The following is a 56,522-nucleotide window of genomic DNA, read 5'->3' as shown; positions in this document are numbered from 1 at the left end:
CGCCTGGCCGCGCGTGTGGCGCGGCGTGCGCCTGCTGCACGGCTGCGAGGCGGACGTCGTGGACCTCGACGGCCACCTCTTCGGCCATGACGTGCCCCTCACGCACGAGATAAATGGCAACCCCCTGCACCGACAGCTCACCCTCAAGGAGCGCGTCTTCCAAGGCTGCGACTACGTCATCGCCTCGGTGCACTGTGACGAATTCGCACGTGGCGTGAGCCTGGCGCAGACGACCCGGATGTACGTGCGGGCCCTCGAGGACCCCAAGGTGCTGATCCTGGGACACGCGGGACGTGCCGGCGTGCCCTTCGACGTGGGCGAGGTGCTCGCCATGGCGCGCGAGAAGGGCAAGCTCGTCGAGATAAACGAGGCGACCCTTGCCAGCCACCCATCCGCGACGAGCACTTGCCGCAGGCTAGCCGAGCGCTGCGCGGAGGAGGGGGTCATGATCTCGACGGGCACCGACTCCCACATCTCGTGCGGGATAGGTCACTTCGACCACGTCCGCTCGATGCTGGAAGAGATCGGCTTCCCGCGCAAGCTCGTCGCCACGCGCGACGCCGAGACCTTCCTGGGCGTACTGGAACGGGCCGTGGGCACGAGCGTCGAGGTGTAGCTGAGCACCTCGTGCTGGGGGGCGCTGTGTCCCACCTCGTGCCTAGCCCAGGCGTACGCGCATCGCCAGCCCGCCGTCCTCGTAGCGCGCCTCGACCCGCCATCCGTGCAGTTCGAAGGCCTCGCGCGCGAGTGCGAGCCCTATGCCGCTGCCCCCCGCGGCGTCGGTCCTGAAGCGGTCGAAGAGGGCGTCGAGGTCCCGTGCGGCGGGTCGCGCGCAGTCGTTCCACACGACGAGCTCCCCGTTTCCAAGGAAGACGCGCAGTCGTGACCTCGCATGCCTGATCGCGTTGGTCACGAGGTTGTCGAAGGCGCGCTCGAACTGCCTCGCGTCGACCTCTGCCCGGGCGGAGCGCAGGTCGAGCGACACGTCCAGCTGGCGAGAGGCGACCGCCCCCTCGAAGGGCACGAGGCAGTCCTCCACGAGTTCGGCGAGGTCGAGCCTCTCGCACTCTAGCATGACCGCCCCACCCTCGAGCCTGCTGATGTCAAGCAGCTGGCCGACGTCCTCCGACATCTTGCGCACCTCGCCCAAGATCACCACTCCCGCCTGCCTGCCATCCGCGATGACTCCCTCCCGGAGTCCCTCGGCATAGCCGCCGATTGCGGCAAGGGGGGTCTTGAGCTCGTGCGAGACGTTCTCGTAGAAGGTCCTCACCGCTCGCTCGCGGGCCTCGACCTGCCTCCCCTGCGCCCAGCCGGCGGCTGCGGCGCCGAAAGTCGAGATGAGCATGATGCCCAGGAGGAGCAGGCGCACCTGGCCTGCCAGCGCCTCCTCGCCGGACACGTCCACGTAGGCGAGAAGCACCTCCGCGCCCTCATCCGACACAAGGCCGGCCTCGGTCTGTGGCGCGGGAATCGTTCCCTGGACCTTGAGGTAGCACTCGAGCCCATCCCGTTCCACGCGCACGAGTCGACCGGTCTGGTCGCGATGCTCCGATGCCCAGCTGGCGGCGAGCCTGTCAAGCGGCGTGTAAGGGTTGCCGTCCGATTCGTCGAGCTCCCAGTCGGCCGTCAACGTGAGGGGGATGGCGACGCGGGAGGGCTCCCCCTCCTCGTACCCATCGCCCAGGAGGGCGTCGATCGCCTGTTCGGAACTGTCGCGCATCTGTGCCTGCACGAGTTGGCCATAGGCGAGAACCACTGCCAGCAGCGCGGCGGCAACGCAGCCCGCGAAGAGCAGGGCAAGCTGGAGGGCAGGGCGCATGTTGCCGGCCCTCGGCCACCTAGCGCGGCGCATGGGCATCCCCCTCGCCCGCATCCACGAGGTGGTAGCCAAAGCCCCAGACCGCCTTCACGCCCACGCGGCTGCCGGCACCTCGCAGCTTCTGGCGCACTCGGCGCGCGCACTCGTCGGTGACACGGGTCTCCACCTCCGCGTCCATCCCCCAGACCCTCCGGAGGAGCTCCGCGCGAGAGACGGGCTCCCCCGCCGCCTTCATGAGCACCCTCAGGAGCGAGAACTCCATCATCGTGAGGCGCAGCTCCCTGCCGCCCACCTCCACCACGTGCGTGGCGTCGTGCAGCACGAGGTCGGCGAAGCGCAGGGTGCCGCCTTCCTGTCCGCGTGACATGTTCGCCCTCCTGAGCAGGGCCCTCACGCGCATGACCAGCATGGAGGGCGAGAAGGGCTTGAAAAGGTAGTCGTCGCCGCCCAAGGCGAGCCCGGTGATGTAGTCCATCTCTGACTCTCGGGCGGTGAGGATGACGATGGGCACGTCAGAGATCTCCCGGAGCTGGCGGCAGACCTCGAGGCCGTCCGTCCCCGGCATCATGACGTCGAGGATGACAAGGTCGGCGGGACGCTCGAGGAAGCGCTCGCGAAGGGCGTCTCCGGTGGCAAAGCAGCTCACCTGATAGCCCGCGCCCTCGAGGAAGGCTCGTTGGACCTCGAGCAGGTTGAGGTCGTCGTCCGCCACGTAGATGAGCTCCGCCATCAGTCACCTCTCTTGGGACGAAAAGGGGCTGTCCCCGCAGGGCCAGCCCCGATTGTACGTTACGCACCACAAGTCGCGAGGTCCTAGAAGACGTCGCCGACCTTCTCCATGTAGCCGTCGAGACGCTGGTAGAGCTCGTCGAGCTCCTTGTAGACATCCTCCTCCTCGTTGTCGTTCAGGACGGCCTCGTCCTCGAGCAGCCTCTCCTCCAGCTGGTCTATGCGGGAGGCGTCCTCCTTGAGCGCGGACTTGGCCGCGTCGTCGAGCGAGCCGTCAGCGTCGATCGCCTCGTCGAGCGCTGCCCTCCAGGCCTTGCCCTCGAGCTCGTCCATGCGCTCGTACTGCTCGTCGCCGAGCCCCCTCTCGCCCGTCATCCCCATCCAAAGGCCCTTGAGCTCGGAGCGCTCGGCGTCGCTCAGGCCCTTCAGGCGCCCCACCGCCTCCTGGGCGTCCTTCTCGGTCATGCCCTGGGACATAGCCCGCGCCTCCTCCTCCGTGAAGGCGCGGGCGTCGGTGCTGACGTCGTCCTCGCTGATGGACTGGGTCTGGCAGTCCCCGCAGGCCTGGCAGCCCTGCGCTCCCTGAGCGCTCTGGGCGCGGGCCATCGCCAGGGTGGGGAGGGCGAGCGATCCCAGAAGCCCCGCGGTGCAGATTGCCGTTGCCAGCTGACGCTTGCCCTTGCTTCCCTTGGTCATGTTGATCACTCCTTTTCTTGGTCGCCTCCGATCGACGAGAAGAGTGTATGGGCAGCCAACGGCCCAAATCCTGCGCCAAAGCGTAAGAAAAGGGTCCACAGTCCTGTGACAGATTTCCCGGGCGCATGCGGCCTGCAGACAAGTGTCGGGCCCCGCACGCGGCAAAGGCGTGTGGGGCCCGATTTGGCACTGCGACGCGAGGGGCTCTTCTCGCCTATACCCTGAGCGTCAGCTGCACGGGGCAGTGGTCGCTGCCGTAGACGTCGTCCAGGATCGAGGCCTCGACGATGCCGTCCGCGGCGTCCTCGCTCACCAGGAAGTAGTCGATGCGCCAGCCCACGTTGCGCTCGCGGGCGCGCATGCGGTAGCTCCACCAGCTGTAGGCGTCCTCTCGGTCGGGGTAGAGACGGCGGAAGCTGTCCACGAAGCCCGCCTCGAGGAGCTTGCCGAAGCCCTCGCGCTCCTCGTCCGAGAAGCCTGCGTTCATGTGGTTGGTGTCGGGGTTCTTGAGGTCTATCTCCTCGTGCGCGACGTTGAAGTCGCCACAGGTGACCACGGGCTTCTCCTTGGCGAGGCCTGACAGGAACTCGCGGTAGCTCCTGTCCCAGACCATACGCTCGTCCAGGCGCAGGAGCCCGTTCTTCGAGTTGGGCGTGTACACGTCCACGAACCAGTAGCGCTCGAACTCGAGGGCGCACACGCGGCCCTCGTCGTCTGCGAACTCGCAGCCGATCTGCCTGATGACCCGCAGCGGCTCCTCGCGGCTGAAGACCGCGGTGCCCGAGTAGCCCTTGCGCTCGGCATAGTTCCAGGTCTGATGGTAGCCGGGGAGGTCCAAGTCGAGCTGGCCCTCCTGCAGCTTCGTCTCCTGGATGGCAAAGACGTCGGCGTCCGCCGCCTCGAAGATCTGGGGAAAGCTGGGGTCCTTCTTCATGACGGCCCTGAGGCCGTTGACGTTCCACGAGACGAGCCTCAGCTCGCGCTCCTCGCTCTGTGCCATGCCGCTCCTCCTTGGCGGGGGCGTCGCCCCGCCGGCGTCGTGTCCGTTTGGGCGGGCGTCCGTGCCCGCTCAGGCCAGTATACGTGCTGGCCCAGGATATGGCACCACCTTGGCATCCGTTTGCGGGGCGGGGCTGCGGCCAGGGTGCGCGACGAGGACGGGTCAAGGGAGAGAAGACAGCATTTCTCGCAGAATGCTGTCTCTTTTCTCGCTTACCTGGCCTTATGCGAAAAACGACAGCATTTCACGAGATTTGCCGTCTTTGGGCCCGTCCCCGCATGGCGCGACGGGTCTGCGCGACCTCCCGAGCACCGCCCCTCGCTGTCTCAGCCCTCGATGATCACGTAGCCGTCGTCGATGGCCGCGAGGGTGCGCGCGAGGGCTGCCTCGTCTGGGTGAGGTCCCGCGTCGGGCGCCCCAAAGAGGAACTCGCGGTAGCGGGGCAGGTCACGCATGGCCTGGGCATGCCCCTCGTTATAGGCGGCCAGGAGCCTCGCCTTGTCGGTGGTGCCCGAGCTTATGGGCATGTCGTCCGGGTACACGATGAGGCAGCGACCCTCGTCCGCGAGGCGCTCGATGCGCGTGAGCTCGCGGTTGTACCTCTCCCAGCGTGTGAGGAGGGCGTCCAGGAGGTAGGGTCGGCCGTGTGCGATGGCGCGGTAGACGCGGCGCTCCTGCTCGGTGGGAGGCTCCTTGCGGTAGCCGTGCGGGCGGGTCGCCACGAAGAAGAAGCGGTCGTAGCCGCCGCGCTCGGCCAGGTGCAGGGGAAGGCCCGCTCCCTCTCCCAGCCCGCCGTCCATGAAGAGCCGGCCGTCCACCGCCTTGGGGTGCATGACCCCCGGCAGGGTCGAGCTGGCGCGCACCTTGTCCACCATGTCGTACTTGTCGCGCATGTCGTCCTTTGTGAAGGTCACGCTGCGGCCCGTCCGCACCTCGAAGGCCTGGATGGCTACCTGGGCGGGGTTTGCCCGGAAGGTGTCCCAGTCGAAGGGCATGAAGCCGTCGGCGATGCATCCCTCGTAGAGGTAGTCGGCGTTGAAGTAGCCCTTGCCGCGCACCACCGAGCCAAAGCCCGCGATGGGTATACCCTCGGGCCTCATGCCCAGGAAGGCGTTGCGCGTGCGCGCGAGGTCACGCGAGCAGTAGTCGACCGTGTGGCTGGAGCCCGCGGAGATGCCGCAGACGAAGGGGAAGTGGATTCCCTGCTCCAGAAGGACGCGGGCGATTCCCGCGGTGTATGCGGCGCGATAGCCGCCGCCCTCGAACACGAGGGCGCAGCCCTCCACGTTGCAGCTGAGCTTCTTCATGCCGGTACCTCGCCTTCCTGGTGCTAGAGTCAGAGCCGCTGGCAAACGACGGGAGGCCGCCATGGCAAGGACCATCACTGACCCACGGGAGGCGGCAGCGGCGCTCGGGGCGCTCGTGAAGGGCGCGGGGAACACGGTCTTCTTCGGCGGCGCGGGCGTCTCGACGGCAAGCGGGATCCCCGACTTCCGAAGCGCCGACGGCCTGTACAACCAACACTTTGACTACCCGCCCGAGGTCATGCTTAGCCACGGTTTTTACGTGGAGCACACACGGGAGTTCTTCGACTTCTACCGCAGCCGTATGTGCGCCCCCGACGCCAAGCCAAACCAGGCGCACCTCAAGCTCGCCGAGCTGGAGCGCGAGGGGCTCGTCAGCGCCGTCGTGACCCAGAACATAGACGGCCTCCACCAGGCGGCAGGCTCGCGCAACGTGATCGAGCTCCACGGCTCGACCCATCGCAACGTCTGCCAGCGCTGCGGGCACGTCCACTCGCAGGAGTGGGTCCTCAAGACCGAGGGCGTCCCCCGCTGCGAGGCTTGCGGCGGGCCCGTGAAGCCTGACGTCGTCCTCTACGAGGAGGCGTTGGACGAGGCCGTCATCACCGCCGCCATCCGGGCGATTGCCAGCTGCGACCTCCTTATCGTGGGCGGCACCTCCCTGGTGGTCTACCCGGCCGCGGGGCTCCTGCGCTATTTCGGGGGAGACAAGCTGGCCATCTGCAACCTCCAGCCCACGCCCCAGGACGCGAGCGCGGACCTGGTCTGCGCCTGTGACATCGCCCGGGCCTTCGACTGGTAGGCCGTGGCCCCTCTCGCCCGGAATTCCCGTTCCGGGACTTGCCGGGCCAGGCCGAGCGGAAGGCCGGCCGCCGGGAGTCGCTACAATCACAAAGGAACACCCTGGGGGCGCGGGCGCGTCCCCCTCAGCCTTAGGGGAGGACCCGACCCATGCTTCGACAGGACTACTCGCTTTGGCGTTGCGGCCGTCACGAGATCTCGCTCTCGCGTCCCCGCATCATGGGCATCCTCAACGTCACCCCCGACTCCTTCTCGGACGGGGGAGAGAACCTCGACCCCAAGCTCGCGGTCGAGCATGCCCTCCGCATGCTGGACGAGGGCGCCGACATCATCGACGTGGGGGGCGAGTCCACGCGGCCCGGCCACGAGCCCGTGGCTGCCGACGAGGAGGCCGAGCGCGTCGTTCCCGTGGTCAGGGGCATCCTCGCCGCCGCGCCCAGCGCCATAGTCTCGGTCGACACGCGCCATGCCTCCGTGGCCAAGGTCTGCGTTCGCCTGGGCGCCTCCATCGTCAACGACGTCACGGGCTTCATCGACCCCGAGATGGTGCGCGTCGCCGCCGAGTCCGACTGCGGCTGCGTGGTCATGCACTGGAACCGCGGCAACGGGCAGTCCAGCCGCAAGTCCGTGCGCCTGGACAGCACTCCCGCGCGTGCGGTGGCGGCCCGCAGCGTCCAGGCGAGCGCGCGACGCTTCACCCTGCCCGAGGAGGCCCCCCTCATGCGCGAGATCATGGGCTTCCTGGGCGATCAGGCGCGCTCCCTCATGCGTGCGGGCGTTGCCCACGACCGCATCTGCATCGACCCCGGTCCGGGCTTCGACAAGGCGGCGGACCAGGACGTCGTGATCCAGCGCGCCACCCGCAAGCTCGTCTCCATGGGATACCCCGTGCTCACGGCCGTCTCGCGCAAGCGCATGGTCGGGGCCGTCTCGGGCGTGACGGACGCCCCAGCCCGCGATGCCGCCACGCTGGGCATCTGCCTGAGCGCCATCGAGTCTGGCGCGCGCATCCTGCGCGTCCACAACGTGGCCCTCACGGCCGAGGCGCTCAACTCCTACTGGGCGGTCAGCCGCGCCGACGCGCGGCAGGCCTTCGTCTCGCTGGGCTCGAGCGTGGGCGACCGCATGGACTACCTGAGCCGTGCCGTGGCGCTCATCAACGAGATACCGCTCACCTGCGTGGTGCAGGCGAGCCGCGTGTACGAGACCGAACCCGCCTACGGCATCAAGGTCCCGGTCGCCAACGCCGTGGCCGAGCTTCGCAGCGAGCTGCACCCCAGCGTCCTCATGGACGCCCTCCTCGGCGTCGAGGAGAGGCTCGGCCGCGTGCGCGACCCCGAGCAGGCGGGTCACGGCCCCAGGACCATCGACTGCGACCTCGTCTTCGTCGAGGACGAGGAGCACGCAGGGCGCAAGCTCACGCTTCCCCACGCGCACCTGGGCGAGAGGGACTACGTCCTGGTGCCTATGGAGGACCTCATGCACGACCCCGTCCGCTTCCTGATGCATGCCGGCGTGCCCGTCTATGCCCCCGAGGACCGCGTGGGGCATGTGGTGGGCGAGCTGGGCGAGCTTGACTGGCAGTAGGGGGGCTGGCGTGGGGGAGCTCGAGCTCACGCTGAGGCCAAGGGTGCCCATGGGCTACCTGGTGGCCCTTCCCGCCGTTGCGAGCCTGGGCGTGATGGACGCGCTCGTCGATGCGGGGAACTCCGAGGCGGGTCTGCTCTGGCCGCGGGACGTCGCCCTCGTCCCCGCGGGAAGGCCTGCCTTCGAGCTGGACGGTCGCGGCGGCTACGACGACGGGGGCGTCTTCGTCCGTCTCGCCATAAGGCGTACCTTGGGCGATGGGGACGACGCCGCGATGCCTGACGACGCCGCGATCGAGCGGGCGGTGCGCGAGCGCGTGTCCACCTGGGAGGGGGATGTCGCGGCTGGGAGGTCTGCGGGGGGACCGTGGGCGGCGTTTCTCCCCGACTACTTCGACCATGAGCTCAGGATGGGCCGGGAGGTCGAGGTGACGTATCCCAACGGGCGCGTGATGGCGCGAGGGCGCCTTGCGGGCTTCGACATCTGGGGCCGGGCCACCGTCGTGGACGAGTCTGGACGCGAGCTCGAGTTCTCTGCCGAACAGGCGCTCCTGAGGTCGCCCGACCGCGAGTAGGCAGTTGTCGGGCGGGGGCCTGCCCGCGTGGGCCCCAGGCCCTCTGCGGGCAAACGGCCCTTCCTAGCGCACGGCACGCTTGCGGGCGCGATGCTCCCAGATGAGCTTGATGCCGCGGATGGTGAGGTCGGGGTCGAGGGCGTCGAAGAGGTCGGTCGCCTTCGCGATCTCGCGCGAGAGCCCTCCCGTGCCAACCACCGTCGCATCGGGCTCGCCGAGCTCGTCCTTGATGCGCCTCACCAGGCCCTCGGCCTGTGCGGCCGCGCCGATCACGATGCCCGACTGCACGGCGGCCTCGGTGCTGTTGCCAAGGGCGCGTTCGGGCACCACCAAGGGGACGCTCGAGAGGCGCGCCGCGTGCGAGAAGAGTGCCCCGGCGCTCAGCAGCAGGCCGGGCATGATGGCCCCGCCCCTGAAGCGTCCGCGCGCGTCGACCACGTCGATGTTGGTCGCGGTCCCGAAGTCCACCACTATGACCGAATCGCCGTAGGCCTCGCGGGCGGCGACGGCGTTGGCGATGCGGTCCGCCCCCACCTGGGTGGGGTCGGGCATGTCCACCTCGATGCCGCAGTCGCGGCGGGGGTCAACCAGCAGCACGTCCCTGGCATCCAGGACGTGTCCCATCATGTAGAGCCATTCCTGGGTGAGGATGGGAACCACGCTGGCAATGGCCACGTCGCTCACCTCGGAGAGGCTGCGGCCCAGCATCATGAAGTAGCCGTAGAGTCGCTCGTGGAGCTCGTCGGCGGTGTCGGTCTTGTCGGAGGCCATGCGCCATTGGCGGGCGAGCTGGTCGTCCGGACCAAAGAGCCCCAACGTGGTCTGGGTGTTACCTACGTCAACGACGAGCAGCATCTCTCCTCCTCGGATCCGCCTGCGCCCAACCAGTGTAGCGTGGCGGGACCGGGCGCCCCGCGCGTGGGCTTGCACCACTTTTCCACAGTCTTGGTATGAGAATGCGACCACTGTGGTAACCTAGCAAGGCTCAATTGTCCTGGCGTTTGCCTCGACACCCCTTGTCTGGTCGGAAACCAGGCCGAAAGAAGGAGTCCTGAAATGAAGCAAGGAATACATCCCGAGTACGTCGAGTGCACCGTTCGCTGCACCTGCGGCAACACCTGGAAGACCCGCGCCACGGTGAGCGAGATGACGCTTGACCTCTGTGACAAGTGCCACCCGTTCTATACCGGCCAGCAGAAGCTCGTCGACACCGGAGGGCGCGTCCAGCGCTTCTCCGACAAGTTCGGCGGAGCCGCCGCGGCCCAGCTTGCCAAGGCCCAGGCCGCCAAGGAGGCCAAGGCAAAGAAGGCCGCCGAGCAGGATGCCGCTCGCAAGGCCGCTGCCGAGGCGAAGGCTGCCGAGAAGGCCAAGCGTGCTGCCGAATACGAGAAGAAGGCTGCCGCCGACGCCGCCAAGGTCGTCGAGGAGGCCCCTGTCGAGGCCACCGAGACCACCGAGGAGACCCCCGCCGCGGAGTAACCCCAGCTAGACCAGAGCAAAGGAGGAGAGGGACGGCACAGGTCGTCCCTCTCCTTTTGTGTGCCGTTGGGGGACGGCGCCACAAGACCCGAGAGGAGACGCGCATGAGTGAAGCTTCCGGTGAGCATGGCCTCGCCACCATCAAGACCGACGTGCTCATCATCGGGGCGGGCCCGGCGGGCATCTTCACTGCGCTGGGGCTCCTGCGCAAGGGAGACTCGCGTTCCATCACCATGGTGGAGAAGGGGCTCCCCGTCGAGCGCCGCTCCTGCCCCAAGGAGAAGACGGGCCACTGCGTGGGCTGCAAGCCCTGCCGCATCACCACGGGCTTCTCGGGCGCCGGCGCCTTCTCTGACGGCAAGCTCTCGCTGAGCCACGAGGTTGGCGGGGACCTGCCCACGCTCATCGGCGAGCGCCTCGCGCAAGAGACCATCGGACGCGTCGACCAGATTTACCTCGACTTCGGAGCCGACCCCCACATCGAGGGGCTCGAGCACCCGGAGGAGGTCGCCAACATCCGGCGTCGCGCCATCAAGGCGGGCCTCAAGCTGGTCGACTGCCCCATCCGCCACCTGGGGACCGAGAAGGCGCAAGAGATCTATGGCCGCATAGAGCGGACCCTCGTCGAGGGGGGCGTGCATATCCTCTTCCAGCATGAGTGCGACGAGGTCGTCGTGGAAGGGGGTGGCTGCCAGGGTGCCGTGGTGAGCGACGTCCATGGCGTCAGGACCCGCATCGAGGCGGGCGAGACGATCGTTGCCACCGGGCGCCGTGGCGCCGCCTGGTTCGACGACATGTGCGAGGCCCATGGCATCGCACACTCCGCCGGCCCCGTCGACCTCGGCGTGCGCGTCGAGGTTCGCAACGAGGTCATGGACGACGTCAACCGCGTGCTCTACGAGAGCAAGCTCGTGGGCTATCCAGATCCCTTCCGGAACAAGGTGCGCACCTTCTGCCAGAACCCGGGCGGCTTCGTGAGCCAGGAGAACTACGACGGCGACCTCGCAGTGGTCAACGGCCACAGCTACAAGGAGCGCAAGAGCCCCAACACCAACCTGGCCGTGCTCGTCTCGTTCAACTTCCGCGAGCCTTTCGACCAGCCAATCGTGTACGCGCGCAACGTGGGGAAGCTCTGCAACATGCTCGGAGCCGGGCACATCTTGGTGCAGCGCTTCGGTGACCTGCTCGACGGCAAGCGCACCTGGCCCAAGGAGCTCACTCGCTCCAACGTGGTGCCCACCCTGCCCGACGCCGAGGCGGGAGACATCAGCGCCGCCATGCCCTACCGCGCGATGATAGAGATCGTCGAGTTCATCACGGCCGTGGACAAGGTGGTCCCGGGCTTCGCCGCCGACGAGACCCTGCTCTATGTGCCCGAGCTCAAGTTCTACAGCAACCGCGTGGGCATGGACGAGAACTTCGACACCAACGTCGCCCACCTGCACTGCTTGGGCGACTCCAGTGGCTGGACCCGCGGCCTCATGATGGCCAGCGTGATGGGCCTGCTCATGGGAGAGAGGCTCGCGTCCGAGTAGCACGGACCAAGGGACGGCGTGGGAGGGTGTGGCGTCGGGGTCCCGGCGTCACACCTTTCTCAGCACGAACTCGTCCTCGTAGCGCGCCGTCCTCTGGTAGGGGACGAGCAGGAAGCTGTCTTGGTAGTCGTGGGTGGAGACGAGCGTCGCCGTCGCGGCGGAGGGGTTCTGTGCATTCCCGAACTCGAGCCTCAAGCTCACGCTCCCTCGCACGTCGTCCGCGGTCTCGCAGTCGAAGACGAGGCCGTCGGAGCCGTCCTGGAGCGTGCCCGTGAAGGCCAGGGACTCGAGCGCGGAGTCCCCGTCGCAGCCCGTGCTGTCCCGCTCGGGCTCGGGATGGAAGTGCGCGACGCCGTCCAACGTGCCTGCGATCATGGTGGTGTCGCCGCTCGCCGCGACCTCGTCGATGCTCAGCCGAAGCCCGGCGTCCCGTCCGGACAGGCACTTGTGTCCGCTCGACGACTGGGTTCGGAAGCTGCCGGACCAGCTGCCCTTGAGCGGCTCGTATCCCAGCTCCTTCGCCCCGTCGCTCACGCTGACGTCGGTGAGCTCCCAGACGCCGCTTGCCGTGACGAAGCGCAGGGTCAGGCTCAGGTCGCAGTTTCGCGAGGCGAAGCCCTCCTGCTTGCTGCAGCGGACGGTCATCTTGTCGAGGCGTGCCGCGACGTCGAGCTCGTCGTTGGTGACGCTGGCCTCGCAGTCCCGGTACAGGTTGGCGAGGCTCTCTTCCCCGTCGTCGCCCCGCGAGTCGAGCCTCGCCTCGGCGCGGGTGAGGAGCGCTTCCAGGGACGCGAGCAGTTTCTGCTGGTCGGGGCCGGAGGTCGGCCTCCAGCTCGCGGCTTGGGGGACGTCGATGGACTCCAGCTCCCATGACCCGTCGGACCTCTGGTAGAGCAGGATGGCATCCCAGCTCGCCTCGACACTCCCGTCCGAGTAGGTCACGGTGGTGCGGGCGGAGATGCCCCCAGACGCTTCGGTCGACTTCTCCCTGAGCTGCGCGTCCGTGGCGATGAGAACGCCGTCATGGTTCCAGGGTCCCCCGTCGTGCGTGGGGACGGGCGTGTGCGCGAGCGCGTCGGCCCTCACGCGCGTGGCGTCGGGAGTGCCTTCCATGACAGGACTCAGCAGCGTCCCCACCACCACGAGGAGCGCGATGGCGGCGCCGGTCAGGAGGGCGGCCAGGCGATGTGCGGCAAGAAGGGCGCCCGCTCGGGCGGCGCCTGCCCCGGCCCGGGCGACCAGGCCGTCCTCGGGGCGGGGGGGAGACCCCTCGCCCGCCCCATCGCGTCCGCCGGCCCTCGCCCGCGCGTTGGCGACGGTGGGCTGGAGTGCGGTCTTCTGGGCCTCAGCATCCGCGTCCCTCCCATCTGCCTCCCCGCCTTCGGGGCGGAGCCTCCCGCGGCCGTCCTCGTCCATCGCGCCTCCCGCCCTCGAGCCTGCTTCCTCCCCAGTCTGCCACAGGGCTGCCAGCGATGGCATCGTGTGCGCAGCGTGGGACGGGCCGCCCGGCGGAATAGCCGCGGGTTTGCGGTGGTAGACTTCGTATCGCTGAACACGAACGATTCGCCCTGGCGTGCTGCGCCGCGGCGCGTGCAAGGAGTGACACCATGCGAGACAAGCTAGAGAAGCTCATCGCCGCGTACGAGGAGCTCGAGAAGAGGATGGTCGATCCCGACGTCGTCTCGAACCCCAAGGAGTACGCGCGCATCGCCAAGGAGCATGCCAACCAGGCCGAGCTCGTGGCGAAGGCCCGCGAGTACGTGCAGGCGCTCGACGACATCGAGGTCGCCAAGGAGATGCTGCACGACGTCGCGGACACTGACGAGAAGGAGATGCTCCAGGACGACATCTCGTCCAACGAGGCAAAGCTGCCCGGGCTCGAGGACCAGATCAAGGTCATGCTGATTCCCGGCGACCCCAACGACGAGAAGGACACCATCGTCGAGATTCGTGCGGGCGTGGGTGGCGACGAGGCCGGCATCTTCGCGGGCGACCTCTTCAACATGTACGAGCGCTTCGCCTCCGCCCGCAAGTGGAAGGTCGAGGTCCTCTCGTCCAGCCCCTCCGAGGCAGGTGGCTTCAAGACCATCGAGTTCAAGGTCACGGGCGACAAGGTCTACTCCGTCATGAAGTACGAGAGCGGAGTCCACCGCGTGCAGCGCATCCCCAAGACCGAGAGCCAGGGGCGCATCCAGACCTCCACGGCGACCGTCGCCGTCCTTCCCGAGGCAGACGAGATCGACATCCAGATCGCCCAGGAGGACCTGAGGATCGACACCTATTGCGCGTCGGGTCCCGGTGGCCAGGGCGTCAACACGACCTACTCCGCCGTGCGCATCACGCACCTGCCCACCAACACCGTGGTGCAGTCCCAGGACCAGCGCTCCCAGATCCAGAACCGTGAGGTCTGCATGCAGATGCTGCGCGCTCGCCTCTACGAGATGGAGCTCGAGAAGCAGCAGGCGGAGCAGGGGGCCTCGCGTCTCGCTCAGATCGGCCATGGCAACCGCTCCGAGAAGATTCGCACCTACAACCAGCCGCAGGACCGCGTGACCGACCACCGCATCGGCTTCAACGGGACCTACAACGGCGTGCTCCTGGGCGACACCCTGCCCAGCGTGATCGACGCCCTCGCGGCGGCGGAGCGTGCGGAGAAGCTCGCCCAGGCGGTGTGACGGGGCAAGGAACAGGAATTGGGTTCGCGTGGCGTCGGCAGGGCCGGCGCCACGCCCGTCTTGAGAGGAAGGACGATGGCAGAAGAAGCCTGGACGGTGGACAAGATCCTGTCCTGGACCACGGGCTACCTCGAGCGCAAGGGGGACGAGCACCCTCGCCTCTCGGCCGAGTGGCTGCTCAACAACGTGACGGGACTCTCGCGCGTCGAGGTCTACACCAACTTCGACCGGCCCCTCACCCAGGAGGAGCTCGACGGGATGCACGATGCGGTCGTGAGGCGCGGCTCCGGAGAGCCCCTCCAGTACGTCACGGGCGAGATGCCCTTCCGCCACATAGTCCTGCGCTGCGAGCGCGGCGTCCTCATACCGCGGCCCGAGACCGAGGTCCTCGTGGACGTGGCCCTCGAGGGCGTCGACCGCGCGGTCGCGGCGGGCCACTCCGCACAGGTGCTCGAGCTTGGCTGCGGGACGGGCTGCATCGCCTGTTCCATCGCCTCCGAGCGCGAGGGGACGCGCGTCGTGGCGACGGACCTCTCGCCCCGGGCGGTCGCCCTCGCGGCGCGCAACCGTGACGCCCTTGGCGTGGGCCGAAGCGTCGACGTCATCGAGTGCGACCTCGCCTCTGGCGTCGACGAGGACCTCATGGGTGGCTTCGACGTGCTCGTATCGAACCCACCCTACATCCCCTCCGCCGTCGTCCCCACCCTGCCCGAGGAGGTCGTGGGCTACGAGCCCGGCCTCGCGCTGGACGGCGGCGAGGACGGGCTGGACGTCCTCAGGCGCATCCTCGAGCTCGCCCCCCGTGCCCTCAGGCCGGGAGGGCTCCTCTGCGTCGAGCTCTTCGAGGACAACGTCGCGACCGCGGCGGAGCTCTGCCGGTCCCAGGGGGGCTGGGCGTCCGTCGAGGTCCGCGAGGACCTCACCCACCGCCCCCGCTTTCTCGTCGCGTGGCGCGAGGGCAGCCTCGCCGAGGGCGGGGAGCTCTGCGCGCCCCGGCGCGTCGTGCCGGTCGACCAGGACGACCCGTCCCCGGACGTGCTCAGGGAGGCCTCGCGCGTGCTCTCTGCCGACGGGGTCCTGGTCATGCCCACGGACTCGGTCTACGGCATAGGCTGCGCCGCCACGCCGCAGAACCCGGGCCACGGGCGCATCTTCCAGATCAAGGGGCGCGACCGCGCCCAGACGCTGCCCTGGCTCGTCGCGGACGCAGAGGACCTCGAGCGCTTCGGCAGGGAGCTGCCCGCCTGGGCCCTTGCCCTCGCGCGCGAGCTCTGGCCGGGGGCCCTCACGCTCGTCGTCCGCGCGAGCGAGCTCGTCCCGCGGGAGTACGTCCTTCCGGGGGACGACACCATCGCCCTGCGCTGCCCCGACTCTAACCTCGTCAGGCGGCTTGCGCGCGAGCTTGGGGTGCCCCTGGCCACCACCAGCGCAAACACCCACGGCTCGCCGTCCGCCACCAGCGGTGACGCGGTCGAGGCGAGGCTCGTCGCCATGGCGGACCTCACGCTCGACGGGGGTCCCGCGCCCGTCGCCGTCGCGTCCACCATCGTCTCCTGCGTGGGCGAGAGGCCCGTCATCCTCCGCGAGGGGGCCATTCCGGCCGACGAGGTCCTGCGGGTCGCGGGGCTCTAGCCCCGCCGCTGGGCGGTACGGGCGGGCGCGGCGGCGCACGCCATGCCGCCCGCGCGCTATCCTCTCCCCTAGGGCCCCGAGGCGGGCGCCCCAGACTTCGAGGAGAGGAGCGCCCCATGAGGGTTGCGATAGCATCTGACCACGCCGGGTTCGACCAGAAGCCCGCGCTGGCCGCCTACATCGCGGGGCGGGGACACGAGGTCATCGACCTCGGGCCTTCCCAGGCCCTGCGCTGTGACTACCCCGACTTCGCCGACAAGGTCGCGCGCAAGGTCGCTTCCGGCGAGGCCGACCGTGGCGTGCTCATCTGCGGCACGGGCATCGGCATGGCGGTCACGGCAGACAAGGTCCCCGGCGTGCGGGCCGCGGTCATCCAGACGCCCCAGTTCGCCGAGCTCTTCCGCGAGCACAACGACGGCAACGTCCTCTGCGTGTCCGGACGCTTCACGCCACTTGCGACCAACGAGGAGATCGTGGACAAGTTCCTCGACACCGAGTTCGCAGGCGGACGCCACGAGGGCCGGGTCGCCAAGGCCATGCGCGAGGACGACCCGAGCTTCGCCGGCGTGCCCGAGGACCTGGACGTCCAGGGGTAAGGGCGTCTTGCGTCCGTGCCCTGGGCTCCACCTGAGATAGAATCAAGCGCGAACACGTTCAGCAAGAGGAGAAGGGTCCCTCACATGGAGTTCGACGAGAAGCGCCTGACCGTCATCGACCACCCGCTGGTGCAGCACAAGCTGCACATCCTGCGCGACGAGAACACGAGCACCAAGCAGTTCCGCGAGCTGGTGAGCGAGCTGGCCATCTTCGAGGGCTACGAGGCGATGAGGGACTTCCCCCTCGAGGACGTCGAGGTCAAGACCCCGCTCGAGACGACGGTCTGCAAGCGCATCGCCGGCAAGAAGGTCGCGATCATCCCCATCCTTCGCGCCGGCCTCGGCATGGTGGACGGCATCCTGAGCCTCGTCCCCTCCGCGCGCGTGGGCCACGTGGGCATGTACCGTGACCCCGAGACCCACGAGCCCCACCAGTACTACTGCAAGTTCCCCCAGGACATCGAGAACCGCACCTGCCTCATCGTCGACCCCATGCTCGCGACGGGCGGCTCGCTCACCGCGGCCATCCAGTTCCTGCGCGAGGCAGGTGTTAAGGACGTGCGCGCCCTCACGCTGGTCAGCGCCCCCGAGGGCGTCAAGGCAGTGCTCGACTTCGACCCCGAGGTGCGCCTCTACACTTGTGCCCTCGACCGCCAGCTGAACGAGAACGCCTACATCCTGCCCGGCCTGGGCGATGCGGGCGACCGCATCTACGGCACCAAGTAGGGCTTCCCGCGGCATCCGTGCGCTGCAGGCGGTGCGCTTCACGGTACTGACACAGTTCGGTCGGCATGACATTTTGTATAGAAGCTGGTAGGGCGCCCATCCCACTCCTCGGAGCAGGCAAGAGACGCCTTTCCCAAAGACAAGGTTCTGGTTTTTCGCAGTGGCAGAGACTAGAATCCAGACGTTTCGCGTCACGCGCCCGGAGGTCGGCCATGGGAGTGCCCATAGCAGCGCTTTTTGGCCTTGCCGTCGGTGTGGTCGGCGCGATTCCGGGCGCCCTGCTGTTTGAGGGGGTGTATCGTTGGGGTAAGAAGCCGGATATGGCACTCGGCGTCGCGGGCGTGCTCCTCTCGTTTGGCACCATGTCCTGCGCCATCGCGGTGGCCTATCTGGTCGACAGGGAGAACGTCTTCTCGTTTGGCGTCAGCGTCGTGGCGACCTTCCTCGCCATCTGGACGGCAGAGAGCGTACGTGCCTGGCACGCGGCGAACCCGCGCGACGGACAAGGCGGGTAGCCGCGCCGGCAGCCGCTGACGAGGCGAGAGGGAAAGGACAGGACAAGTGGACGCGCTTTCCAAGTTGCCCGAGGCCATGGACGAGCTTCTCGACGGCTTCATGACCCATGCCATCGTCGGTGACACGACGGTCGGGCTCACCAACTACATCTTCTGGATGTGCGTGGCCCTCGCCCTCCTGCTCGTCGTCATCTTCGTCTTCAAGAGGAAGCAGGCGTCGAGCCTCGTTCCGCAGGGCACCTTCGTCAACGGCATGGAGTACGTCGTCGAGTTCGTCCGCGACGACATGTGCAAGTCCATCCTGGGTGACACCTGGAAGAAGCACTTCCCCTTCCTTGCCGCCCTCTTCTTCTTCATCGTCTGCAACAGCATCGTGGGGGTCATTCCCGGCTGTCATCCCGGTACGGGCACCATCGGTGTGACCGCCGCGCTCGCGCTCTGCTCCTTCGTCTACTTCGTCGTCCTGGGCTGCAAGCGCCTCGGCGTGATTGGCTACATCAAGAGCCTCGCCCCCGAAGGCGTGTCGTTTCCCATGAACGTCCTCGTCTGGGCCATCGAGCTCGTCTCGACCTTCCTGCGCCTGATCACCCTGGCCGTCCGACTCTTCTGCAACATGTTCGCCGGGCACGTGGTCATGGGGACCTTCGCCATCCTCGCCTCCCTCTTCGTCCAGCCCCTGCTGCAGGGCTTCTCCGCGGCGGCGCTGGGTCAGGCTGGCGCATCCATCTTCTGGGTCCTGCTGCTCTTGATCATCTACATCGTCGAGATTCTGGTGGGCATCATCCAGGCGTACGTCTTCACGCTCCTCTCGGCCGTCTACATCCAGCTCGTCGAGAGCGAGTAACCCCAACACAGGGCATCCAGCGGGGCCACGCCCGCTCGTGCATAGCAAGTCATGGTACTCGTCCCGTCCCGGGGCGAATGACAAAGGAGGAATCGTGGGAGTTATCGGATACGGTCTTGGTGTTATCGGCGCGGGTCTTGGCATCGGCCTGGCAGCGTACGGCGCCACCACCTCCATGGCACGTCAGCCCGAGGTTCAGGGCCGTCTGTTCACGACGTTCATCCTCGCGTCCGCCTTCGTCGAGGCCCTGGCGCTGATCGGCTTCGTCGTCACGCTCATCGCTAAGTAGCGAGGCGTGCCGCAGGTACGCGCAAATCGCTAGTTGGAGGCATTCATGAGCAAAGACATACGGGTTGCCGGAGGAGGGGCGGTCGTCGCCGTCACCGCGGGTGCGGCGACGCTTCTGACGCCCGCCTTGGCTCTGGCGGAATCGCCCAGCGGAGCCGACCTCCTGCTGCCGAAGCCCGCCGAGTTCGTACCGGCGCTCATCGCGTTCCTCATCATCTGGGTCGTCCTCGCGAAGCTCGCGTGGCCCTCGATTCTCTCGATGATGGAGCAGCGCCAGCAGAAGATCCAGGACGACCTCGACGCGGCCGCACGGTCCAAGGCGGAGGCCGCAGAGAGCGCAAAGAGCTACGAGGCACGTATCCTCGAGGCGAACCACGAAGCCGACGCGATCATCTCCCGCGCCAAGCGCGAGGCGGAGGAGGAGCGCTCCCAGATTCTCGCTCGCGCCCAGCGCGACGCGAGCGACGTCATCGCAAAGGCGCACGGCGCCGTCGACTCCGAGCGTCGCAAGGCGATGATCGAGCTCTCGAGCTCCGTCGTCGACCTCTCGGTCGAGATCGCGAGCAAGATAATCGGCAACGACCTCAGCGAGGACGAGCAGCGCAAGCTGGCCGAGAAGTACCTCGCGGAAGTGAGTGCCCCAGATGAGCACTAAGCGCGGCGAAGACGAGAAGATCGAGGCGTATGCCAGGGCCCTCATCGAGGCCGGCCGCAGCGAGGGAAGGGCCAACGCCGACCTCGTCCAATGGCAGCATGCGCGCAAGTTCTCCCCGGAGGTCCTCGAGACCCTGAGCGCCATGCACGAGAGCGACGACTTGGGACTGGTGGACAAGGTAGCCCGGCAGTACAAGGAGATTCTGGACAGCGAGGACAACACCGTCTCGGTCACCGTGACCACCTCGGTCCCGATGGACGACGAGCTGCGCGCAAAGGTCAAGGCGAAGGCCGAGTCCGACCTCAAGGCGCCGGTGTACCTCGTCGAGCGCGTGGACCCCAGCATTCTTGGAGGCATCGTGTTCGAGGCGCGCGGCAAGCGCTTTGACGCCTCCGTGAGGGCCCAGCTTGCGAACATCCGCAAGACGCTCTCCTCAACCTTCATCGGAAGTGATGAGCAATGACAGACAAGATTAGCTCCGTCGAGATCATGGACACGCTGCGAACGCAGCTCGCCCAGATCAACGCGACGGTCGACATGCAGGAGGCCTCGGTCGTCACCGAGGTCGGAGACGGCATCGCGCACGTCTCGGGGCTCAAGACCGCCATGGCGGGCGAGCTCCTGCAGTTCACGAGCTCGGCCACGGGCCGCAGCGTCTACGGCCTCGCCCAGAACCTGGACGAGGACGAGGTCGGCGCCGTCCTCTTCGGTGACGTCGACGCCATCAAGGAGGGTGACGAGTGCCGCACCACCGGCCACGTCATGGACATCCCCGTGGGACAGGCCATGCTCGGCCGCGTCGTGAACCCCCTCGGACAGCCCATCGACGGCATGGGTGCGATCGACACCGCGCATCGTCGGCCCATCGAGTTCAAGGCGCCAGGCATCATGGAGCGCCAGCCTGTCTGCGAGCCCGTCCAGACCGGTCTTCTCGCCATCGACGCCATGGTCCCCATCGGACGCGGCCAGCGCGAGCTCATCATCGGTGACCGCAAGACGGGCAAGACGGCCATCGCCATCGACGCTATCGTCAACCAGCGCGAGACCGACATGGTCTGCATCTACGTCGCCATCGGCCAGAAGGCGTCTACCGTCGCGGCGATTAGGGAGTCCCTTGCACGGAGGGGCGTCCTGGACAAGACGATCATCGTCGCCGCCACGGCAGCCGACTCCGCCCCCATGCAGTACATCGCCCCCATGGCCGGAGCCGCCATCGGCGAGTTCTTCATGTACAACGATGCCAACGGGAACCCCGCCGACGCCGAGCATCCCGGCGGGCACGTCCTGGTGGTCTACGACGACCTTTCGAAGCAGGCGGTCGCCTACAGGCAGATGTCGCTCACGCTGCATCGTCCGCCCGGACGCGAGGCCTATCCTGGTGACATCTTCTACCTGCACTCTCGCCTGCTCGAGCGTGCCTGCAAGCTCTCCGACGCCAACGGCGGCGGGTCGCTCACGGCGCTCCCGATTATCGAGACCCAGGAGGGCGACGTCTCGGCCTACATCCCCACTAACGTGATCTCCATCACCGACGGCCAGATCTACCTGCAGTCGAACCTCTTCTTCCAGGGCCAGCGCCCTGCGGTCGACGTGGGCATCTCCGTCTCGCGCGTGGGTGGTGCCGCGCAGCTCAAGTCCATGAAGCAGGTGGCGGGCACGCTGCGCCTCGACCTCGCGAGCTATCGAGAGAAGCAGGCCTTCTCGCAGTTTGGCAGCGACCTCGACGCGACGACGCAGTACCAGCTCAACCACGGTGCCCACATGATGGAGCTGCTCAAGCAGCCGCGTTATGCCGCACTCGACGTGGCCGACCAGGTCATCTCGATCTTTGCCGCCAAGGAGGACTTCCTCGACGACATCGACCTCGAGCACGTGACGCTCTTCCGCGACAAGCTCGCCGCTTACATGGCCGAGCGCCATCCGCAGCTCCGCGCGAGCCTCAGGGACAAGAAGATCGACGACGAGACGGGCGAGCGCATCAAGGCCCACATCGCGCACTTCAAGGAGGAGTTCCTCCTCGAGCACCCCAACAGGGGCCAGGCGACGAACGTGGAGGAGCTTGCGGAGGACGTCGCAAGCGACTCTGCCGAGCCTTCGTCGGGGAAGACGCGGGGGTAGGCCGGCATGGCGAACCTTCGTGAGATATCGCGGCGCATGAGCTCCATCCGGAGCACCATGCAGATCACGCGCACGATGGAGATGATCTCCACGGCACGCATCCACAAGGCCCTCAGCAAGGCCGAGGAGGCGGGGCCCTACAAGGAGGCCATCACTAACATGCTGGCAAACGTTGCCAGCGCGGGCTTCGACGAGTCGCAGCCTCTCCTTGCGCGTCGTCTGAGCGAGAGGAACGTGCTCTTCGTGCTTGTCGCGTCCGACCGCGGCCTGGCGGGAGGCTTCAACATCCTCCCGCAGCGCTCGGTCGAAAGCCAGATGCGCGATCTGCAGAAGCGTGGCATCGGCGCGTCGGTCATCACGTGCGGGCGCAAGCCCACGGAGTACTTCACGTATCGCAAGATACGTCCCGTCCTCTCGTTCGTCGGCATGTCGTCCGAGCCAAGCCGCGACGAGGCCGATCGCATCGCCTCCTACGTCATGGACGGTTACGCGTCGGGCAGGTTCGACCGTGTCGAGCTGGTCTACTGGCACGCCAAGAACCGCGTGGACCAGACGCAGGTGAGCGAGAGGCTGCTTCCCGTCACCCGCGAGCAGCTCATGATGCCCAATAAGCCGCGCACTCCGGAGGCGATGAGCAAGGTCGAGCACGCCGCGTACACGGACTATGCGTTCGAGCCCTCCGCCAGCGAGGTGTTGGGCTACCTCATGCCGGCCTACATCAGGACCGTCATCTACCACGCCCTGCTCGACTCCGCAGCAGCGGAGCACGGCGCCCGCAGGCGGGCCATGCAGTCCGCCACGGACAACGCCAAGGAGGTCCTCGGCTCCCTGAGCCGCACCTACAACCGCGAGCGCCAGGCAAGCATCACCACCGAGCTGAACGAAATCATCGGCGGCGCTTCCGCATTGGAGGACAACTAATGTCAGAGACAACAGCGCAGGCGCGCTCCCTCCTCGAGGAGGCCGCCTACAACCAGATGAACAGGAGCGTCGGCACCGGTACCATCGTCCGCATTGTCGGCCCCGTCGTCGACGTCAAGTTCGACGGCAAGGTCCCCAGCATCTACACCGCCCTCGTCGTGGATGACATGACGCCGGTGGGCGAGGTGCACACGGTGCTCGAGGTGGAGTCGCAGCTGGCTGGCGGCGTCGTCCGCGCCGTCGCCATGTCCTCGACCGATGGCCTGCAGAGGGGCCTCAAGGTCAAGGACACCGGGCATCCCATGATGATGCCGGTCGGCCCCTCCACGCTCGGCCGCGTCTGGAACGTCATGGGCGACCCCGTGGACGGCAAGGGCGTGCCAGACGACGTCCAGTACTACCCCATTCACCACCCCGCCCCGGCCTTCGACGAGCTCACCACCCAGACCGAGATCTTCGAGACGGGCATCAAGGCAATCGACCTGCTCGAGCCCTACGTCCGTGGCGGAAAGACCGGTCTCTTCGGCGGCGCCGGCGTGGGCAAGACGGTCCTCATCCAGGAGCTCATCAACAACCTCGCCCAGGAGCACGGCGGCACCTCGGTGTTCACCGGCGTCGGCGAGCGCACCCGCGAGGGCACCGATCTCTTCCTCGAGATGACGGAATCCGGCGTCATCGAGAAGACCTGCTTGGTCTACGGGCAGATGAACGAGCCGCCCGGAGCCCGCCTGCGCGTCGGGCTCGCCGGCCTGACCACCGCCGAGTACTTCCGCGACCAGGGGCAGGACGTCCTTCTCTTCATCGACAACATCTTCCGCTTCTCGCAGGCGGGCTCCGAGGTCTCGGCGCTGCTGGGACGCATGCCCTCCGCCGTCGGCTACCAGCCCACGCTGGCAACCGAGATGGGTGACCTGCAGGAGCGCATCACGTCGACGAAGGAGGGCTCGATCACCTCGGTCCAGGCCGTCTACGTTCCTGCGGACGACCTCACCGACCCCGCGCCCGCCACGACCTTCACGCACCTCGACGCGACCACGGTCCTCTCGCGCTCCATCACCGAGCTGGGCATCTATCCGGCCGTCGACCCGCTTGCGAGCTCGTCCTCGGCGCTTGACCCCAGCATCGTCGGCGAGGAGCACTACCGCGTGGCCATGGCCGTCCAGGAGACCCTCCAGGAGTACTCGGACCTCCAGGACATCATCGCGATCCTGGGCATGGACGAGCTCTCCGAGGAGCAGCAGCTCGTCGTCGCCCGCGCGAGGAAGATCCAGCAGTTCCTCTCGCAGTCCTTCCACGTGGCAGAGAAGTTCACGGGCAACCCCGGGACCTACTGCTCCGTCGACGACACCGTCCGCTCGTTTGCCGCGATCGTGGACGGCAAGTGTGACGACCTGCCCGAGCAGGCCTTCCGCTATGCCGGCACCATCGAGGACGTGCGCGAGCGCGCGGCCAAGATGAGCGCGGAGAGCGCGGAGTAGGAATGCACATGGCAGAGCTTAACTGTCAGTTCGTCAGGCCCGACCGGCTCCTCTACGAGGGGCCGGTCTCCAGCCTGGTCCTGGTGACCCACAGCGGAGAGCTGGGCGTCTGGCCCGGCCATGCCGCCGAGATCTGCTCCTTGGGAGATGGCGTGGTGAGGTTGCACGCGACCCCGGAGGATGGTGGGGGAGAGGTGCGCGTCGTCATCTCCGGCGGCTACGCCGAGATTGATGACAAGAGCGTCATCATCCTCGCCGACCATGCACGTCGCACGGACGACATCGAGCCAGATGTCGTCCGTGACACGCGGCAGGACGCCATGGACTCGCGTGACGCCCTTCCCGAGGGAGACCCGCGTCGCGCATACTATGAGAACAAGATCAAGTGGTGCAACCTCCTCCTGAAGCATGCGGCTGGGGACGAAGAGGCTGCCTCATAGCCTGGGAGGGCGCTTTGGAAGTCATCGAGGTCGAGGGGGGCTACCCCATTGCCGGCGAGGTCACGGTGGAGGGGGCAAAGAACTCCGCCCTGAAGCTCATGGCGGCCACCATCATGGCCCCTGGCGTCACGACCCTTACCAACGTGCCCAACATCTCTGACGTCCACGTCATGGGAAAGGTGCTCAAGTACCTTGGCGCGCACATCGACGTCAGGGGCGAGCACGAGCTCGTCATCGACACCTCCGACGTCAACCGCTGGGAGACCCCGTATCACCTCGTGGCCCAGATGAGGGCATCGACGGCGGTGCTCGGTCCCCTTCTCGCCCGCTTCGGCGAGGCCGTCGTCGCCATGCCGGGTGGCTGCAACATCGGCGCCCGCAAGATCGACATGCACATCCTGGGCCTGGAGGCCCTGGGCGTGAGCTTCGACATCGACCACGGGAACATCCACGCCACCACGCCCGACGGCCTGGTGGGGTCTACGGTCACCCTGGACTTCGCGAGCGTCGGCGCCACCGAGAACCTCATGATGGCGTCGGTCCATGCAAGGGGGACCACGACCATAGACAACGCCGCCCGTGAGCCCGAGATTGTCGACCTCGCCAACCTCCTCAACGAGATGGGCGCCAAGGTGCGCGGCGCCGGGTCTCCCGTGATAGAGATCGAGGGGGTGGGAGAGCTCCACCCCGTCAACCATCGGGTCGTGGGGGACCGCATCGAGGCGGGCACCTTCATTGCGATGGCCGGCCTCTGCGGGGAGCCCGTCACCGTCCGGGGCTTCGAGCCGGTCCACCTCGGGCTGGTCCTCAAGAAGTACGAGTCCATGGGCATCGGCATCGCGCGCGGCGAGCACTGCTGCACCGTGAGCCGTTCGCATCCCCTGCGCTCGGTCGACATCCAGACCCTGCCCTTTCCCGGATTCCCCACCGACATGCAGGCGCAGACGATGTGCCTCCTTGCCCAGGGGAGCGACTCCTGCGTCATCACCGAGAACGTCTTCGAGAACCGCTTCATGTTCGCGAGCGAGCTCCAGCGCATGGGCGCCGACATTCGCATCGAGGGGCACCATGCCATAGTCCATGGCGTTCGGCGATTCTCGGGTGCCGAGGTGCGTTCGCCCGACCTCAGGGGCGGAGCGGCGCTCGTCATGGCCGGCCTTGTCGCGGATGGCATCACGACGGTGTCCGACATCCATCACATAGACAGGGGCTACGAGAACTTCGTTCCCAAGCTCCAGGCGCTCGGCGCGCGTGTCAGGCGTCTTGCGGTAGAGAAGCCGGACGGCGACGAGGAGTAGCCGGCGACCCCGCTCGCTTGCCCGCCGAAGCCCCGGACGACGCCTTCGTCCGGGGCTTCGGCTTTGCGTCGGGTGGGCTCTCGGCCCGCTCGGCCGACTCGACGGTCGCAAAAAATGGCCCCAAGGCCGACAATTGGGTATAAGTCAGAAGCGTCTAAGTCTTAACGTCGTCCCCACTCGCAACGGAGGGCAGCATGCCAAGACCCACTGAAGGCGAGCGCCACGCGCTCACGATGGCCAACGAGGACTACCTCGAATCCATATACCGCATCATGACCGAGACTGGCGAGACCGAGGGCGTCCGCTCCGTCGACGTCGCCGACCAGCTCAAGGTCTCCAAGGCGAGCGTCAACAAGGCCATCGCCACCCTCAAGGAAGCCGGCTACGTGGAGCAGAACCGCTACGGCCGCGTCCAGCTCACCAAAGAGGGCACCGAGTACGCCGCCCACGTGTGGAAATGCCATCGCATGATTCGAGCCTTCCTGCAGCGCGACCTTGGGGTCGATCCCGAGAGGGCTGACGCCGAGGCCTGCCTCATGGAGCACGCACTCTCGTATGACACCCAGCAGAAGTGGCTGGGATACCTGGAGAAGCAGGGCATCTCCGTGGAGTAGTCCCGATCGTCGCAAAAACCGTCATCGAAAGGACAGGCAGATGAAGGCAGTCATACCGGCAGCAGGACTGGGGACGCGCTTCCTTCCCGCGACGAAGAGCATGCCCAAGGAGCTCCTACCGGTGCTCAACAAGCCCGTCATCCAGTACGTCGTCGAGGAAGCGCTGGAGCCCGAGGGCGTGGACGAGGTCGTCATCATCAATTCCAAGGAGAAGCCCCAGATCGAGGCCTACTTCTCCGTCGACGGCGGCTTCGAGTCAATGCTGCGAGAGAGGGGCAAGGACAGCGAGGCGGACGCCGTGCACCAGGCAGGCAGCCTTCCCGTTTCCTTCGTGTACCAGAACGAGGCCAAGGGGCTCGGGCACGCCGTCCTCTGCGCGCGTGATGCCGTGCCGTCGGACGAGCCCCTCTTCGTTCTGCTCGGCGACTACTTCGTGCCCGACCGCAAGATGTGCGTGAACATGGCGGAGGTCTCGCGCGCGCATGGTGGCGCCTCGGTCATCGCCGTCGCCCCCGTGCCGGCAGACCAGGTGAGCCGCTACGGCATCGTCGGTGGCGAGTGCGTCGGGTGCCTGCCGGGCTGCGACGCCTCCGGCGAGGAGGAAGGGGCCGTCTGGAGGGTCACGGGCATGGTTGAGAAGCCCGCGCCAGAGGATGCGCCCAGTCACCTCTTCATCGTCGGCCGCTACCTCCTGAGCCCTCGTGTCATGGAGCTCCTCGCCACGCAGGGTCCTGGCGCTGGCGGAGAGATCCAACTCACCGACGCCATGGTGCGCCTTCTCGAGAAGGAGGAGATGTACGCGCTGGTGGTGGACCCGAGCGAGGGTTGTGATACGGGCACGCCTGCTGCTTGGGCCGCGACTAACGCGCGCGTCGCGCTCGCCGACCCCGCTTCCAGGGCGGCGTTCGTGGAAGCGCTCGGCCCTCGTGCCGCAAAGTCCCTGGCCTAGGGCAAAGCAGGCCACATGCGGCAGGTGCATCTGGGTCCCAATGGCTGGTTGGCCAGATATGACGAGGGGTTTGACGAGACGGGCGTAGCCCGTCTCGTGGGAGGGCTCGGCCTCTTTTGGGCGAGCGCCTCTCCCGCGGCGACGGTCCTCGTGGGCTATGACTCGCGCAGGGATTCGCCCGAGTTCGCCCGCCTTGCAGGTGGCGTCCTGGCTTCGTTCGGACTCAACACGGTTGTGTCAGACGCCCCCTGCCCCCTGCCCGCGCTTTCATGGGAGGCGGCGCGTAGGAAAGGCTGCGTCGGCGCGGTCATGGTCACGGGGAGCGAGACCTCCTGCGAGTACGGTGGCATACTCGCGCGGGGCGCGGACGGTGGCCCCCTTGCGCAGACGTTCGTGGAGGAGGCCGACGCGCTCGTCACGTCCATGCCCGCCTTCGACTTGGGCAAGACGACGAGCGGCGACTTCACAGAGGCCTATCTCCTCGCCCTTCGGTCTCGCATCGACCAGGGCAAGGTCTTGAGCTCGCGTCTCAAGGTGGTGGTCGACCCCATGTACGGTCCAGGCCGAGGGGTTCTTTCCGGCCTGCTCCACTCGCTGGGCTGCGACGTGAGAGAGATTCACGCGGAGGAGTCCGAGACGATTGGCGGAATCCATCCCCGTGCCTGCGAGCCATGGGTCGACGATTGCGAGGCTGCGGTCGTCGATTCGGAGGCGGACCTGGGAATAGTGCTCAATGGTGACTGTAGTCGCTGCGCGATTGTCGACGCGGAGGGCAGGCTGGTTTCGCCTCATCACATGGTTCCGCTCGTGCTCGAGCACCTCGTGCACGACAGGGGCCGGCAAGGTCGTGTTGTGGGAACCCTTTCCTGTTCCGAGCGGCTTGAGCGGCAGGCGCGTCGGCTCGGATGTCCCTTCACCTTGGTTCCGGTCGGCTTCCAGCGAATCTACGAGGAAGCGCGCGAGGGCGACGTGCTTCTTGGCGTGGAGGAGTATGGGGGAATGGCGTTCCCCTACTTCTTTCCGGGCAGGGATGGCCTGCTTGCCGCGCTCTATCTCATAGAGATGGTTGCAACGCGCAAGGTTGGCATCAGGGCCTTGGTAAACGAGCAAGTGGAGAAGATCGGCCATATGGACTACCGAAGGAAGGACCTGCGGCTCGAGCCTGCGGCGGTCCAATCGTTCAGGAATGTCCTGCCAGGACTCAATCCACACGTGGTCTGTGGCGAGGTGCCTCGCGAGGTCAGCCACGCAGACGGGCTGAAGCTGGCGTTCGCCGACGACTCCTGGCTCTCGATTCGCCCCTCAAGGTCGAGCTCGGTGGTTCGCATCTGCGCCGAGGCGAGTGACGTCGTCCGCCGGGACGAGCTGATCGATGCGGCATGCGAGATTGCGAGAAGGGGCATGCACTCGATGGAATGACGCCGCCGACCAGCGACGGGCATTCGACAGGAGGGGGAGGTCCCGGGGGGCCTCCCCCTCCTCGCGTTTCCGGGGCCCCGGCCCGCGCGGGGAGGGGGATGTGTGGGATTGGTGGAGGGCCGCCGCCGCGCCCCCGAGGCCCTCCCGGATGCGTATAGTTAATTCCCGCGCCGCGGGCCGAGGCCCACGGCGGCGAACCTTGAAAACCGGATACTGCGATCGAAAGATCGACGAAAGACAGCGAATGAGCGAAGTTCGAAATGAAGTTCTCGAACGTCAATTCGATACCAAGCGAATCCAGATCAGCGGGATTCGGCCGGGTCCGGACCTCTTCCATTGAATCTTCCCCGGGGAGACCCGGGGGTGACTCGAACCGAGAGTTCGATCCTGGCTCAGGATGAACGCTGGCGGCGCGCCTAACACATGCAAGTCGAACGGTTAAGACGCCTTCGGGCGTGTATAAAGTGGCGAACGGCTGAGTAACACGTGGGCAACCTGCCCCTCGCACCGGGACAGCCTCGGGAAACCGTGGTTAATACCGGATACTCCGCGCACCCCGCATGGGGCGCGCGGGAAAGCCCAGACGGCGAGGGATGGGCCCGCGGCCTGTTAGCTAGTTGGCGGGGCAACGGCCCACCAAGGCGATGATGGGTAGCCGGGTTGAGAGACCGACCGGCCAGATTGGGACTGAGACACGGCCCAGACTCCTACGGGAGGCAGCAGTGGGGAATCTTGCACAATGGGCGAAAGCCTGATGCAGCGACGCCGCGTGCGGGACGAAGGCCTTCGGGTCGTAAACCGCTTTCAGCAGGGACGAGGCCGCAAGGTGACGGTACCTGCAGAAGAAGCCCCGGCTAACTACGTGCCAGCAGCCGCGGTAATACGTAGGGGGCGAGCGTTATCCGGATTCATTGGGCGTAAAGCGCGCGTAGGCGGCCTGTTAGGTCGGGAGTTAAATCCGGGGGCTCAACCCCCGTCCGCTCCCGATACCGGCGGGCTTGAGTCTGGTAGGGGAAGGCGGAATTCCCAGTGTAGCGGTGGAATGCGCAGATATTGGGAAGAACACCGGTGGCGAAGGCGGCCTTCTGGGCCACGACTGACGCTGAGGCGCGAAAGCTAGGGGAGCGAACAGGATTAGATACCCTGGTAGTCCTAGCCGTAAACGATGGACACTAGGTGTGGGGGGACGATCCCTCCGTGCCGCAGCCAACGCATTAAGTGTCCCGCCTGGGGAGTACGGCCGCAAGGCTAAAACTCAAAGGAATTGACGGGGGCCCGCACAAGCAGCGGAGCATGTGGCTTAATTCGAAGCAACGCGAAGAACCTTACCAGGGCTTGACATCTAGGTGAAGCGGCGGAGACGCCGTGGCCGAGAGGAGCCTAGACAGGTGGTGCATGGCTGTCGTCAGCTCGTGTCGTGAGATGTTGGGTTAAGTCCCGCAACGAGCGCAACCCTCGTCGCATGTTGCCAGCGGTCCGGCCGGGCACCCATGCGAGACCGCCGGCGTCAAGCCGGAGGAAGGTGGGGACGACGTCAAGTCATCATGCCCCTTATGTCCTGGGCTGCACACGTGCTACAATGGCCGGCACAATGGGCTGCCACCGCGCGAGCGGGAGCGAATCCCCAAAGCCGGCCCCAGTTCGGACTGGAGGCTGCAACCCGCCTCCACGAAGTCGGAGTTGCTAGTAATCGCGGATCAGCACGCCGCGGTGAATGCGTTCCCGGGCCTTGTACACACCGCCCGTCACACCACCCGAGTCGTCTGCACCCGAAGTCGTCGGCCCAACCCGCGAGGGGGGGAGGCGCCGAAGGTGTGGAGGGTAAGGGGGGTGAAGTCGTAACAAGGTAGCCGTACCGGAAGGTGCGGCTGGATCACCTCCTTTCTAGGGAGAACGACCTCCACAGAGAGACATGCCTCACACAGACGGACGGACCCGCCAGTCCCGCTCATGCCTTTCGCCGCGCCCCCCGGGGCGCGCAGTGTCCGGTCTCGAGGGCTCGCCCTCGCCGTACCTTGAGAGCCGCATAGCGTGACCAAGACTAATTTAGATTCTTCTTCATCAAGAAGGACGCATCTGATCGCGCCGGCGCCTGCGCCGGCGAGTGTATGTTTGCACCGGACCATCTCGAAGAGAAGATGGTAAGGGCACACGGTGGATGCCTTGGCACAGGAAGCCGACGAAGGACGCGACAAGCTGCGATAAGCCACGGTTAGGGGCACATACCCGCTCGACCCGTGGATCTCCGAATGGGCGAACCCGCTGGGGGCCATACCCCAGCGCCCCGCGCTGAACACATAGGCGCGGCGGAGGCAACCCGGGGAACTGAAACATCTAAGTACCCGGAGGAAGAGAAATCAAACGAGATTCCCCCAGTAGTGGCGAGCGAACGGGGACATAGGCCAAACCGGCGGCCGCGCAAGCGCCGCCGGGGTTGTAGGGCCACTCACAGCGCAGTAAGAAACCGCCGCGGGAGCGGAACGGCCTGGGAAGGCCGGCGGAACAGGGTTAGAGCCCCGTACGCGAACCCGCCGCGGCTGCCGAGTGGATCCTGAGTACTGCCGGACACGTGAAACCCGGTGGGAAGCAGGGGGGACCACCCTCCAAGCCTAAATACTCTCCTGTGACCGATAGTGGACGAGTACCGTGAGGGAAAGGTGAAAAGCACCCCGGGAGGGGAGTGAAATAGTACCTGAAACCGTGTGCCTACAAGCAGTCGGAGCACCCCTCGGGGTGTGACGGCGTGCCTTTTGTAGAATGAGCCAGCGAGTTACGGCGTGCGGCGAGGTTAAGCTGGGAAGCGAGCCGCAGCGAGAGCGAGTCTGAACAGGGCGTTCAGTCGCGCGCCGTAGACGCGAAGCCAGGTGAGCTATCCATGGGCAGGCTGAAGCGGGGGTAAGACCCCGTGGAGGGCCGAACCCACCTAGGTTGAAAACTGGGGGGATGACCCGTGGATAGGAGTGAAAGGCCTATCAAACCTGGAGATATCTCGTTCTCCCCGAAATAGCTTTAGGGCTAGCCTCGGACGTTTACCTGCGGAGGTAGAGCACTGGATGGTTGCGGGGGCCTCACCGCCTACCAAGACCAACCAAACTCCGAATGCCGCAGGTCCAGAGTCCGGGAGTCAGAACATGTGGGCTAAGCCGTGTGTTCGAAAGGGAAACAGCCCAGACCGCCCGCTAAGGTCCCGAAATCCATGCTGAGTGGCAAAGGATGTGCGTTTGCTCAGACAACCAGGATGTTGGCTTAGAAGCAGCCATTCATTTAAAGAGTGCGTAATAGCTCACTGGTCGAGTGGACATGCGCCGACAATATACGGGGCTAAGCATGGTACCGAAGCGGCGGACCGATTCAATCGGTGGTAGGGGAGCTTTCCGTCTGGGGCGAAGCCGCGGGACGACCCGCGGTGGACCGGCCGGAAGTGAGAATGCTGGCATGAGTAACGAGAGGGGCGTGGAAAACGCCCCCGCCGTAAACCCAAGGTTTCCTGGGCAAGGCTAATCCTCCCAGGGTCAGTCGGGAGCTAAGGCGAGGCCGGAAGGCGTAGCCGATGCACAGCAGGTCGACATTCCTGCACCTCCGACGCGGCGCTATCACCGACGGGGTGACGAAGAAGGGTAGCTCAGCGGGGTTCTGGACGTCCCCGTGATCGCACGTAGGCCGGGGGGTTGTGAAACGCGCCCCCCGCGAGGGCCGAGGTGCGGGACGAAGCCTCGAGGCGAAGTGAGTGAGCCCACGCTTCCGAGAAAAACCCCTAGGGAGCCGCCAGGAGCCCGTACCGCAAACCGACACAGGTGGGTGGGTAGAACATACCAAGGCGATCGGGAGAACCATGGTTAAGGAACTCGGCAAAACCGCCCCGTAACTTCGGGAGAAGGGGTGCCGCCGCCGGTGGAGGGACTTGCTCCCCGAGCCGGAGGCGGCCACAGTGAAGAGGCCCAAACGACTGTTTATCAAAAACACAGGACTCTGCTGAAGTCGTAAGACGACGTATAGGGTCTGACGCCTGCCCGGTGCCGGAAGGTCACGAGGAGCCGTCAGCGCGAGCGAAGCGGCGAATCCAAGCCCCGGTAAACGGCGGCCGTAACTATAACGGTCCTAAGGTAGCGAAATTCCTTGTCGGGTAAGTTCCGACCTGCACGAAAGGCGTAACGATTTGGGCGCTGTCTCAACCATGGACCCGGTGAAATTGCACTAGTCGTGAAGATGCGACTTACCCGCGGAAGGACGGAAAGACCCCGTGAACCTTTACTGCAGCTTGACATTGGCTGCCGGTTCGTCGTGTAGAGGATAGGTGGGAGACCTTGAACCCGGGACGCCAGTCCCGGGGGAGTCGCCCTTGGAATACCACCCTCGGCGTTCTGGCATCCTAACCCCTCGCCGTGATCCGGGAGGGGGACCGTGTCAGGTGGGTAGTTTGACTGGGGCGGTCGCCTCCTAAAACGTAACGGAGGCGCACGTAAGGTCTGCTCAGGGTGGTCGGCAACCACCCCCTTGAGTGCAAGAGCATAAGCAGGCTTGACTGCGAGGCCCACAAGCCGAGCAGGTGGGAAACCAGGTTCTAGTGATCCGGCGGCTCAGAGTGGAATGGCCGTCGCTCAACGGATAAAAGGTACTCCGGGGATAACAGGCTGATCTTCCCCAAGAGTCCACATCGACGGGAAGGTTTGGCACCTCGATGTCGGCTCATCGCATCCTGGGGCTGGAGCAGGTCCCAAGGGTATGGCCGTTCGCCATTTAAAGCGGTACGCGAGCTGGGTTCAGAACGTCGTGAGACAGTTCGGTCCCTATCCTCCGTGGGCGTAGGAGAACTGAGGGAGGCTGCCCCTAGTACGAGAGGACCGGGGTGGACGGACCTCCGGTGAACGGGTTGTCAACCAATGGCACTGCCCGGTAGCTGAGTCCGGTCTGGATAACCGCTGAAAGCATCTAAGCGGGAAGCCAGTCCCGAGATGAGTTCTCCTTTCGGTAAGGCCCCTCGTAGACCACGAGGTTGATAGGCCGCAGCTGCAAGCGCCGCGAGGCGCTCAGGCGAGCGGTACTAATCGGCCGAGCTCTTCTTTTCCCCACATGGGCCGGATCGGTGCGGACTTCATGGTGAGGGAGGCGTCTTGGCGCGCTGTGCGGCCCCCAGGGCACGGCTCGGCCGTCCCGGGGATCGAACGCCCGACGCTGGTCGGCGGCCATGGCAGGGGAGGCACACCCGGTCCCATTCCGAACCCGGAAGTTAAGCCCCCGAGCGCCGATGGTACTGCGGGGCAAGCCCGTGGGAGAGCAGGACGCCGCCGACCAGCGACGGGCATTCGACAGGAGGGGGAGGTCCCGGGGGGCCTCCCCCTCCTCGCGTTTCCGGGGCCCCGGCCCGCGCGGGGAGGCAGTGTTTTGCGACTCTGGCACCTTTATCAACCATTTTTTTGGCATATCTGCCGTTCGCCTAATTATGCTAAACGTCGCGTAGGTCTCATGCTTAATAGCTTGAATGTTTAAAATAATTTGAAATTGCATTATGCATCTTAAATAAATCAATCATAAACCTACCGTTTGCCATGCGACACGCACTCTGCCTTTTATTTATCCTGCTAATAAGCCATATATAGAAGGTGCGCAAAATTCGCTGTACCGTGTTCCTAGGGAGTGAGTTCGTGGTGAATGACAAGATGCTGCCAGCCAGTTCTTCTCAGGATGCGATTTGGGATTCCTTTCTGCGTAAGGACTTACTGCGCTCATGCAGACGACGCAGTGACGACGAGGCTCGTTGCGTCGTGTTTTGTTCTGAGTGCGGAATGGGAAAGACGAGACTTCTCAAGTCAATTCTGTCCATTGAGACCCGCGCGGGCTCTTGCGTCAAATACTCGCTTTTCGTGCCAGAGGACGCCAGTTCGGCGCCGGGGAGAATCGTTCGCATTGCCCGCGAGGTCGTTGCCTCCCGCAAGGCCGGCAAACGAGTGGCCGTGCTCCTTGAGGGCGTGCCTCCCGGAGACGAGTCGGACGTGAATCGCGAGCTCCGTGCCATACGCAAGATGCTAGGTGCCGGAGCGCTGGTGGCGATGACCATCAGCCCTGATTCGGCGGTCTTGTTCGAGAGCTTGGATGACGCCATCAGGTTCACTGGCCAGGATCTTTGCATCCGCGACTTTAGCGAATTCCCCGACGAGGACCAGGCGTTGCACCTGTCGCATGGTGTGCCCTCCCTTTGTGCCGCTCTTGTGTCTGGAGGTCTGCTGGAGGGGCGATTCTCATCCGTTAGATATCTTGACGCGCTCAAGCGCCTGATCATCTCACACTTGCGATCGAGCCTGTCCGACGAGGATCTTATGCTTCGTCTTGCGATGATCCTCCTTGGTAGAGGCAGCTTTGACGACCTTGGTGAACTGGGGCTGCGACCTGATGGCGAGACCCTCCTTTGGATGCATGAGTGCGCCCCTGCACTGGGAATCGACTTTGTGGTCGACGGATTCTCTGTTGTCGGAGCGGATGACTAGGAGGTTTTCCCTGGGCTTGCTTCCGTGCTAGGGGAGTATGGGGCCATCGCGTCCGAACTCTGTAAGCGCTGCGCGGAATTGCTTGCGCGCAGAGGTGAATACGTGCGTTCCGCCATGCTCGCTCGGCTCTGCGTGGACGAGGATGCCCTTGCCCTGGCGGCGTCGTATGGAGTGGGGTATATCCTGTCAGGCCGCTTGGCCGAATGCGAGGGCCTTCAAAATGCCGGCGCTTCCATAGGGCAGGACCTTTGCATGCCCGCAGTGGTGACTCGTCAGGCAATGCTGGAGCTATCGGGCACCACGTCGGAGTATGCGCGGGGAAGACTCGCGATGGGCTACGCGCGTACCGAGCTGGCGCAGGGGTATGGTCCCGCGACAAGGTACGTGAGCTTGCTGGGAAACGTTAGGGACGTGCTCTCTGGCAGGGCGTCACGCCCCCTCTGTGCGAAAAGCACGGACGATGGCGAGTGGTCACGTCTCCTGCGCCTCCATGCGACGGTACTCGGACTTTGCGCGGGAGGAGAGCTGACCTCTGCATTCGCGCTGCTGCTCGACGAGCCAAGGAGAAGAAGCCCGAAGGATTTGCCGTCTGCCCTGGCGTGCCTCGACTTCTCATTTCTAAGATGTCTCATGGGCGAGGCTGCCACCGCAGAGGAGGAAGGGGAGCTCGTTGGGGCCCGGGAAGTCATCGAGCGCTGCTCGCCTAAGAGGCTGTCGATCTATCGCAAGGCGCTGGAGTCCTCCGCCAGCATCCTCATGGGCAGAAGGGAGTCCATAGAGGGGCTCGAGCTCGCCATCGCCCGGGCTGGAGAGTACGGGGACCTGCTCGTTGAGGCAGCGTTGCTCGTCTCTGGCGCCGTGGGAGACCTGGGGGCCGACTCTTGCTCGAGGGCGCACGTGCGTGCCACGCGCGCAATCGAGCTTGCTGATGCCGCGAATTCGAAATACCTCGCCTCGGCAGCCCGGTTGGTTCTGCTCGCCGCGCGCATAGCGATGGGCGAAAAGCCGCCAGTCCAGCGAAAGATCGTGGACCTGACGCCGCTTGACCAGCTTGGGGTGATGCTGGTGAAGGCGAGTCATGGCGAGCGCGTGCGCGTCGGGAGCATGCGCGGCCTCTCGTCAAAGAGCTTCCCGCGCGAGCTGTTGTGGGCGTTAGGCTTGGTCGCGACGCGCTGTGGCCCTGCGTCCGCGGCCTTGCGCCTGAGCCTTCCCGACAGCTGGAGTCGCGCACTCGAGGCCATTCCAACCCCTCCCGTTTGCGTGGACGAGCGATGCAGGGGCGATAATCTGGAAGGGGAGATCGCCCTCGACGCCGCGGGGTACTATCGACCTCCCGCGCGCAGGGCGAGCGTGAGGCTGCTGGGTGGGCTCACCGTGAGCGTGGACGGGATTGCCGTGCCCATCTCCCGGCTGGGCAGGAGGCATGCGGGTGAGCTCCTCTGTCTCCTCGCCATGGCAAGGGGCCATAGGCTTCGAAAGCACGAGGCCCTCGAGGCGATTTGGGGAGACCGGGATTACGTTCGTGGCATGCAAAAGCTCTACGAGTGCGTGTCTACGCTCAGGTCGATCCTGGGCGGTCGGCACGATGGGATGGACCCTCTCGTCAGCAATAGGACGAACGGGAGCCTGGAGCTCAACGAGGAGCTCGTCTCGGTTGACATAGACGAGTTGAGGGCGGAGCTCGACGGCGTATTCGAACAGGAGGGCAGCGATCGCTTCCTCCTGGTCCACGCGGCGCGGGCGCGCAGGCTCTACGGGGGCGGGGCGGTCGTCGGGGCGGTGCCTGACGTCACCGGGGCATACGGGCGGCAGGCCAGAAAGCTGCGGAGGACGTATAGCGACGCCATGGTGAGCGCCGCCTCCGCGGCGCTCAGGGAGGGGAGGCCCTACATGTCCTCCCTCTTTGCCAGGTCGGCAATCCAGGAGGGCGGGCGCAGCGAGGACGCCACGGAGGCCCTTGTCAAGGCGCTGGCGATGATGGGTCGCTTCGAGGAGATTCGGGAGATGTGGGACGAGTACGCCCGCTCTGGCCGCAGGGGAGGGGCAGCGGCCGAAGCCGCATCGACGTTTGACAGGATCTTCCGCGAGGCGCTCGAATCGCGGGGCGACGACGAGACAGAAGGGGACCGCCAGCCTGACAAATGAGAGTTGCGACGCCTTGCGGTTGTACTGTCAGTGCGGTGCCGTTTTGGTGAGAGGGCGCAACGGGCACGGGCGTGACGGATGCTATTGATAAAGTTAAAGAGCTGAAGACTCTTCCTTGGAACTAAGGTTCCACGCACGAAAAGGAGCGCCATGCCCAACCTTTTCTCGCGCCTCCTTTCCCGAGGCGCCGACAAGCAGCTCAGGGAATTCGAGAAGATCGCCCGAGAGGTCAATGACAGGGAGGCAGAAGTCTCCGCGTTGTCAGACGAGGAGCTTGCAGGTCAGACCGTGCTCTTCAGGGAGCGTTACGCCAACGGCGAGAGCTTGGACGACCTGCTACCCGAGGCCTTTGCCACGGTGAGAGAGGCCTCCGGGCGAACCCTGGGGCTTCGCCACTTCGATGTCCAGGTCATCGGCGGCATCGCCCTGCATCGCGGGATGATCGCCGAGATGAAGACAGGCGAGGGCAAGACGCTCGTTTCGACATTGGCGGGCTATCTCAACGCAATCTCGGGCGAGGGCGTCCACGTTGTCACGGTCAACGACTACCTTGCCAAGCGCGACAGCGAGTGGATGGGGCAGATCTATCGCTTCCTGGGCATGAAGGTCGGCCTGCTACAGAACGGCATGAAGCTCGACCTGAAGAAGCCTGCCTACGAGGCGGACGTGACTTATGGCACCAACTCGGAGTTTGGCTTCGACTACCTGCGCGACAACATGGTCACCCGCCCCGGCATGCGCGTGCAGCGGGGACACCACTTCGCCATCGTCGACGAGGTCGACTCCATCCTGATTGACGAGGCGCGCACGCCGCTCATCATCTCTGGTGCCGGAACGAAGTCGGCCAGCACCTACAAGGACTTCGCGCGCGCCGTGCGAGGGCTCGTCCAGGACGTCGACTTCGAGATGGACGAGGCGAAGCACACCATCGCGACCACCGAAGGCGGACTCAGGAAGGTCGAGGCCGCCCTGGGCGTGGACGACATCTATGGCGACATGAGCGGCCAGCTGGTAAACCACCTGCAGCAGGCGCTCAAGGCGCAGTACATGTTCCATCGCGACCAGCAGTACGTCGTGGTCGATGGCGAGGTCAAGATCGTCGACGAGTTCACCGGCCGCATCATGGAGGGCAGGCGCTACTCGGAGGGCCTGCACCAGGCGATCGAGGCGAAGGAGGGGGTGCTGATCCGCGAGGAGAACCAGACCCTCGCAACCATCACCCTGCAGAACTACTTCCGTCTCTATGACAAGCTCTCGGGCATGACGGGCACCGCCATGACGGAGGATGCGGAGTTCCGCGAGATCTACAAGCTGCCGGTCCAGGCCATACCGCCCAACAAGCCCGTCATTCGCGTGGATGGCAACGACCTTGTCTACCAGACCATCGACGCCAAGTTCAGGGCGGTTGCCGAGGACGTGGCACAACGCCATGCAAAGGGCCAGCCCTGCCTGGTCGGCACGGTTTCCATCGAGAGCTCCGAGCGTCTATCCCGCATCTTGGACAAGCGCGGCATCAGACACGAGGTGCTCAACGCCAAGTATCACGAGCGCGAGGCGCAGATCGTGGCCCAGGCTGGCCGAGAGGGAGCCGTGACCATCGCCACGAACATGGCCGGACGAGGAACGGACATCCTCCTGGGAGGCAACCCCACCGCACTCGCCGAGGACCTCCTCGCCCAAGAGGGCGTGCCCGATGAGGAGGTCACCGAGGAGCAGCGTGCCGACGCCCTCGAGCGCGCGAGGAAGATTTGCGCCACCGAGCGCGAGCACGTCGTCGCGGCCGGCGGACTCTGCGTCATCGGCACCGAGCGGCACGAGAGCCGACGCATCGACAACCAGCTGCGAGGACGTTCGGGCCGTCAGGGAGATCCCGGCGAGACCGTGTTCTACCTCTCGCTTGACGATGACCTCATGCGCCTCTTCGGCGGTGACCGCATGGACCACGTCGCGGCCCTGATGGCCAAGTATGACATGCCTGCCGACATGCCCATCGAGTCGAAGATGGTCACCAAGGCGGTCGAGAGCGCACAGCGCAAGGTCGAGGAGATCAACTTCTCGATGCGTAAGAACGTCCTCGACTACGACGACGTCATGAACAAGCAGCGCCAGGTCATCTATGAGGAGAGGAACAAGATCCTCGACGGCAAGGACCTCGTGGGCCATATCGCCGAGGTGCTGCGGGACACCGTGGAGCACAACGTCGACCTGTACTGCTCGGAGGACATCAACGCCAGCGACTGGGACTTCGAGGGGCTTCTCAAGTGGGTTGCGGGGCTTACGGGGAGGAGTGACCTTCCCGAGCTCGACGAGGACATGGAGCGGGCGGACGTCCTCGAGGCCGTGTGCGACTACGTCTCGGGATGCTATGCCCAGAAGTCCGAGCGCCTGTCGGACGCCATCATGCAGGAGCTCTCCGCCCAGGTGATGCTGCGCGTCATCGACACGCGCTGGATGGCCTACCTGCAGGAGATGGACTACCTCAAGACCGGTATCGGCCTGCGTGGCTTTGGCCAGCGAGACCCTCTGGTGGAGTACAAGACCGAGGCCTACGCTGCCTTCACCGAGCTCGTGAACACCATGTACGAGGACTTCCTGCGCACCATCCTGCGCATCGAGCTCGCGCATGCGCCCGAGCCCCGCGAGGACGACGGCCTTCGTGGGGCAAGCTTCTCGGGTCCCGCCGAGGTCGACGGCGACCGCAGCGGCAGCGTCGTTGCCGCCCGTGCCTCCGACGGCAGGCATGGTGCGACTCCGGCGGCTACAAAGCCCGGCACCTACCGCAAGGAGGATGACCCCGACCCGTACGTGGGCGTGGGCCGTAACGACCCCTGCCCCTGCGGCAGCGGCAAGAAGTTCAAGAACTGCCATGGTAGGAACCGCTAGATGGCGGACCTTACGCGTGCCGACATAGAGGGGCTCTCCGCCAGGCTTGACGAGGTGGAGGGCTACCTCCACCTCGATCAGAAGCGGGCCGAGGCCGACGAGCTCCAAAAGAGGAGCGCGGAGCCCGGGTTCTGGGACGACGCGGATGGGGCGAGCGGCACCATGACGCGCCTCACGCGGCTGCGTGGCGACATCGACCGCATGGCAGGCGCCCGCGAGCGCCTCGACGACGTGCTCGCCGCCTTCGAGCTGGGCGAAGAGACCGGCGAGGACGAGCTGTTCGAGGAGGCCGCGAGCCTCAGGGACTCCCTCGAGGCCGACCTGTCCGAGCTCGAGCTCTCGAGCTGGTTCACTGACGAGCTCGACCATGGCGACGCCATCGTCACGGTGACACCTGGCCAGGGCGGACTCGAGGCCCAGGACTGGTGCGGGATGCTCTTCCGCATGTACCTCGCGTACTGCGGTCGCAGGGGATGGAAGGTCACGCTCAACGACGTCAGCGACGCGGAGGTCATCGGCCTCGACCGTGCGACCTTCACGGTCTCCGGAACCAATGCCTATGGGATGCTTCGCGCCGAGCAGGGCGTCCATCGTCTCGTGCGCATCTCTCCCACTGACGTCAAGAAGCGCCGTCAGACCACCTTTGCCGGCGTCGAGGTGCTCCCCGTCCTGCCCGAGGACGTCCAGGTTGACATAGACCCCAACGACCTGCGCATTGACGTCTACCACGCCTCTGGGCACGGCGGCCAGGGCGTGAACACGACCGACTCCGCGGTGCGCATCACGCACCTTCCCACCGGTACCGTGGTGACCTGCCAGAACGAGCGCAGCCAGCTCCAGAACAAGGCCTTCGCCATGAACATCCTGCGCAGCCGTCTCTACGAGCTGGAGAAGGCGAAGCGGGATGCTGAGCTGGAGGAGCTGAGGGGCCCCAAGCGTGAGATCGGCTTCGGCAACCAGATCAGGAGCTACGTCCTGTATCCCTATCAGCTGGTCAAGGACCTGCGTACGGGGGTCGAGACGGGCAACGTGGACTCCGTCCTCTCGGACGGGGACCTGGACAAGTTCGTCGTGGGCTACCACCGCTGGTCCGTTGGCGGGGGAGAGGGGCGATGAGCGCGCTGCCGCCCTGGAGGTCCGTCTTCCGGAAGTCCTGGCTGATAGTGCTGGGCTCCCTCGTCTATGCCGTCGGCATCGACTGCTTCGAGGTCCCCAACGGCCTCGCCGCAGGTGGGCTCACGGGCCTCGCCACCATCACCTCGGCCCTCGCCGCCAAGGTCGGCTTCCATCTGCCCGTGGGCATCCAGACCATCGTGATGAACGCGCTGCTCCTTGGATACGTCTACCTCACCACGAAGGACAAGGGCTACGTGGCGCAGAGCGTCGCCGGAATGTTGGTCTCGGGCTTCTTCACCGACCTCCTGGCGCCGCTCCTGCCCGTGCTCGCGGAGGGGGAGCTCCTGCTTTCGGCAATCTGGGGCGGAGTTCTCGTGGGCGTCGGCGTGGGGATCGTGTTCCTCTCGGGGGGCAACACGGGTGGAACGGACATCATCGCCCAGCTCATCGCCAGGAGGACGGGCATGCCCCTGGGCACGCTCATAGTGATCGTGGACGGTGCCATCGTGCTCGCGTCGGCCCCCGTATTCTCCATCAGGAACGCGCTCTATGCGGGCGTGGCCATGTACATTGGCGGCAGGTTGGTGGACGTGGTGGTGGACGGTCCCAACATGGCCCGCGTCGCGTACATCATCTCCGACCTGCACGGGAAGATCGCGAACGAGATTCTCTACTCCATGGGTCGCGGCTGCACCGAGCTGCAGGCACGTGGCGTGTGGAGCGGCAACGACCGCCCCGTCCTCATGTGCGTGCTTGGCCGTACCGAGACCATGCGACTGAAGGAGATCGTCGCCTCCATCGATCCCGAGGCGATCGTCTTCGTCTCCGAGGTGCACGAGGCCTTTGGCGAGGGGTTTGGGAGCCTCAGGGAGTAGCTGGGCCCTTCACCTCTCGGGCGAGGGGTTGCATGAGGTGTTAGTGATCTGTCACGGCGCGTGATGCGTGCTCCCGCATTCGGTATCATGAATAAGATTGCTTCGGATTCGATGAGGCGGGTGTTCCCATGCTGCTCGACCTGCTCAAGGAGAAGTACGTGAGGTTGGGCGTCAAGGCGTCCGACTGGCGAGAGGCGACGCGTCTCTCGCTTGCCCCCCTCCTGGAGTCCGGCGCGGTCACGCAGGAGTATGTGGACGACGTAATCACGGGCGCCGAGCAACATGGTCCCTACTTCGTCGTCACGCCACGGGTCGCGCTGCCGCACGCTCGCCCCGAATGCGGTGCGCTGGAAGACGCCTTGGGGGTAACGGTCTTGGACGAACCGGTCGAGTTTGGCAGTGCCGACAACGACCCGGTCCGCTACCTGTTCCCCCTGAGCGCCACCAGTGCGAGCGGGCATCTGGACGCGCTGGCGTCGCTCGTGGAGCTGCTGTCAGACGAGGACTTCTTCGCCGTGCTCGACGAGGCGTCTTCTCCAAAGGAAGTTGTGGACGCCGTCCGCAACGCGGAAAGGAGCAACTAGTGTCTTCTGCCAAGTATCGTGCCCTGGTCTGCTGCCGTGCCGGCATGGGGTCCTCCGCCATGCTCAAGATCAAGTGCGATCAGGTCATCAACGAGGAGGGCTATTCCATCGCGACCGAGACCGGCAACCTCGATGCCATCCAGGACTTCGACGGGGATCTGGTCATCACCATGAGCGACCTCGCGGAGGAGCTCTTGGCCGACGCCAAGATCGCGCATGTCGCCGGTATTCGCAACATCGTGGACAAGAAGGAGATCAAGGAGCAGCTCGAGGCCTTCCTCGAGGCCGTCGAGGCGTAACTTCACCGTTGGCCAACCTTGTTGTGGACGCAGGGTCCCGGTCGCATTGCTTGCGATCGGGACCCTGACCTACGTTGAGGGGTCAAGAGGAGTGCGACGAGGAGTGGCGCCTAGTCGTTCTGCACCTCGACGCGCATCATGGTGCCAACGCCGGCATCCAGGAGGGACTCCAACAGCGAAGGATTGGCGGACGCGTCCGTCACAAGAGTGTCGACCTGCGAGGGGCTGCCGTAGCAGAAGCTCGAGTTGGCCCCTAGCTTGCCGCTGTCCGCCACGATGATGTGTCGCTCCGACCTCTCGAGCATGAGGGCGTTGATGCTGGTCTCATGGGAAACCAAGGTCGTCAGGCCCTCCTCGGCGGAGAGACCCGAACAACCAAGGATCGCCTTCGCCGCGCTCACGCAAGAGATGACCTGAGCTCGGACCCATCTATGCCTACGTAGAGCGCTCGAGCCCCTCCTTGTCGGTAGCCTTCACGACGTTCTTGTCGAGGCCGGTCATGAGCGGCCTCGACTTCAGCGTTTCACCCATCTCCAGCAGCACCCACACGTACTCGAGCGGCGGCAGCGTCGCGCGGTGTCCCGTAGCCCTGGACGGCAGGGCTCGAATTCACTCCAGGCGCACGACCTGCAGCGGAGGCGGCGCCTCTCGACCATGGACTCATCACTGACGACTTGGTGACGTCGGAGGAACTCGCCGCGCTCAAGGCGGCGGGCGTGGGTCGCATCGTCACGGTGCCCCTGGAGCAAGGTGCATAAACGCCCGCCCATGGAGTCTCCGACTACATTGAGGGGCATGGTGGCAGCGGAACGACAGCCTCGGGCCTTCCAGCGCTAGAATCGGACTATCCACCAAGGCAGTCACTGCGGTCCGAAGCGCGGAGTCCGACGAGAGGGGTCACAATGATGCTCAAGGAACTGCGCAAGAAGGTCTATGAGGCGAACATGGACCTTCCCAAGTATGGACTGGTCGTGTTCACCTGGGGCAACGCCTCCGAGCTCGACCGCGAGAGCGGCCTGTTCGTCATCAAGCCCTCCGGCGTCGACTACGACGAGCTCTCGCCCGACAAGCTCGTGATTTGTGACCTCGACGGCAAGGTGGTGGAGGGCGAGCTCAACCCCTCCTCCGACACGCCCACTCACGCCTACCTCTACAGGGCCTGGGGAGACAAGGTCGGTGGCATCGTCCACACCCACTCAAACTGCGCCGTGGCCTGGGCCCAGGCCGGTCGTTCCATCCCCTGCTACGGCACCACGCAGGCCGACTACTTCTATGGCTCCATCCCCTGCATGAGGGGCCTCACCAAGGAAGAGATCGAGGAGGCCTACGAGCTCAACACCGGCAAGGTCATCGCCGAGGGCTTCGAGGCCCTGGACCCCATCGCCCAGCCTGGCTGCCTCGTGCGCAACCATGGACCCTTCAGCTGGGGCAAGGACGCGGCGCAGGCTGTCTACCACGCCAAGGTGATGGAAGAGACGGCGCTCATGGGCCTGCGCACCGAGACCCTCTGCGGCGTGATGGGCAAGCCGGTCAAGGAGGCAGAGGCCCCGCAGTATCTGCTCGACAAGCACTACATGCGCAAGCACGGCCCCAACGCCTACTACGGCCAGGGGAAGTAGGGCGTCGCGCAAGGGCATGTCATCCGGCCGCGGGGCGGGGCCTCCGTCCCGCGGCGCTACGAAGGAAGCCCCATGGGCAAGAGCTACGAGCTGGGACTGTACGAGAAGGCGACCCCCCAGGACCTGAGCTGGGAGGAGCGTCTCCAGGTGGCTGCCGAGGCCGGGTTCGACTACATGGAGATCTCGGTCGACGAGTCCGACGTCCACCAGGCACGCCTGGACTGGACTGCTGCGGAGAGGGGCGTGCCCCTCGGCTCCGATGCCTGGAGGGACGACGTGGCCCATGCATCCGAGTTCGTCCGCGAAAAGATCGACGCCGCGATGGCGAAGCTGGGATAGGCTATCCCTTGTAATATGGTGCCATCTGGCCACTTCGCTCGAGTACGGTGGAAGTCGCCCGCTGGCGGGCGCGTCGAAAGGAGCTCTTCATGAAGTTCTTCGTCGATACCGCGGACCTCGATGAGATCAAGGAGGCGGAGTCCTGGGGTTGCCTCTCTGGCGTGACCACCAACCCGAGCCTCTATGCCAAGACCGGCGGAAAGCTCGCCGACTTCGAGGGCCACATGGTCAAGATCTGCCAGATCTGCGAGGGCCTGCCCGTCTCGGCAGAGTCCACCGCCGAGACCACCGAGGACATGATCGCCGAGGGTCGTCGCCTTGCCTCTCTCGCACCCAACATCGTGGTCAAGCTCCCCATCTGCGAGGCAAGTTTGCCCGCCATGCACACCCTGGCCAAGGAGGGGATTCGCGTCAACTGCACCCTGGTCTTCTCCGCTCCCCAGGCGCTGCTTGCGGCTCGTGCCGGCGCCCGCTACATCAGCCCCTTCGTCGGCCGTTTCGACGACATCGGTGACGAGGGCCTCGACCACTTGGAGGAGATGATCGACGCCGTCCACAACTACAGCTACGGCTACTGGGACGAGGAGGACGGCCCAGAGATCATCACCGCGTCCGTGCGCACCCCGCACCACGTGACCCAGGCGGCGCTCCTTGGCGCCGACATCGCCACGGTGCCCTTCGGCGCGCTCAAGAAGTGCGTGCACCACCCGCTCACCGACCGCGGCCTCGAGCTCTTTGCCGCAGACTGGGCCAAGGTCACCGCAGAGGCGTAGGAAAGCACCAGCAGGTCCCGGTCGGCGTCTCTGCCGGCCGGGACTTTTTTAGCCGAGAGGGGCGCACCCCCCTTGGCAAGACAAGACGACAGAAGGAGACGCCATGGGCAATGACGAGCTCAAGACCATAGCCAGGGAGGTCCGCAAGGGGATCCTGACCGGCACGCACGCTGCCAAGTCGGGCCACCCCGGTGGGTCGCTCTCCGCGACCGAGATCTTCACCTACCTCTACTTCGAGGAGATGGACGTCGACCCCGCCGACCCCCGCAAGGCCAGCCGCGACCGCTTCGTCCTCTCCAAGGGCCACTGCGCGCCGGGCCTCTATGCCACGCTCGCGCAGAGGGGCTTCTTCCCCACGGGGGACCTCGAGACCCTGCGCCACATCGGTTCCCACCTGCAGGGCCATCCCAACATGAACGACACCCCCGGCGTCGACATGACCACCGGCTCGCTGGGCCAGGGCGTCTCGGCCGCGGTGGGCATGGCGCTGGCGGCGAAGCACTGGGGCGACTCCTACCGCACCTACTGCCTGCTGGGTGACGGAGAGATCGAGGAGGGCCAGGTCTGGGAGGCCGCGATGTTCGCCGGCAACCACCAGCTCGACAACCTCTGCCTGGTCGTCGACAACAACGGGCTCCAGATCGACGGGACCATCGAGGAGGTCAACTCCGCCCAGCCCATCGCCGACAAGTTCCGCGCCTTCAACTTCCACGTGATCGAGGTCTCCGACGGCAACGACTTCGACCAGCTGCGCGCCGCCTTCGCCGAGGCACGCCAGACCAAGGGCTCTCCCAGCTGCGTCGTCGCCCACACCGTGAAGGGCAAGGGTGTCTCGTTCATGGAGAACCAGGTGGGCTGGCACGGCAAGGCTCCAAACGACGAGCAGTACGCGCAGGCCATGGCAGAACTCGAGGAGGCATAGCAGATGGCAGACACCAAGATGATCGCCACGCGCCAGAGCTACGGCGAGGCCCTCGTCGAGCTAGGCGCGGAGCACGACGACTTCGTGGTCCTGGACGCGGACCTCGCGGCCGCTACCCAGACGGGCAAGTTCAAGGCGGCCTACCCCGACCGCTTCTTCGACGTGGGCATCGCCGAGGGCAACCTCATGGGCGTGTCGGCCGGCATCGCCACCACCGGGCGCGTCGCCTTCGCGAGCACCTTCGCGATGTTCGCCGCCGGCCGCGCCTTCGAGCAGGTGCGCAACTCCATCGGCTACCCCCACCTCAACGTCAAGATCGGCGCCACGCACGCCGGCATCTCGGTGGGCGAGGATGGTGCCACGCATCAGTGCAACGAGGACATCGCCCTCATGCGCACCATCCCCGGCATGACTGTGGTCGTCCCCTCCGACGACGTCGAGGCGCGCGCGGTCGTCCGCGCCGCCTACGAGCTGGACGGTCCCGTCTACATGCGCTTCGGGCGCCTCGCCGGCCCCGTCTTCCACGACCCCGCCAGCTACGAGTTCGAGCTGGGGAAGGGCATCGTCGAGCGAGAGGGGACGGACGTCACCATCGTCGCCTGCGGCCTCATGGTCGCCGCCTCGCTCGAGGCGGCCGAGGCGCTCGCGGAGAGGGGCGTCAGCGCCGAGGTCGTGAACATCCACACCATCAAGCCCCTCGACGAGAAGACCGTCATCGCCTCGGCCAGGAAGACTGGCAGGGTCGTCACCGTGGAGGAGCACTCCGTCATCGGCGGCCTGGGCAGCGCCGTCTGCGACGCGCTCAGTGCGAGTTGCCCCACGCCCGTCCGTAAGGTCGGCGTGCGTGACGTCTTCGGCGAGTCCGGACCCGCGTTGGACCTGCTGGCCAAGTATGGCCTGGACGCAAGGGGCATCCAGGCCGAGGTCGAGGAGTTCCTCCACTAGGAGCTGACTGCCATATGGGCATGGCTGTAGTCCCGCGCCCCTAGGGGTCGGGGCCACAGCGTGCTTTATATGTGCGGTGGCTGGCCCCTAAGCTGCGGCTTTGGGGCCATTTGCTAAAATGCACCGGAATCTGTCAGTTTTCGCTACGTAGAAAAAGGAGCTCTTGTGGCCAACCACTTTCGCAGCAGCGAGCGACAGGGGGACGAGGAGCTGGAGCAGCAGGCTCCCGCCGACTCGCAGGTCCCTGAGGTGGGTGCGGACGTGACGGGCGAGGAGCCCGCGCAGGACGCCGCCCCCCAGCCGGAGCCGCGCCACGTGGCGCCGGCTTCCGAAGAGGACCAGAACACCATGCCCGAGCAGTCGGTAGCCGAGGCGCCCCGAGCACCCGAGCCTCAGCAGGCAGGGGCTTCCGCCGCCGGCCTGACCGTGCGCGAGGACGAGGCGCAGGCTCCCGCCCAGCCTGGCTTCACCAGCGTGTTCGCCCCCATTGATGGTTCCAACGCCCCCGTGGTCGCGCGTACGGGGACCCCCACCATCTCGCTCAGAAACGTCACGCTGATCTACCCCGCCCAGCCCAACAAGCCCGCCCTCGATGACGTCAGCCTGGACATCTATCCTGGCGAGTTCGTCTTCGTCGTGGGTCACTCCGGCTCCGGCAAGTCCACCTTCCTCAAGCTCCTCACGCGCGAGCTTCGCGCCACCAAGGGCAAGGTCATGGTCGCCGGTCAGGAGCTCACGCGCATGCGCAACGGCAAGGTCCCGTACCTCCGCCGCCAGATCGGCACGGTGTACCAGGACTTCAAGCTCCTGCCCGACAAGACCGTGTACGAGAACGTCTCGTTCGCGCTGGAGTGCATCGGCAAGCCCCGCTCCGTCATCAAGGCCCAGGTGCCCGAGGTGCTTCGCCTCGTCGGACTGGCCGAGAAGATGGACAACTACCCCGACCAGCTCTCGGGCGGAGAGCAGCAGCGCGTCTCCGTCGCCCGTGCCATGGTCAACAGGCCTCCCCTGCTCGTCTGCGACGAGCCCACGGGCAACCTGGACCCCGCCATCTCGCTGGGCATCATGAAGCTGCTCGACCGCATCAACCGCACCGGAACCACCGTCGTCATGGCGACCCATGACCGCGAGATGGTCGATTCCATGCGCAAGCGCGTCCTGGCCCTTGAGGCCGGCCACGTCGTGCGCGATCAGGAGAGGGGAGGCTACGGCTACTATGGCGCCATCTAACATCGGCTACTCCCTGCGCGAGGCGGGAAGGCACTTCCGTAGGAACTGGTCCACCGTGCTGGGGGCCATCGTCACCATCTTCCTCTCGCTCTTCGTCATCGGGCTGTTCGTGATGGGCTCCGCGCTCATCAACAACCTCGTGGGCAGCGTCGAGGACCAGGTCACCATCCAGGCCTTCCTCAACGACTCCGCCGACAAGTCGGCGGTGGACGCCCTGCAGAGGAAGGTCCAGGGCTGGGACAACGTCGAGTCCGTCTCGTACAAGAGCAAGGACCAGGCGCTGGAGGAATACAAGCAGACCATGAGCAATCGCAACGCCAGCGATGCCGTTGCGGCCCTCGACGGCGAGAACCCCGTCCCCGCCTCGTTGGTCATCACCCTCACCAACCCCCAGGAGGTCGAGTCCGTGGCCACCCAGCTCTCGGGCGACGCTGACTTCAAGGGCGTGGCGGACGACGCCAACGACCCTTCGTCCTCCGTGCAGTACGGCCGCGAGACGGTCGAACGCCTCTTCAGCGTGACCTACTACCTGCGCGTCGGCGTGGCGGTCCTGGTCCTGCTGCTGGCGTTCATCGCCTTCGTGTTCATCAACAACACCATTCGTCTGGCCATCGCCGCCCGCAGGCGCGAGATTGCCATCATGCGTCTGGTTGGCGCCTCCAACGGCTTCATCCGCGGGCCCTTCCTGGCAGAGGGCATGCTCGAGGCGCTCATCGGTTCCCTCCTGGCCATCGCCGTCCTGCAGCTGGGGTCCCAGGTCGTGCTCCCCAAGCTCCAGAACAGCCTGCAGTTCCTCTCGTTCAACCTGCCCCTCAACGTGATGCTCACCACCTACGGGGCCTTGCTCGTCGCCGGGCTGGTGCTGGGCCTCTTTGGCTCGGCCATCGCCATGAGGCGCTTCCTCAGGGTCTAGCCGGCAATCGAACCGCGGGCGCTGTCCGCGCATGAGCTCGTCTGGGCGGCGTGGCCTTCGGGTTGCGCCGCCCGTCTCATAGGGAGGTTCCATGTCCGTCAGGCATTCGCATGGTTCCGGGCGGCGGGGGAGAGGCACCGGCGTCCGCAAGCCGAAGGCCCTTCTCACCGGCACGCTCAGGGTGGTGCGCCCCGGGCTCGCCACCGTGCGTACCGCAGAGGGGGACTTCGTCGTGGCGAGGGGAGGACTCCGCGAGGGCATGGACGGGGACGAGGTCCGGCTGAGCCTGGCCCGCGGGCACGGGAGCAAAGAGCGCGTGGCGTACGTGCAGGGCGTCGTTGCCCGCGCGCGCAACGAGTTCCTGGGCAGCTACGAGGAGGCCGACCCCCTGGGCGTCGTCCTTCCCCTGGACGGGCGCATCACCCACGACTTCTTCGTCCTCCCGCAGGACCAGAGCGCGCGTCGGCTGGGCGTGGGGCAGGGGGACGTGGTCGAGGCGCGCATACTCGAGTATCCCAGCCGCCATGCCGCCGGGGTCGTGACCATAGCCCGCAGGGTTGGCTCCGCCCAGGAGCTCGACCTGGACATGGAGGCGGTGATCGCCTCGCACGGCCTGGCGACGAGCTTCCCCGAAGTCGCACTGCGCGAGGCCGAGTCGCTCTCCCTGGACGTCGACGGCGCGCTTGCGTCCGACCGCCGCAGGCGGGACCTGCGCTCGCACGTCATCGTGACCATTGACCCGGCGGACGCACGCGACTTCGACGACGCCGTCGGAGCGCGCAGGACGCCCGATGGCTTCGAGCTCGAGGTCCACATCGCCGACGTGTCCCACTACGTGCGGTGGAACAGTTCCATGGACGTGGAGGCGAGGCAGCGGGGCTGCTCCTGCTACCTCGCCGACCGAGTCCTCCCCATGCTTCCGGAGCGCCTCTGCAACGGCCTCTGCTCCCTGCGCCCAGACGAGGACCGGCTCGCCATGAGCGTGTTCGTCTCGCTTGACGAGAGGGGAGAGCCTCGCGCGACAGAGGCCTGCTGCTCTGCCATCCGCTCCAGGGCACGGTTGAGCTATGACGAGGTCGACGCCCTCCTGGAGGGGAGGATCTCTGCGGGTGACCTTCCTGCTGCACGGGGGGACCAGGGGGCCATAGTCGAATCCCTCGGGGTGCTCGACCAGATTGCCCGCCTAAGGGTCGAGCGGAGGCGCGAGCGCGGTGCCATCGACTTCCAGACGCGCGAGGCGAAGGTGACCCTCGACCAGGGGGGGCATCCCACCGGCGTCCGCGTGCGTGCCCGCACGCGTGCCACGGCCCTGGTGGAGGAGGCCATGCTCCTCGCCAACGAGGCCGTGGCGGACATGCTCTCTTCAGGTGGCATTGCGACGGCATATCGCGTGCACGAGCAACCCACCCACGAGGACCTCGCCGCCGCCCTGCCCATCCTGCGCGAGCTCGGCCTGGTGCATGCCGAGGAGGTCGCCGGGCTCCTTGCCGCAGACCCGCACGCTATCCAGGTGGTGCTGGACGCGGCGCGTGGCACTACGGCGGAGGTGCTGGCCAACGCGGTGCTCCTTCGCGCGCAGCGCAGGGCCGTGTACCTTCCTCACAATGACGGCCACTACGCCCTGGGCGCTCCCGTGTACTGCCACTTCACCTCTCCCATCAGGCGCTATCCCGACCTTGTGGTACATCGCAGCCTCAAGGCCTTCCTTGCCGGGGCGAGGGCGGGCCGCGACGTCGCACAGATGGAGCGCGAGCTCCCCCAGATCTGCCGGAGCTGCTCCGAACGGGAGCGCGTGGCGGATGCCGCGGAGCGCGACTCCCAGAAGGTCAAGATGGCCGAACTCTTCTCTGACAAGGTTGGCCAGAGCTTCTCGGGCGTCGTGGTGGGCTGCGAGCGCTACGGGCTTTTCGTGATGCTGGACCAGAGCTGCGCGGAGGGACTGCTGTCCGTGCGGGAGCTGGGCGACGAATGGTTCTCGTTCGACCAAGAGCTGCTCACGCTCACGGGCGAGGAGAGCGGGCGCGTCTGGAGGCCCGGAACGCGCGTTGCCGTCACCGTGACGGGGACGAAGCCACCGCGGGGGCAGATCGACTTCGCCCTGGCCGACGGCGGACCGCGTGCAAAGGAGGGGCGCTAACGGGTAGTCTATGACCCTAGACACGGGACGAGGGGGCCTTCCCCAAGAAGGAGCCGACGTGAGCCAGACGAGCATGACCGACGAGCTGCTGCGGGCTGAGGGCCTGCTGGTGCAGGGACAGGCAAGGCAAGCGCAGGAGCTGCTCGCGCGCCTTGCGGAAGACGCGGAGGAGTACGTCGACCGCAACTGCCCCACCACCGATGAGCTGCAATGGTTCAGCTTCCCCACGCTCTTCGAGCGCCTCGCGTACCGTCGCGTGGAGGACGACCCGCGCGAGCTGCGCGACGTGGGCGAGCCCCTCGACCGCCTGTACGCGGACCTCGCCCTCGCCTGCATCCACGAGGGCGACTACGCCATGGCGACGGAGGCCCTCAAGCACGCGGTGCGCTGGAACCCCATGGGCTGCGAGTACCGCCTCAACCTGGCGGACCTCTTCCGCATAGACGGCAACGTCCAGGAGTTCCTCGCCCTGAGCTACTCTGTCTTCGAGCGCGCGAGTGACGCGCGCCACCTCGCACGGGCCTTCCTCAACTTCGTGGGCTACTTCGTGGCGCAGGACAAGCCCCTCGCTGCCGCGTCTGCCTTGCGCGCCGCACGCAGGCTCGACGTGCGGGACGACTCGCTTGACGCCGCCCTCGACCAGGCTGCCGGCACCGACCACGACCCCGACCTGGTGAGTGACGAGCAGGCCGGGGAGCTCCTTTCCGCCGAGGGTCTGCCCGACGGCGCCAACGCGGAGGTGGCAGTCTGCCTGCTCATGTGCGCCACCGACGCGGCGGACCTCGGCCAGCGCGACACGGCGGCCCAGCTCACCCTCCGCGCCCGCGATCTGGTGGGCGAGGAGGCCACCATGGAGCTGCTCAGGCTGATCCGCGCCGAGGACGAGGAGGGGGGCGACGGCAATGCCAGCTCCTACTAGGCGCCAGAAGAAGACCATCTCGAAGAACCGCACCGCCTGGCACGACTACTTCATCGACCAGACTTGGGAGGCCGGCGTCGAGCTCACGGGCACCGAGGTCAAGAGCCTGCGCGAGCGCTCGGCCCAGATCACGGACTCCTTCTGCATCATCCGTGGGGGAGAGCTCTTCCTGGTGGGGATGCACATCCACCCCTACTCCAACGGGGGGGTGTGGAACGTGGACCCCGATCGCAGGAGGCGCCTGCTCATGCACCGCAGGCAGATTGACTTCCTGGACGGCAAGCTCCGCACCAAGGGCCAGGCCATCGTGCCCCTGGAGCTCTACTTCGACGAGCACAATCGGGTCAAGCTGCAGCTCGGCCTAGGGCGCGGCAAGAAGCTCTATGACAAGAGGGCCGACCTCGCCAAGAAGCAGACGGACCGCGACATACAGCGCGCCCTCAAGGAGCGCAGCCGCTAGCAAGAGAGTTGGGCATCTGGGGCCATGGTTTGCCATGGCTTCTCGGCAGACGGCGTTGCCGCAGGTACTTTGCGTGGGGTATGATAATTGCGCCCATTCGGGTAACAAACTGGCGCGCCCGCGGGGAACGGGCGGCCAACGGAGAGAGGAAACACCCATGGCTGACGAGAAGACCTACAAGTTCGTGTGCACCGTCTGTGGCTTCGAGGTCGAGGTCGACACCCCCGAGCTTCCCGAGGACTACACCTGCCCCATGTGCGGCGTCGGTGCCGACATGTTCGAGCTCGTCGAGGAGTAGCCTGAACCACATAGCGTGACCTCCTGGGACGGCTGGGCAACCAGCCGTCCCTTTTGACGCGGGATGGAATGTGTCGGGCAGGTGTGGCGTCGAACGGACTCGCTCACGCGTAGTAGGGTAGGGGGCGGTCGAATCAAGGGAGGCCCAGCCTTGCGCAAGCGCGCGTCGCAGACATCCGAATCAATAGAGCTCGCCCTCATCCTCGCCCTCTCGGGCGGGCTCATGGACGCCTACTCCTACCTTGGGCGCGGCAAGGTCTTCGCCAACGCCCAGACGGGAAACCTGCTGCTCCTGGGGGTGCACCTCTCTGCCGGAGACTTCGCCGCGGCCACGCGCTACGCCTGCCCCGTCCTGGGCTTCGCCGTGGGCTGCGTCCTCGCGCACGAGCTCAAGCTCCGCATGCCGCGCGGGCTTCACTGGAGGCAGTACGTCCTCGTCGTCGAGGTGCTCCTTCTCCTTGCGGTCTCGTTCATGCCGGACGAGCTCAACCTGCTCGCCAACAGCCTCACCTCGCTTGCATGTGGCATGCAGGTCCAGGCGTTTCGAAAGCTCCACGGCAGGCCATTCGCCACCACCATGTGCATAGGGAACCTTCGTAGCGGCACGCAGGCGCTGGTCTCGTACGCGCACGGTCGCGGCCGCGTCCACCTCAGGACGGCGGCGCTCTACTACGGCGTGATCGCCTGCTTCGTCGTGGGTGCAGTGTTGGGGAACTGGCTGTTGGCGCCCCTCGAACTGTCTGCCATCCGCGTGAGCTGCGTGCTTCTCGCCTTGGCCATCACCCTCATGTTCCATGACCGAGAGGGCAGGGCGAGCCAGGAGTCGTAGGCCGCCTTCCTCCTGCCCCTGGCGGCGTTCTGCCTATTGGCACCTTTTGTAGTAGAAGACGGCTATCTGGGTGCGGTTCCTCAGGGCGAGCTTGGCAAGGATCGCGCTGATGTGATTGCGCACCGTCCCCTCCGAGAGAAATAGGCGCGCGGCGATCTGGGAGTTGTCGAGGCCCTCCGAGACGAGTCTGACCACCTCTCGCTCGCGCTGGGAGAACGGCGCCAGGGCGGACTCGTCGCCTGTCACAACGCTCCCGCTCAACGTCGTCGCCCTCTCCAGGACCTCTCCCTCCAGGACGCTCTGGCCGGCCATCACTGACCTGAGTGCCGGGGCAATCGTGGCGATGTCCTGTTTGATGAGGTAGCCCCGCGCGCCCATCCTCAGTGCTCGCACCACGCACTCGTCATCCGAGAAGGTGGTGAGGAACACGACGCGTGCTCCAGGGTGGCGCGCGAGGATGTCCTCCGCGGCATCGAGGCCATCGCCCCCTGCCATCTGTATGTCCATGAGGAGGATGTCTGGCGCGAGGTCGTCGTAGAGCTGCCGTGCTTCGGTACCATTGACGCCCGTCCCGCATACCTCGATGTCGGTCTCGGCCGAGAGCATGGTTGCCAGGGACCGGCTGACGATGGGGTCGTCGTCCACGATGACCAGCCTCATCTTCGCCCCTTCGGAATCGAGGCGAACACTCTGAACTCGTCGTTGCAGGAAACGCGAAGTGTGCCGCCGAGCACCTCAACGCCCTCCTGCATCGATGCCAGACCCATGCCTCCTCTCGAGAGGCCGTCCAAGAGACCCTCGGGCCCCGTGGCGTGTGCGGGGAGCTCCGGCATCGTGCCGTCGTTTCTGACGAGGACCTGCCAGAGACCGGGAAGCTCGCTCACCCTGACGCAGGCATGCCGCGCCCGTGCGTGCCGGGCGGCGTTGGTGAGGGATTCGCGCACCAGCGAGACGATCGTCCTGGTCACTGCCGCCGGGGGAGTGGAGTCAGGGCGGTACTCGACCGACACGTCGTCGATGCCGCTCGTCGCGCCCAGGCGATTGAGCTCTGCGCCCAGGTCGATGGCGGAATCCGAGAGGGCATGTACGCTCGTCCGCATGGACGAGAGGGCCTCTCCCAACCCCATCGAAAGCTCCGAGAGCTCGCTCGTCGTGCGCTCGTCCCCGCGATGCGTGACCTTGAGCGCCTCGACCTGCAACAGGAGGCGCGTGAGCGAGTGCCCCACGCCATCGTGCACCTCGCGGGCTATGCGTGTGCGCTCCGAGAGAGTTGCCGCCCTCATGCCCTCCTCGCGGGCATCGGCGAGCTCGGCGTTTCTCTCTCGTAGTGCCAGCAGCCTATCAGAGAGCTCGTCTCCCAGTTCGTGAAGTTGACGCTCCCGACGCGTTGCGGCGGAGGTCCTGGTCGCGACCATCGCCCGCAGGCGCAACCTGCGGCTCTATGCCGCATGTCTGACGGTCGGCCTCTTCGCGTGGGCGCTTACCTCGCTTCTGGGCGTCGTCCTCTTTGCAAGGCAGAGCCTGTTGGAGTCGCCGGCTCTCGTGACGCTCTCGGTCCTGGGCCTTCTGGTCTATGCGCTCGTGTCGACATGCGTGGGCTTCCTGTTGGGTCAGCTCGGAGCAAGCGAGAATGCCGCAAATGCCGTTGCCGTCAGCTTGGGGATGGCCATGTCCTTCATGGGGGGCGCGTGGATTGACCTTGGCATGCTTCCTTCGACGGTCGTCGCAGCGGCGCACTTCGTGCCCAGCTTTTGGTGTACGCAGGTTATCACGGGCGCCTCTGCGCCCTCGGAGGTCTCGCTTTTGACCATAGCTCCGCTGCTCGGTTCGCTTGGGGTCGCGATGCTCTATGCGCTTGCCATTCTCCTCGTGGCGCTCGTCGTGGGACGTAGCAGGGGAATGGCCGAGCTGTAGCACGGCGTCCGTCTGCATCTCGTCGTGACGTCGGGTGCCCGAGGCCCAGCCTGGGGTGGGGCACGGGTGGTGGGCTTGCACTTTCACCGAATCCCGCCTCGCCCCTTGTCGCCCTTGGGTAGAATACGGACACCGGACGCGTCGTC

53 protein-coding genes and 3 rRNA genes (1 of these 56 cut by a window edge) are annotated in these 56,522 nt (G+C 66.1%); 46 read left to right on the top strand and 10 right to left on the bottom strand.

Going from position 1 to position 56,522, the window contains the following annotated elements; genetic code table 11:
* A protein-coding gene (locus tag HMPREF1008_RS02115; RefSeq protein ID WP_009278202.1) for a phosphatase crosses the window boundary here: on the top strand, window positions 1–616 show its 3' portion. 521 nt of this gene lie to the left of the window's left edge; the window shows 616 of its 1,137 coding nt (coding positions 522–1,137); its start codon lies off the left edge, out of view; the stop codon is at window positions 614–616.
* Window positions 617–658: 42 nt separating this feature from the next.
* Here HMPREF1008_RS02115 and HMPREF1008_RS02110 read toward each other — a convergent pair whose 3' ends face one another.
* From HMPREF1008_RS02110 to HMPREF1008_RS02090, 5 genes are all read right to left on the bottom strand, one after another.
* Window positions 659–1,855, bottom strand: coding sequence for a sensor histidine kinase KdpD (locus HMPREF1008_RS02110; RefSeq protein ID WP_198003139.1), 1,197 nt, complete (start codon window positions 1,853–1,855; stop codon window positions 659–661).
* Window positions 1,842–2,552, bottom strand: coding sequence for a response regulator transcription factor (locus tag HMPREF1008_RS02105; RefSeq protein WP_009278200.1), 711 nt, complete (start codon window positions 2,550–2,552; stop codon window positions 1,842–1,844). The genes HMPREF1008_RS02110 and HMPREF1008_RS02105 overlap by 14 nt, the downstream gene beginning before the upstream one ends.
* Before the next feature lie 83 nt (window positions 2,553–2,635).
* Window positions 2,636–3,247, bottom strand: a complete 612-nt coding sequence (locus HMPREF1008_RS02100; RefSeq protein WP_009278199.1) for a hypothetical protein — start codon at window positions 3,245–3,247, stop codon at window positions 2,636–2,638.
* Between the two features lie 214 nt (window positions 3,248–3,461).
* Window positions 3,462–4,247, bottom strand: coding sequence for an exodeoxyribonuclease III (locus HMPREF1008_RS02095; RefSeq protein WP_009278198.1), 786 nt, complete (start codon window positions 4,245–4,247; stop codon window positions 3,462–3,464).
* A gap of 326 nt (window positions 4,248–4,573) precedes the next feature.
* On the bottom strand, window positions 4,574–5,554 hold the full coding sequence (locus HMPREF1008_RS02090) for a patatin family protein (RefSeq protein WP_009278197.1): 981 nt from the start codon (window positions 5,552–5,554) through the stop codon (window positions 4,574–4,576).
* A 61-nt stretch (window positions 5,555–5,615) separates the two neighbouring features.
* On the opposite strand from HMPREF1008_RS02090, the gene HMPREF1008_RS02085 reads away from it, so the two are divergent.
* From HMPREF1008_RS02085 to HMPREF1008_RS02075, 3 genes are all read left to right on the top strand, one after another.
* Entirely contained in the window at window positions 5,616–6,353 is a 738-nt protein-coding gene (locus HMPREF1008_RS02085) for an NAD-dependent protein deacylase (RefSeq protein WP_009278196.1), read from the top strand.
* 149 nt (window positions 6,354–6,502) lie between these two features.
* Entirely contained in the window at window positions 6,503–7,939 is a 1,437-nt protein-coding gene (folP, locus tag HMPREF1008_RS02080; RefSeq protein ID WP_009278195.1) for a dihydropteroate synthase, read from the top strand.
* Window positions 7,926–8,513, top strand: coding sequence for a hypothetical protein (locus HMPREF1008_RS02075; protein WP_156797584.1), 588 nt, complete (start codon window positions 7,926–7,928; stop codon window positions 8,511–8,513). The genes folP and HMPREF1008_RS02075 overlap by 14 nt, the downstream gene beginning before the upstream one ends.
* 63 nt (window positions 8,514–8,576) lie before the next feature.
* On the opposite strand, the gene HMPREF1008_RS02070 is transcribed toward HMPREF1008_RS02075, so the two are convergent.
* The gene (locus tag HMPREF1008_RS02070; RefSeq protein WP_009278193.1) at window positions 8,577–9,368 is read right to left on the bottom strand and encodes a type III pantothenate kinase; all 792 of its coding nucleotides are present in this window, start codon (window positions 9,366–9,368) and stop codon (window positions 8,577–8,579) included.
* Window positions 9,369–9,569: 201 nt separating this feature from the next.
* On the opposite strand from HMPREF1008_RS02070, the gene rpmE reads away from it, so the two are divergent.
* Both rpmE and HMPREF1008_RS02060 read left to right on the top strand, forming a co-directional pair.
* Window positions 9,570–9,992 carry a 50S ribosomal protein L31 gene (gene rpmE / locus HMPREF1008_RS02065; protein ID WP_009278192.1) on the top strand — a complete coding sequence of 141 codons (423 nt, stop codon included), beginning with the start codon at window positions 9,570–9,572 and terminating at the stop codon, window positions 9,990–9,992.
* 104 nt (window positions 9,993–10,096) lie between these two features.
* The gene (locus HMPREF1008_RS02060; RefSeq protein ID WP_009278191.1) at window positions 10,097–11,527 is read left to right on the top strand and encodes an NAD(P)/FAD-dependent oxidoreductase; all 1,431 of its coding nucleotides are present in this window, start codon (window positions 10,097–10,099) and stop codon (window positions 11,525–11,527) included.
* Window positions 11,528–11,575: 48 nt separating this feature from the next.
* Here HMPREF1008_RS02060 and HMPREF1008_RS02055 read toward each other — a convergent pair whose 3' ends face one another.
* On the bottom strand, window positions 11,576–12,943 hold the full coding sequence (locus HMPREF1008_RS02055; protein WP_009278190.1) for a hypothetical protein: 1,368 nt from the start codon (window positions 12,941–12,943) through the stop codon (window positions 11,576–11,578).
* 191 nt (window positions 12,944–13,134) lie between these two features.
* On the opposite strand from HMPREF1008_RS02055, the gene prfA reads away from it, so the two are divergent.
* The 27 genes from prfA (at window position 13,135) to HMPREF1008_RS01920 (ending at window position 43,079) form a co-directional block, all read left to right on the top strand.
* The gene (gene prfA, locus HMPREF1008_RS02050) at window positions 13,135–14,202 is read left to right on the top strand and encodes a peptide chain release factor 1 (protein WP_009278189.1); all 1,068 of its coding nucleotides are present in this window, start codon (window positions 13,135–13,137) and stop codon (window positions 14,200–14,202) included.
* Between the two features lie 75 nt (window positions 14,203–14,277).
* On the top strand, window positions 14,278–15,834 hold the full coding sequence (gene prmC, locus HMPREF1008_RS11035) for a peptide chain release factor N(5)-glutamine methyltransferase (RefSeq protein ID WP_009278188.1): 1,557 nt from the start codon (window positions 14,278–14,280) through the stop codon (window positions 15,832–15,834).
* A 116-nt stretch (window positions 15,835–15,950) separates the two neighbouring features.
* Window positions 15,951–16,430 (top strand): ribose 5-phosphate isomerase B, encoded by a 480-nt coding sequence (rpiB, locus tag HMPREF1008_RS02040; protein WP_009278187.1) that lies wholly within the window; start codon window positions 15,951–15,953, stop codon window positions 16,428–16,430.
* A gap of 84 nt (window positions 16,431–16,514) precedes the next feature.
* Window positions 16,515–17,156 carry a uracil phosphoribosyltransferase gene (upp, locus tag HMPREF1008_RS02035; RefSeq protein WP_009278186.1) on the top strand — a complete coding sequence of 214 codons (642 nt, stop codon included), beginning with the start codon at window positions 16,515–16,517 and terminating at the stop codon, window positions 17,154–17,156.
* A gap of 320 nt (window positions 17,157–17,476) precedes the next feature.
* The gene (locus HMPREF1008_RS02030) at window positions 17,477–17,671 is read left to right on the top strand and encodes a hypothetical protein (RefSeq protein ID WP_040656693.1); all 195 of its coding nucleotides are present in this window, start codon (window positions 17,477–17,479) and stop codon (window positions 17,669–17,671) included.
* Between the two features lie 46 nt (window positions 17,672–17,717).
* The gene (gene atpB, locus HMPREF1008_RS02025; RefSeq protein ID WP_009278184.1) at window positions 17,718–18,515 is read left to right on the top strand and encodes a F0F1 ATP synthase subunit A; all 798 of its coding nucleotides are present in this window, start codon (window positions 17,718–17,720) and stop codon (window positions 18,513–18,515) included.
* Between the two features lie 94 nt (window positions 18,516–18,609).
* Window positions 18,610–18,804, top strand: a complete 195-nt coding sequence (gene atpE, locus HMPREF1008_RS02020; protein ID WP_009278183.1) for an ATP synthase F0 subunit C — start codon at window positions 18,610–18,612, stop codon at window positions 18,802–18,804.
* A 45-nt stretch (window positions 18,805–18,849) separates the two neighbouring features.
* Window positions 18,850–19,458 carry a F0F1 ATP synthase subunit B gene (gene atpF / locus HMPREF1008_RS02015; protein ID WP_009278182.1) on the top strand — a complete coding sequence of 203 codons (609 nt, stop codon included), beginning with the start codon at window positions 18,850–18,852 and terminating at the stop codon, window positions 19,456–19,458.
* Entirely contained in the window at window positions 19,448–19,921 is a 474-nt protein-coding gene (locus HMPREF1008_RS02010; RefSeq protein ID WP_009278181.1) for a F0F1 ATP synthase subunit delta, read from the top strand. Before atpF ends, HMPREF1008_RS02010 begins: the two co-directional genes overlap by 11 nt.
* Entirely contained in the window at window positions 19,918–21,576 is a 1,659-nt protein-coding gene (gene atpA, locus HMPREF1008_RS02005; RefSeq protein WP_009278180.1) for a F0F1 ATP synthase subunit alpha, read from the top strand. Before HMPREF1008_RS02010 ends, atpA begins: the two co-directional genes overlap by 4 nt.
* Before the next feature lie 6 nt (window positions 21,577–21,582).
* The gene (atpG, locus tag HMPREF1008_RS02000) at window positions 21,583–22,497 is read left to right on the top strand and encodes an ATP synthase F1 subunit gamma (protein WP_009278179.1); all 915 of its coding nucleotides are present in this window, start codon (window positions 21,583–21,585) and stop codon (window positions 22,495–22,497) included.
* On the top strand, window positions 22,497–23,975 hold the full coding sequence (atpD, locus tag HMPREF1008_RS01995; protein ID WP_009278178.1) for a F0F1 ATP synthase subunit beta: 1,479 nt from the start codon (window positions 22,497–22,499) through the stop codon (window positions 23,973–23,975). Before atpG ends, atpD begins: the two co-directional genes overlap by 1 nt.
* A gap of 8 nt (window positions 23,976–23,983) precedes the next feature.
* On the top strand, window positions 23,984–24,415 hold the full coding sequence (gene atpC / locus HMPREF1008_RS01990) for an ATP synthase F1 subunit epsilon (RefSeq protein WP_009278177.1): 432 nt from the start codon (window positions 23,984–23,986) through the stop codon (window positions 24,413–24,415).
* A 14-nt stretch (window positions 24,416–24,429) separates the two neighbouring features.
* A complete protein-coding gene (gene murA, locus HMPREF1008_RS01985) occupies window positions 24,430–25,713 on the top strand; it encodes a UDP-N-acetylglucosamine 1-carboxyvinyltransferase (protein WP_009278176.1) in 1,284 nt (427 codons plus the stop codon).
* A 194-nt stretch (window positions 25,714–25,907) separates the two neighbouring features.
* Window positions 25,908–26,327 (top strand): metal-dependent transcriptional regulator, encoded by a 420-nt coding sequence (locus HMPREF1008_RS01980; RefSeq protein WP_009278175.1) that lies wholly within the window; start codon window positions 25,908–25,910, stop codon window positions 26,325–26,327.
* Window positions 26,328–26,367: 40 nt separating this feature from the next.
* Window positions 26,368–27,276, top strand: coding sequence for a UTP--glucose-1-phosphate uridylyltransferase (locus HMPREF1008_RS01975; RefSeq protein ID WP_009278174.1), 909 nt, complete (start codon window positions 26,368–26,370; stop codon window positions 27,274–27,276).
* 15 nt (window positions 27,277–27,291) lie between these two features.
* On the top strand, window positions 27,292–28,695 hold the full coding sequence (locus tag HMPREF1008_RS01970) for a hypothetical protein (protein WP_009278173.1): 1,404 nt from the start codon (window positions 27,292–27,294) through the stop codon (window positions 28,693–28,695).
* 369 nt (window positions 28,696–29,064) lie between these two features.
* Window positions 29,065–30,579: ribosomal RNA gene (locus HMPREF1008_RS01965) — 16S ribosomal RNA — on the top strand.
* 247 nt (window positions 30,580–30,826) lie between these two features.
* Window positions 30,827–33,760: ribosomal RNA gene (locus HMPREF1008_RS01960) — 23S ribosomal RNA — on the top strand.
* A gap of 110 nt (window positions 33,761–33,870) precedes the next feature.
* A 5S ribosomal RNA gene (gene rrf / locus HMPREF1008_RS01955) occupies window positions 33,871–33,986 on the top strand.
* Together the 16S, 23S and 5S rRNA genes form the textbook arrangement of a ribosomal RNA operon.
* A 351-nt stretch (window positions 33,987–34,337) precedes the next feature.
* Window positions 34,338–35,177: a hypothetical protein gene (locus HMPREF1008_RS01950; protein WP_156797583.1), complete on the top strand. Its 840-nt coding sequence runs from the start codon at window positions 34,338–34,340 to the stop codon at window positions 35,175–35,177.
* 630 nt (window positions 35,178–35,807) lie between these two features.
* Complete coding sequence (locus tag HMPREF1008_RS01945) at window positions 35,808–37,322, top strand: hypothetical protein (RefSeq protein WP_156797582.1); 1,515 nt, start codon at window positions 35,808–35,810, stop codon at window positions 37,320–37,322.
* Between the two features lie 150 nt (window positions 37,323–37,472).
* Complete coding sequence (gene secA, locus HMPREF1008_RS01940; protein ID WP_009278170.1) at window positions 37,473–40,205, top strand: preprotein translocase subunit SecA; 2,733 nt, start codon at window positions 37,473–37,475, stop codon at window positions 40,203–40,205.
* Window positions 40,206–41,321 (top strand): peptide chain release factor 2, encoded by a 1,116-nt coding sequence (prfB, locus tag HMPREF1008_RS01935; protein ID WP_009278169.1) that lies wholly within the window; start codon window positions 40,206–40,208, stop codon window positions 41,319–41,321.
* Window positions 41,318–42,196, top strand: a complete 879-nt coding sequence (locus HMPREF1008_RS01930) for a YitT family protein (RefSeq protein WP_009278168.1) — start codon at window positions 41,318–41,320, stop codon at window positions 42,194–42,196. Before prfB ends, HMPREF1008_RS01930 begins: the two co-directional genes overlap by 4 nt.
* Before the next feature lie 128 nt (window positions 42,197–42,324).
* Window positions 42,325–42,780, top strand: a complete 456-nt coding sequence (locus HMPREF1008_RS01925; protein ID WP_009278167.1) for a PTS sugar transporter subunit IIA — start codon at window positions 42,325–42,327, stop codon at window positions 42,778–42,780.
* Window positions 42,780–43,079, top strand: coding sequence for a PTS sugar transporter subunit IIB (locus HMPREF1008_RS01920; RefSeq protein WP_009278166.1), 300 nt, complete (start codon window positions 42,780–42,782; stop codon window positions 43,077–43,079). The genes HMPREF1008_RS01925 and HMPREF1008_RS01920 overlap by 1 nt, the downstream gene beginning before the upstream one ends.
* Window positions 43,080–43,189: 110 nt before the next feature.
* Here the strand turns inward: HMPREF1008_RS01920 and HMPREF1008_RS01915 are convergent, their stop codons facing one another.
* Window positions 43,190–43,489, bottom strand: a complete 300-nt coding sequence (locus HMPREF1008_RS01915) for a DeoR/GlpR family DNA-binding transcription regulator (protein ID WP_083823454.1) — start codon at window positions 43,487–43,489, stop codon at window positions 43,190–43,192.
* A 492-nt stretch (window positions 43,490–43,981) separates the two neighbouring features.
* Here HMPREF1008_RS01915 and HMPREF1008_RS01910 point away from each other — a divergent pair, with 492 nt between their 5' ends.
* From HMPREF1008_RS01910 to HMPREF1008_RS01855, 12 genes are all read left to right on the top strand, one after another.
* Window positions 43,982–44,698, top strand: a complete 717-nt coding sequence (locus HMPREF1008_RS01910; RefSeq protein WP_009278164.1) for an L-ribulose-5-phosphate 4-epimerase — start codon at window positions 43,982–43,984, stop codon at window positions 44,696–44,698.
* A 72-nt stretch (window positions 44,699–44,770) separates the two neighbouring features.
* Entirely contained in the window at window positions 44,771–45,037 is a 267-nt protein-coding gene (locus tag HMPREF1008_RS10580; protein ID WP_009278163.1) for a hypothetical protein, read from the top strand.
* Between the two features lie 89 nt (window positions 45,038–45,126).
* A complete protein-coding gene (locus HMPREF1008_RS01900; RefSeq protein ID WP_009278162.1) occupies window positions 45,127–45,810 on the top strand; it encodes a transaldolase family protein in 684 nt (227 codons plus the stop codon).
* Window positions 45,811–45,913: 103 nt separating this feature from the next.
* A complete protein-coding gene (locus HMPREF1008_RS01895) occupies window positions 45,914–46,732 on the top strand; it encodes a transketolase (protein WP_009278161.1) in 819 nt (272 codons plus the stop codon).
* Between the two features lie 3 nt (window positions 46,733–46,735).
* On the top strand, window positions 46,736–47,677 hold the full coding sequence (locus HMPREF1008_RS01890; RefSeq protein WP_009278160.1) for a transketolase family protein: 942 nt from the start codon (window positions 46,736–46,738) through the stop codon (window positions 47,675–47,677).
* A 165-nt stretch (window positions 47,678–47,842) separates the two neighbouring features.
* The gene (gene ftsE, locus HMPREF1008_RS01885; protein WP_009278159.1) at window positions 47,843–48,907 is read left to right on the top strand and encodes a cell division ATP-binding protein FtsE; all 1,065 of its coding nucleotides are present in this window, start codon (window positions 47,843–47,845) and stop codon (window positions 48,905–48,907) included.
* Window positions 48,894–49,820 carry a permease-like cell division protein FtsX gene (gene ftsX, locus HMPREF1008_RS01880; protein WP_009278158.1) on the top strand — a complete coding sequence of 309 codons (927 nt, stop codon included), beginning with the start codon at window positions 48,894–48,896 and terminating at the stop codon, window positions 49,818–49,820. The genes ftsE and ftsX overlap by 14 nt, the downstream gene beginning before the upstream one ends.
* A 91-nt stretch (window positions 49,821–49,911) precedes the next feature.
* Window positions 49,912–51,957, top strand: coding sequence for a ribonuclease R family protein (locus tag HMPREF1008_RS01875; protein ID WP_009278157.1), 2,046 nt, complete (start codon window positions 49,912–49,914; stop codon window positions 51,955–51,957).
* Window positions 51,958–52,015: 58 nt separating this feature from the next.
* Entirely contained in the window at window positions 52,016–52,876 is an 861-nt protein-coding gene (locus HMPREF1008_RS01870; protein WP_009278156.1) for a hypothetical protein, read from the top strand.
* Window positions 52,860–53,336, top strand: coding sequence for an SsrA-binding protein SmpB (smpB, locus tag HMPREF1008_RS01865; protein WP_009278155.1), 477 nt, complete (start codon window positions 52,860–52,862; stop codon window positions 53,334–53,336). The genes HMPREF1008_RS01870 and smpB overlap by 17 nt, the downstream gene beginning before the upstream one ends.
* 157 nt (window positions 53,337–53,493) lie before the next feature.
* On the top strand, window positions 53,494–53,634 hold the full coding sequence (locus tag HMPREF1008_RS01860; RefSeq protein WP_009278154.1) for a rubredoxin-like domain-containing protein: 141 nt from the start codon (window positions 53,494–53,496) through the stop codon (window positions 53,632–53,634).
* Window positions 53,635–53,784: 150 nt separating this feature from the next.
* Window positions 53,785–54,462: a YoaK family protein gene (locus tag HMPREF1008_RS01855; protein WP_009278153.1), complete on the top strand. Its 678-nt coding sequence runs from the start codon at window positions 53,785–53,787 to the stop codon at window positions 54,460–54,462.
* Window positions 54,463–54,495: 33 nt separating this feature from the next.
* Here HMPREF1008_RS01855 and HMPREF1008_RS01850 read toward each other — a convergent pair whose 3' ends face one another.
* Window positions 54,496–55,122, bottom strand: a complete 627-nt coding sequence (locus tag HMPREF1008_RS01850; RefSeq protein WP_009278152.1) for a response regulator transcription factor — start codon at window positions 55,120–55,122, stop codon at window positions 54,496–54,498.
* Window positions 55,119–55,877: a sensor histidine kinase gene (locus HMPREF1008_RS01845; protein WP_040656867.1), complete on the bottom strand. Its 759-nt coding sequence runs from the start codon at window positions 55,875–55,877 to the stop codon at window positions 55,119–55,121. The genes HMPREF1008_RS01850 and HMPREF1008_RS01845 overlap by 4 nt, the downstream gene beginning before the upstream one ends.
* A 109-nt stretch (window positions 55,878–55,986) precedes the next feature.
* Between HMPREF1008_RS01845 and HMPREF1008_RS01840 the strand changes: the two genes are divergently transcribed.
* Window positions 55,987–56,376 (top strand): hypothetical protein, encoded by a 390-nt coding sequence (locus HMPREF1008_RS01840; RefSeq protein ID WP_050796587.1) that lies wholly within the window; start codon window positions 55,987–55,989, stop codon window positions 56,374–56,376.
* The last annotated feature ends 146 nt before the right edge of the window (window positions 56,377–56,522 follow it).

The sequence above is a fragment of the Olsenella sp. oral taxon 809 str. F0356 genome, assembly GCF_000233535.1.
Lineage (GTDB): Bacteria > Actinomycetota > Coriobacteriia > Coriobacteriales > Atopobiaceae > Olsenella_I > Olsenella_I phocaeensis.
This window is presented reverse-complemented; position numbering and strand designations above follow the sequence as displayed.

Coding starts and splice junctions, on each gene's coding strand:
- HMPREF1008_RS02110 (WP_198003139.1), bottom strand. CDS start 1,855: ATGCGCCGCGCTAGGTGGCCGAGGGCCGGCAACATGCGCCCTGCCCTC.
- HMPREF1008_RS02105 (WP_009278200.1), bottom strand. CDS start 2,552: ATGGCGGAGCTCATCTACGTGGCGGACGACGACCTCAACCTGCTCGAG.
- HMPREF1008_RS02100 (WP_009278199.1), bottom strand. CDS start 3,247: ATGACCAAGGGAAGCAAGGGCAAGCGTCAGCTGGCAACGGCAATCTGC.
- HMPREF1008_RS02095 (WP_009278198.1), bottom strand. CDS start 4,247: ATGGCACAGAGCGAGGAGCGCGAGCTGAGGCTCGTCTCGTGGAACGTC.
- HMPREF1008_RS02090 (WP_009278197.1), bottom strand. CDS start 5,554: ATGAAGAAGCTCAGCTGCAACGTGGAGGGCTGCGCCCTCGTGTTCGAG.
- HMPREF1008_RS02085 (WP_009278196.1), top strand. CDS start 5,616: ATGGCAAGGACCATCACTGACCCACGGGAGGCGGCAGCGGCGCTCGGG.
- folP (WP_009278195.1), top strand. CDS start 6,503: ATGCTTCGACAGGACTACTCGCTTTGGCGTTGCGGCCGTCACGAGATC.
- HMPREF1008_RS02070 (WP_009278193.1), bottom strand. CDS start 9,368: ATGCTGCTCGTCGTTGACGTAGGTAACACCCAGACCACGTTGGGGCTC.
- rpmE (WP_009278192.1), top strand. CDS start 9,570: ATGAAGCAAGGAATACATCCCGAGTACGTCGAGTGCACCGTTCGCTGC.
- HMPREF1008_RS02060 (WP_009278191.1), top strand. CDS start 10,097: ATGAGTGAAGCTTCCGGTGAGCATGGCCTCGCCACCATCAAGACCGAC.
- HMPREF1008_RS02055 (WP_009278190.1), bottom strand. CDS start 12,943: ATGGACGAGGACGGCCGCGGGAGGCTCCGCCCCGAAGGCGGGGAGGCA.
- prfA (WP_009278189.1), top strand. CDS start 13,135: ATGCGAGACAAGCTAGAGAAGCTCATCGCCGCGTACGAGGAGCTCGAG.
- prmC (WP_009278188.1), top strand. CDS start 14,278: ATGGCAGAAGAAGCCTGGACGGTGGACAAGATCCTGTCCTGGACCACG.
- rpiB (WP_009278187.1), top strand. CDS start 15,951: ATGAGGGTTGCGATAGCATCTGACCACGCCGGGTTCGACCAGAAGCCC.
- upp (WP_009278186.1), top strand. CDS start 16,515: ATGGAGTTCGACGAGAAGCGCCTGACCGTCATCGACCACCCGCTGGTG.
- HMPREF1008_RS02030 (WP_040656693.1), top strand. CDS start 17,477: ATGGCACTCGGCGTCGCGGGCGTGCTCCTCTCGTTTGGCACCATGTCC.
- atpF (WP_009278182.1), top strand. CDS start 18,850: ATGAGCAAAGACATACGGGTTGCCGGAGGAGGGGCGGTCGTCGCCGTC.
- HMPREF1008_RS02010 (WP_009278181.1), top strand. CDS start 19,448: ATGAGCACTAAGCGCGGCGAAGACGAGAAGATCGAGGCGTATGCCAGG.
- atpA (WP_009278180.1), top strand. CDS start 19,918: ATGACAGACAAGATTAGCTCCGTCGAGATCATGGACACGCTGCGAACG.
- atpG (WP_009278179.1), top strand. CDS start 21,583: ATGGCGAACCTTCGTGAGATATCGCGGCGCATGAGCTCCATCCGGAGC.
- atpD (WP_009278178.1), top strand. CDS start 22,497: ATGTCAGAGACAACAGCGCAGGCGCGCTCCCTCCTCGAGGAGGCCGCC.
- atpC (WP_009278177.1), top strand. CDS start 23,984: ATGGCAGAGCTTAACTGTCAGTTCGTCAGGCCCGACCGGCTCCTCTAC.
- HMPREF1008_RS01980 (WP_009278175.1), top strand. CDS start 25,908: ATGCCAAGACCCACTGAAGGCGAGCGCCACGCGCTCACGATGGCCAAC.
- HMPREF1008_RS01975 (WP_009278174.1), top strand. CDS start 26,368: ATGAAGGCAGTCATACCGGCAGCAGGACTGGGGACGCGCTTCCTTCCC.
- HMPREF1008_RS01970 (WP_009278173.1), top strand. CDS start 27,292: ATGCGGCAGGTGCATCTGGGTCCCAATGGCTGGTTGGCCAGATATGAC.
- HMPREF1008_RS01945 (WP_156797582.1), top strand. CDS start 35,808: ATGGGCGAGGCTGCCACCGCAGAGGAGGAAGGGGAGCTCGTTGGGGCC.
- secA (WP_009278170.1), top strand. CDS start 37,473: ATGCCCAACCTTTTCTCGCGCCTCCTTTCCCGAGGCGCCGACAAGCAG.
- prfB (WP_009278169.1), top strand. CDS start 40,206: ATGGCGGACCTTACGCGTGCCGACATAGAGGGGCTCTCCGCCAGGCTT.
- HMPREF1008_RS01930 (WP_009278168.1), top strand. CDS start 41,318: ATGAGCGCGCTGCCGCCCTGGAGGTCCGTCTTCCGGAAGTCCTGGCTG.
- HMPREF1008_RS01925 (WP_009278167.1), top strand. CDS start 42,325: ATGCTGCTCGACCTGCTCAAGGAGAAGTACGTGAGGTTGGGCGTCAAG.
- HMPREF1008_RS01910 (WP_009278164.1), top strand. CDS start 43,982: ATGATGCTCAAGGAACTGCGCAAGAAGGTCTATGAGGCGAACATGGAC.
- HMPREF1008_RS10580 (WP_009278163.1), top strand. CDS start 44,771: ATGGGCAAGAGCTACGAGCTGGGACTGTACGAGAAGGCGACCCCCCAG.
- HMPREF1008_RS01900 (WP_009278162.1), top strand. CDS start 45,127: ATGAAGTTCTTCGTCGATACCGCGGACCTCGATGAGATCAAGGAGGCG.
- HMPREF1008_RS01895 (WP_009278161.1), top strand. CDS start 45,914: ATGGGCAATGACGAGCTCAAGACCATAGCCAGGGAGGTCCGCAAGGGG.
- HMPREF1008_RS01890 (WP_009278160.1), top strand. CDS start 46,736: ATGGCAGACACCAAGATGATCGCCACGCGCCAGAGCTACGGCGAGGCC.
- ftsX (WP_009278158.1), top strand. CDS start 48,894: ATGGCGCCATCTAACATCGGCTACTCCCTGCGCGAGGCGGGAAGGCAC.
- HMPREF1008_RS01875 (WP_009278157.1), top strand. CDS start 49,912: ATGTCCGTCAGGCATTCGCATGGTTCCGGGCGGCGGGGGAGAGGCACC.
- smpB (WP_009278155.1), top strand. CDS start 52,860: ATGCCAGCTCCTACTAGGCGCCAGAAGAAGACCATCTCGAAGAACCGC.
- HMPREF1008_RS01860 (WP_009278154.1), top strand. CDS start 53,494: ATGGCTGACGAGAAGACCTACAAGTTCGTGTGCACCGTCTGTGGCTTC.
- HMPREF1008_RS01850 (WP_009278152.1), bottom strand. CDS start 55,122: ATGAGGCTGGTCATCGTGGACGACGACCCCATCGTCAGCCGGTCCCTG.
- HMPREF1008_RS01845 (WP_040656867.1), bottom strand. CDS start 55,877: ATGGTCGCGACCAGGACCTCCGCCGCAACGCGTCGGGAGCGTCAACTT.